This window comes from Peribacillus sp. NPDC096540, from assembly GCF_050278525.1.
In the GTDB taxonomy this organism is placed as follows: Bacteria; Bacillota; Bacilli; order Bacillales; family DSM-1321; genus Peribacillus.
In genome coordinates, this window is the sequence record NZ_JBNNTG010000013.1 from 57,672 (window position 1) to 115,342 (window position 57,671).

General features: G+C 37.1%; 34 protein-coding genes and 3 pseudogenes (2 of these 37 cut by a window edge). 26 read left to right on the forward strand and 11 right to left on the reverse strand.

The window, feature by feature from the left end; translation table 11 throughout:
- On the reverse strand, positions 1-271 hold the 5' portion of the coding sequence (locus ACQKMR_RS13450; protein ID WP_427697744.1) for an Hsp20/alpha crystallin family protein. The gene continues 197 nt to the left of window position 1, outside the view; only the first 271 of its 468 coding nucleotides appear in the window; its start codon is at positions 269-271; its stop codon lies beyond the left edge, outside the window.
- A gap of 158 nt (positions 272-429) precedes the next feature.
- On the opposite strand from ACQKMR_RS13450, the gene ACQKMR_RS13455 reads away from it, so the two are divergent.
- Positions 430-1,203: an SDR family oxidoreductase gene (locus ACQKMR_RS13455; protein WP_427697745.1), complete on the forward strand. Its 774-nt coding sequence runs from the start codon at positions 430-432 to the stop codon at positions 1,201-1,203.
- A gap of 60 nt (positions 1,204-1,263) precedes the next feature.
- Here ACQKMR_RS13455 and ACQKMR_RS13460 read toward each other — a convergent pair whose 3' ends face one another.
- Both ACQKMR_RS13460 and ACQKMR_RS13465 read right to left on the reverse strand, forming a co-directional pair.
- The gene (locus ACQKMR_RS13460) at positions 1,264-2,619 is read right to left on the reverse strand and encodes an MATE family efflux transporter (protein WP_427697746.1); all 1,356 of its coding nucleotides are present in this window, start codon (positions 2,617-2,619) and stop codon (positions 1,264-1,266) included.
- Positions 2,620-2,746: 127 nt separating this feature from the next.
- Positions 2,747-3,856 (reverse strand): mechanosensitive ion channel family protein, encoded by a 1,110-nt coding sequence (locus ACQKMR_RS13465; protein WP_427697747.1) that lies wholly within the window; start codon positions 3,854-3,856, stop codon positions 2,747-2,749.
- Between the two features lie 193 nt (positions 3,857-4,049).
- Here ACQKMR_RS13465 and ACQKMR_RS13470 point away from each other — a divergent pair, with 193 nt between their 5' ends.
- Positions 4,050-5,129 carry an undecaprenyldiphospho-muramoylpentapeptide beta-N-acetylglucosaminyltransferase gene (locus ACQKMR_RS13470; RefSeq protein WP_427697748.1) on the forward strand — a complete coding sequence of 360 codons (1,080 nt, stop codon included), beginning with the start codon at positions 4,050-4,052 and terminating at the stop codon, positions 5,127-5,129.
- A 51-nt stretch (positions 5,130-5,180) separates the two neighbouring features.
- Positions 5,181-5,330 carry a DUF2639 domain-containing protein gene (locus tag ACQKMR_RS13475; protein ID WP_427697749.1) on the forward strand — a complete coding sequence of 50 codons (150 nt, stop codon included), beginning with the start codon at positions 5,181-5,183 and terminating at the stop codon, positions 5,328-5,330.
- A 929-nt stretch (positions 5,331-6,259) separates the two neighbouring features.
- On the opposite strand, the gene ACQKMR_RS13480 is transcribed toward ACQKMR_RS13475, so the two are convergent.
- A complete protein-coding gene (locus ACQKMR_RS13480; RefSeq protein WP_427697750.1) occupies positions 6,260-6,598 on the reverse strand; it encodes a DUF456 domain-containing protein in 339 nt (112 codons plus the stop codon).
- Positions 6,599-7,405: 807 nt separating this feature from the next.
- On the opposite strand from ACQKMR_RS13480, the gene ACQKMR_RS13485 reads away from it, so the two are divergent.
- The 11 genes from ACQKMR_RS13485 (at position 7,406) to ACQKMR_RS13535 (ending at position 20,031) form a co-directional block, all read left to right on the forward strand.
- Entirely contained in the window at positions 7,406-8,596 is a 1,191-nt protein-coding gene (locus ACQKMR_RS13485; protein ID WP_427697751.1) for a M20 family metallopeptidase, read from the forward strand.
- Positions 8,597-8,660: 64 nt separating this feature from the next.
- On the forward strand, positions 8,661-9,854 hold the full coding sequence (locus tag ACQKMR_RS13490; protein WP_427697752.1) for a hypothetical protein: 1,194 nt from the start codon (positions 8,661-8,663) through the stop codon (positions 9,852-9,854).
- A 408-nt stretch (positions 9,855-10,262) separates the two neighbouring features.
- A complete protein-coding gene (locus ACQKMR_RS13495) occupies positions 10,263-10,994 on the forward strand; it encodes an IclR family transcriptional regulator (protein WP_427697753.1) in 732 nt (243 codons plus the stop codon).
- Between the two features lie 14 nt (positions 10,995-11,008).
- Positions 11,009-12,391, forward strand: a complete 1,383-nt coding sequence (locus tag ACQKMR_RS13500) for a dihydroorotase (RefSeq protein ID WP_427697754.1) — start codon at positions 11,009-11,011, stop codon at positions 12,389-12,391.
- A 260-nt stretch (positions 12,392-12,651) separates the two neighbouring features.
- On the forward strand, positions 12,652-13,875 hold the full coding sequence (locus tag ACQKMR_RS13505) for a M20 family metallo-hydrolase (protein WP_427697755.1): 1,224 nt from the start codon (positions 12,652-12,654) through the stop codon (positions 13,873-13,875).
- A gap of 250 nt (positions 13,876-14,125) precedes the next feature.
- Positions 14,126-15,562 carry a YfcC family protein gene (locus ACQKMR_RS13510; RefSeq protein ID WP_427697756.1) on the forward strand — a complete coding sequence of 479 codons (1,437 nt, stop codon included), beginning with the start codon at positions 14,126-14,128 and terminating at the stop codon, positions 15,560-15,562.
- Positions 15,563-15,652: 90 nt separating this feature from the next.
- The gene (locus ACQKMR_RS13515; RefSeq protein WP_427697757.1) at positions 15,653-16,207 is read left to right on the forward strand and encodes a UbiX family flavin prenyltransferase; all 555 of its coding nucleotides are present in this window, start codon (positions 15,653-15,655) and stop codon (positions 16,205-16,207) included.
- Between the two features lie 52 nt (positions 16,208-16,259).
- Complete coding sequence (locus ACQKMR_RS13520) at positions 16,260-17,624, forward strand: UbiD family decarboxylase (RefSeq protein WP_427697758.1); 1,365 nt, start codon at positions 16,260-16,262, stop codon at positions 17,622-17,624.
- Between the two features lie 195 nt (positions 17,625-17,819).
- Positions 17,820-18,170: a hypothetical protein gene (locus ACQKMR_RS13525; protein WP_427697759.1), complete on the forward strand. Its 351-nt coding sequence runs from the start codon at positions 17,820-17,822 to the stop codon at positions 18,168-18,170.
- A gap of 296 nt (positions 18,171-18,466) precedes the next feature.
- Entirely contained in the window at positions 18,467-18,673 is a 207-nt protein-coding gene (locus ACQKMR_RS13530; protein WP_427697760.1) for a hypothetical protein, read from the forward strand.
- A 131-nt stretch (positions 18,674-18,804) separates the two neighbouring features.
- Positions 18,805-20,031, forward strand: a complete 1,227-nt coding sequence (locus ACQKMR_RS13535; RefSeq protein WP_427697761.1) for a M20 family metallo-hydrolase — start codon at positions 18,805-18,807, stop codon at positions 20,029-20,031.
- Positions 20,032-20,331: 300 nt separating this feature from the next.
- Here ACQKMR_RS13535 and ACQKMR_RS13540 read toward each other — a convergent pair whose 3' ends face one another.
- From ACQKMR_RS13540 to ACQKMR_RS13555, 4 genes are all read right to left on the reverse strand, one after another.
- Positions 20,332-21,015, reverse strand: a complete 684-nt coding sequence (locus ACQKMR_RS13540; RefSeq protein WP_427697762.1) for an LrgB family protein — start codon at positions 21,013-21,015, stop codon at positions 20,332-20,334.
- Positions 20,990-21,382, reverse strand: a complete 393-nt coding sequence (locus ACQKMR_RS13545) for a CidA/LrgA family protein (protein WP_053346572.1) — start codon at positions 21,380-21,382, stop codon at positions 20,990-20,992. Before ACQKMR_RS13545 ends, ACQKMR_RS13540 begins: the two co-directional genes overlap by 26 nt.
- A 181-nt stretch (positions 21,383-21,563) precedes the next feature.
- On the reverse strand, positions 21,564-22,118 hold the full coding sequence (locus ACQKMR_RS13550) for a GNAT family N-acetyltransferase (protein WP_427697763.1): 555 nt from the start codon (positions 22,116-22,118) through the stop codon (positions 21,564-21,566).
- A 351-nt stretch (positions 22,119-22,469) separates the two neighbouring features.
- Positions 22,470-23,252 carry an undecaprenyl-diphosphate phosphatase gene (locus ACQKMR_RS13555; protein WP_427697764.1) on the reverse strand — a complete coding sequence of 261 codons (783 nt, stop codon included), beginning with the start codon at positions 23,250-23,252 and terminating at the stop codon, positions 22,470-22,472.
- Between the two features lie 218 nt (positions 23,253-23,470).
- On the opposite strand from ACQKMR_RS13555, the gene ACQKMR_RS13560 reads away from it, so the two are divergent.
- The 5 genes from ACQKMR_RS13560 to dapF all read left to right on the forward strand — a co-directional run bounded on the left by ACQKMR_RS13560 (position 23,471) and on the right by dapF (position 28,220).
- Positions 23,471-23,791: a DUF4870 domain-containing protein gene (locus ACQKMR_RS13560; RefSeq protein ID WP_427697765.1), complete on the forward strand. Its 321-nt coding sequence runs from the start codon at positions 23,471-23,473 to the stop codon at positions 23,789-23,791.
- Positions 23,792-24,060: 269 nt separating this feature from the next.
- A complete protein-coding gene (locus tag ACQKMR_RS13565) occupies positions 24,061-24,855 on the forward strand; it encodes a hypothetical protein (protein ID WP_427697766.1) in 795 nt (264 codons plus the stop codon).
- A 77-nt stretch (positions 24,856-24,932) separates the two neighbouring features.
- On the forward strand, positions 24,933-25,508 hold the full coding sequence (locus ACQKMR_RS13570) for a beta-class carbonic anhydrase (RefSeq protein WP_427697767.1): 576 nt from the start codon (positions 24,933-24,935) through the stop codon (positions 25,506-25,508).
- 162 nt (positions 25,509-25,670) lie between these two features.
- On the forward strand, positions 25,671-26,972 hold the full coding sequence (locus ACQKMR_RS13575) for an NCS2 family permease (protein ID WP_427697768.1): 1,302 nt from the start codon (positions 25,671-25,673) through the stop codon (positions 26,970-26,972).
- Positions 26,973-27,233: 261 nt separating this feature from the next.
- A complete protein-coding gene (gene dapF, locus ACQKMR_RS13580) occupies positions 27,234-28,220 on the forward strand; it encodes a diaminopimelate epimerase (protein WP_427697769.1) in 987 nt (328 codons plus the stop codon).
- 46 nt (positions 28,221-28,266) lie between these two features.
- Here the strand turns inward: dapF and ACQKMR_RS13585 are convergent.
- Together ACQKMR_RS13585 and ligD are read right to left on the reverse strand one after the other, a co-directional pair.
- A pseudogene (locus tag ACQKMR_RS13585) lies at positions 28,267-28,390 on the reverse strand (IS3 family transposase); the annotation flags it as partial.
- A 104-nt stretch (positions 28,391-28,494) separates the two neighbouring features.
- Positions 28,495-30,339 (reverse strand): DNA ligase D, encoded by a 1,845-nt coding sequence (gene ligD, locus ACQKMR_RS13590; RefSeq protein ID WP_427697770.1) that lies wholly within the window; start codon positions 30,337-30,339, stop codon positions 28,495-28,497.
- Between the two features lie 149 nt (positions 30,340-30,488).
- Between ligD and ACQKMR_RS13595 the strand changes: the two genes are divergently transcribed.
- The 5 genes and pseudogenes from ACQKMR_RS13595 to ACQKMR_RS13615 all read left to right on the forward strand — a co-directional run bounded on the left by ACQKMR_RS13595 (position 30,489) and on the right by ACQKMR_RS13615 (position 34,810).
- Positions 30,489-31,331: a Ku protein gene (locus tag ACQKMR_RS13595; RefSeq protein ID WP_427697771.1), complete on the forward strand. Its 843-nt coding sequence runs from the start codon at positions 30,489-30,491 to the stop codon at positions 31,329-31,331.
- 499 nt (positions 31,332-31,830) lie between these two features.
- The gene (locus ACQKMR_RS13600; RefSeq protein WP_427697772.1) at positions 31,831-32,481 is read left to right on the forward strand and encodes an MOSC domain-containing protein; all 651 of its coding nucleotides are present in this window, start codon (positions 31,831-31,833) and stop codon (positions 32,479-32,481) included.
- A gap of 393 nt (positions 32,482-32,874) precedes the next feature.
- Positions 32,875-33,597 (forward strand): 4'-phosphopantetheinyl transferase family protein, encoded by a 723-nt coding sequence (locus tag ACQKMR_RS13605; RefSeq protein ID WP_427616231.1) that lies wholly within the window; start codon positions 32,875-32,877, stop codon positions 33,595-33,597.
- 179 nt (positions 33,598-33,776) lie between these two features.
- A complete protein-coding gene (locus ACQKMR_RS13610) occupies positions 33,777-33,965 on the forward strand; it encodes a hypothetical protein (protein WP_427697773.1) in 189 nt (62 codons plus the stop codon).
- A 144-nt stretch (positions 33,966-34,109) separates the two neighbouring features.
- Positions 34,110-34,810, forward strand: a pseudogene (locus ACQKMR_RS13615) (IS6 family transposase).
- A gap of 395 nt (positions 34,811-35,205) precedes the next feature.
- Here the strand turns inward: ACQKMR_RS13615 and ACQKMR_RS13620 are convergent.
- Positions 35,206-35,976 (reverse strand): annotated as a pseudogene (locus ACQKMR_RS13620) (IS5 family transposase).
- A 506-nt stretch (positions 35,977-36,482) separates the two neighbouring features.
- Here ACQKMR_RS13620 and ACQKMR_RS13625 point away from each other — a divergent pair.
- Both ACQKMR_RS13625 and ACQKMR_RS13630 read left to right on the forward strand, forming a co-directional pair.
- Positions 36,483-53,582: an amino acid adenylation domain-containing protein gene (locus ACQKMR_RS13625; protein WP_427697774.1), complete on the forward strand. Its 17,100-nt coding sequence runs from the start codon at positions 36,483-36,485 to the stop codon at positions 53,580-53,582.
- A gap of 11 nt (positions 53,583-53,593) precedes the next feature.
- The coding region annotated (locus ACQKMR_RS13630; RefSeq protein ID WP_427697775.1) for an amino acid adenylation domain-containing protein crosses the window boundary (this coding region is incomplete at its 3' end): on the forward strand, positions 53,594-57,671 show 4,078 of its 5,204 nt. The annotated region continues 1,126 nt past the right edge of the window.

Here is a 57,671-nt window from a genome sequence, read left to right on the forward strand (position 1 = left end):
TTTTTAGCCATGCTTCATCTTCTATGGGAATTCTTACAAAGACAAATAAATGGGTTTCAAATACCTCGGCATGTAATGGGTGTTCTGTTCTGGTATTTTCTTTTTTTGAGCTAGTATCGTTTTGTTGCATCATTCCTTGCATATTGTCGGGGATAACCTGCGAAAATACCTTTTCAATCAACGACTGTACATCATTTTGCTGCATATTTTTCATGAAGTCCTTTTGGTTTGAATTATTTTTTAAAGAAAAAAGTGAATTCCATGGAAACATGTTGAATTCCTCTCTCCTGCAATCAACTGACAGGGTTATTTCTGTTATTTTATGCATGTTGAAGCCTAGATGTTCATTCTCATATTTGCTAAATTATAGAAAATGAATCAAACTTATGTATAATTAAGTAAAATCCATTAGATAAAGAGGTAGAGCCTGTGGATGATAAAGTAGCTTTTATAACTGGAGGAGCAACGGGAATTGGCAAGAGAATCGCCTATTCACTTGCAAATAATGGAGTGTCTATTATCATTACGTATCGAAAAAGTAAAAAAGCAGCTTTAGCATTGGTGACTGAATTGCAGGAAAGGTACCATGTTAAGGCGCTGGCGATTGAAGGTGATGCTTCAAGTGAGAAAGATTGCAAGCAGGTAGCAGAATTGATCATAGAGGACTTTGGACATGTTGATATGTTCATTCATAATGCTGGGCCATATATGCATGAACGTAGGCCTATGACCGAATATAGCAGTGATGAGTGGAATTACATTATGAACGGTAATCTAAATGGTTTTTTCTATTTTGCCAAGGAAATTATTCCTCATATGCGCAAAAGAAGTTGGGGTAGAATCATTACATTAGGGTTTGACCGTTGTGATACGGCACCAGGTTGGATTTATCGTTCCGCTTTTGCTGCAGCCAAAAGCGGATTGACTTCCTTAACGAGAACTTTAGCTGTTGAAGAAGCAACAAATGGAATCACCGTGAATATGGTCTGTCCCGGCGATATTATTGATGAATGGAAGGAAGAAGAGATAATAGTTGCAAAAGGACAAAAGGATGTAACTGTTCCAATTGGCAGACCAGGGACGGGAGAAGATTTAGCCCGGGTCATCACGTTCTTATGTGATGAACAATCCGATTTTATTACCGGAAGCATCATTCCGGTCACAGGCGGAAAAGATGTTTTGGGTAAAATTTACAAGGCTTAGCGTTTGATTTGATTATTAAAATGGAAAAAGGTGAGTCCGTTCATTCGGCCTCACCCTTTTTTAAACCATTTTTTTATATTTTACTTGCTGTATATACCTTAAACGCGCTGCCAAACCTATAGCTCCAAGAGCCAAACCAGAAATTAAGCCAATCCAATATCCGAAGGCTCCCATATCTGTATATTTTGCAAATAAAAAACCGATAGGGAGCCCTAGAATCCAATAGGATACGAGAGACATAGCAAAGGTAACATTTACATCTTTATATCCCCGTAGTATTCCTTGTATTGGTGCCTGGAGGGCATCTGAAATCTGAAAGAAGATGGCATATATTAAAAAATGTGATGTCAGCATCATTACATTATGGTCTTTTGTATAAGCCGAAGCGACGGGTTCACGGAAGAGAAATAGAATGGCCGACAAAACAAGCGACATCATTAATGCCATGGTTATCCCAATCCAGCTGTATTCTTTGGCATCTTTGTATCGAGCTGCCCCAATTTCAAATCCAATTACAATCGTCAATGCCATTGATATACTTAGCGGTATCATATAAAGTAATGATGCAAAATTCATCGCAATCTGGTGCGAAGCAATTGTCACAGTATCATATTTACTCATCAAAAGGGTAACGGCTGAGAAAATGCTTGTTTCAAAAAAGATAGCCAGCCCGATAGGCACCCCAATTATTAATAGTGCACGCCACTCTTTCCAGGAAATCCGGAAAAACTCACGGAAAACTTTATAGGTCGAAAATGGGTTGATTTTCACCACAACAAGGATGGCAATCAGGGCAATTAACCAATAAGTAATTGCTGTTGCATACCCTGAACCAACGCCGCCAAGTTCGGGGAATCCAAACTTTCCGTATATTAACAGGTAATTAAATATGACGTTAATTGGCAGTGCACCTAAGGTTATTATCATAGAAATTCTAGTTTGGCCAAGTGCATCTATGAAGGCTCTCAAAGCATTATATACGAATAAAGGAATAATCCCGATTGAAAGGGCGATCAAATAGTCATGGGCTACCCGGTGGACAGTATCTTCAAGATTCATTGCATTTAATATGGGGTTCAAAGCAATCGCCCCAATGATTAAAATGACTAAAGCTAAAGCGACAGCTAAATAAACTGCCTGCATTACTGAATAGGAAACGAATTTCGACTGCTTTGAACCGACGAGCTGTGAGACCACTGGCGTTAAGGCAATCAAAATCCCGCTCAACCCCGTATAAACAGGTGTCCAAAGTGAACTGCCGATTGAAACGCCAGCAACGTCCTCTGTACTGTACTGTCCCGACATCATCACATCAAAAAATGTCATGGCATAAAGGCCAATTTGAGTGATCAGAATGGGTATTAATATATAAAATAATAGGCGAATCTTTTGTGATTTTGAATAAGTCTGATTCATCGATGTACCTCAATATCAATTTTTGAAATTTTTCACACAATGGAAGAATTATATCACATAAGCTAGTGATGGTTTAAACTTTTATTTGATACTAAAAAAGACTTACCGTAATACGGCAAGTCTTTTTTCAGTCGCGCATGGATTCAAAATCATTCATGTCCGCAAGTGACTCTTTTTGAAGGATGAATGCTTGTGAAGGGATTGCAATTTGAACGTCTTCTTTTTCAAGTATCTCCATTATTTGAAAGTTAACATCTTCTTTGAGTGAAAGATATCCCCCAAAATCTGTTGCATTTGAGAAGAAATAAAGATAGAGATTGAAACCAGTATGACTAAACTCGTCAAATTTCACAAGAATCGTTTCTGGGTGTATTTCTGGGTGGTCAATGAGCATATCTTCTATTCTCTTAATGACGTTTTCCAACTTATCTTTTGGTGTTGTGAAATTTATACCTAGATGAAAAGCAATCTGCCTTTTGCCCATTTTTGACCAGTTGATGATAGGTTCATTCGAAAGGTTAGCATTTGGGACAGTAACTAAAGCTTGGGCAAAAGTCCGTACTTTGGTACTTCGAAATGTGATATCTTCAATGGTTCCTTCCACGCTTGGGGTTTTGATCCAATCACCAATTGTAAAAGGTTTTTCGGTTACGATTACAATTCCACCAAAGAAATTGCTGACGGTATCCTTAGCGGCAAGTGCAAAGGCTAATCCTCCTAAGCCAAGACCAGCAACAAATCCATCGACATTAAATCCCCATTCTTCCGCAATGATTGAGGCTCCAAAAGCTATAATGATTAATTTTATGATTTTTGTAAAGAACGGCATGACAATTTGATCGACTTCCAGTCCGAATTTACTTACTAATTTCGGAAATAGGATGGTTAAGATCGAACTGATATTGAAAACCGTCCAAAATAATAAGAAGACGAAGAATGATCTGTATATATGCTTCTTGAATTCTGCTGACGGGAAGTCAAGCGGTAAATAGTGCAGTGAAATAATCATACCGATTAAAACGATGAGCCATCTTACCGGTTGTTCTATTGCAAGCATTAAGTTAGCAGCAATTTCGACCTTGCGTTTTTTTGCAACCCGTAGAAAGAATTTGAATATATAGGTGGTAAACACTTTCCGAAGCAAAAGGAAAATTAGAAAAATACCTATTGAAATTCCTAATTTGATCCATGCCTCAATTCCATCAAATTGATGAAGAGATTCAGAAACTTCTTGCAATGTATTACTCCTCCAATGTATCTTGTAGTATTGTAGAATACTAAGATTATAATATATTCATGATGAAAAAGGAAAAATAATCGATGATTACATAATTATTACGGTTCACTGAATACTTTTTCAAGTTATTAATGTTAGGGATATATGGTAATATGGATGCAAAGTGATTTTTTAAGTTTGGAAGGTGGAAATATTGACTAAGAAAATAGTATTTACCGGAGGCGGCTCAGCCGGTCACGTGTCTGTTAATACAGCAATTATCCCGGAATTTTTAGAGCATGATTGGGATATTACTTATATTGGTTCAAAAAAAGGTATAGAAAAAAATATTATCGAAAAGGAATTTCCTGAAATTCGTTATGAAACGATTTCAGTCGGGAAATTCCGACGCTACCTATCAGCGGAAAACCTGAAAGATCCGTTCCGAGTCATTAAAGGTATTTTTGATGCACGAAAAATTTTAAAAAAGACAAAGCCCGATTTCATATTTTCAAAAGGCGGGTTCGTATCTGTACCGGTCGTATTGGCGGGTAGGATGCTGAGAATCCCGATTGCCATACATGAATCGGACTATACACCTGGCCTGGCTAATAAAATTGCAATGCCACTTGCATCGAAAATTTTCACCACGTTCCAGGAGACAGAAAAGGATTTGCCAAAAGAGAAGGCCATGTATCTTGGTGCTGTATTACGGGATGGGATTTTTTCTGGAAACGCTTCGAGTGGAAAGGCATTTTGTGGTTTTACGAACAGCAAGCCAGTGTTACTCGTTATGGGTGGCAGCCTTGGAGCTGTAAAAATCAATAAATTGATTACTGAAAACCTTGAAGCATTATTAAAGGACTACCAGATTATTCATATTTGTGGAAAAGGGAATGTCCAAACGGAATTGAAACAAAGAGGGTATGCTCCTTTTGAATATGTCCATGAAGAATTATTTGACCTTTTAGCGGCGGCTGATGTCGTTGTTTCAAGGGCTGGTTCAAATTCAATCTTTGAATTCCTTGGTCTGCAAAAGCCAATGTTGCTCATTCCGCTAAGTGCCAATGCATCTCGTGGTGATCAAATTTTAAATGCTTCAAGCTTTGAAAAACAAGGTTTTTGTAAAGTCATTCAAGAAGAAGATTTAAATGATCAAACCTTTAATAGCACATTAGCTGATTTAGTGAATAAATCAGATGAGTATCAAGCGAAAATGCGTCAAAAGCGCCCATTCAAAACGGCGGCTGAAATGTATGAATTATTAATTGATGTAATGAAAGCAAAAAAATAAGTATCAATTCCCTCTTCAAAGCATATCTTTTTCGAACAGAGGAGGGGGAGAATGGCTTATAAATATTCCAAAGGATGGTTCGTTCAGCAATTAAAAGATGCAGAAATAAGATACCATCCAATAGAGCGAAGAAAGCTGGAGCTTTATAAAACCCATATTTTGCGACGTTTATACTACGACCTGCAAAAAGAGAAACCATAAAAGAACCGTAACGTCTAGTACGTTGCGGTTCTTTTTTCTAAACGAAGTTAACTTTTTGAGAGGAGATTAGTAACCTAAATAAAATAGTGAAAAGTCAATAATAGTCCGAAACCAGAATTAATAATAAAGAAGCTGACTCTTTTAGGGGATTTCAAACTAGAGGTTCGGCTTCTTTTTTGTATGAAAAATAATCCTTGGATATAGACCCTATATTCAGCAAAAGATAAACCTCAATCATAAATAGTAAATAATTGCTGGTGCCTATAAAATACATAAGTTCGTAGTTTAAAACATGACAAAGATTAATTCCAAATCCTCACTAAATATCGCTTTGAAGTTTTGTGGAGTAGCAGGAATCAGTAATGATAACAATAGTGCTACGTATCTTCAATCATGGTTAAATAAAGGCCTTGAATGATTATAAAAAGATGATAGTGACAGTAAGAAAGCAACAAGTCTTGAGATTAGGAATCTAATTTAAGTAGTAATTTACCATATAAGGTAATTAACTTTTTTATTAAGATAAGTGTCTTTCAGTAATGTAAGAGAGAGTAGAAATAAACCAAATTAGGCTTTTAATCCATATAGCCCAAAACAAGAAAGGAATAAATTTAGTTAATGGATAGTGAATAATATTGACCCATATAATGTTGAAGAAATTAGCCGCAAGACTAGTAAAAGAGAAAATGATGACTTCCCATTCTCTGTATCCGTGGATACTACTGCCTATTCGGTTCTCAAATTATATCAGGATGCAATACCAGCACAATAATAGAGAAGGGGAATAAAAGGTTATTTTTTGATTACATTTTTTTAGTTAACATAACGTTTTTTTATTAACATAACAGGTAAAAATCAATGATTTAAAAATAATTGATCTTGATATGAATCGTTGGCGGTAGGAGCTTTTTCTTATTGTGTGATTCTTCCTAATATTCTTTCAAATGAGTGAAAAACCTCTTAAAACAAAATGGGAGATTAATTGAACCGACAATAGTGGCAATAGCTGCTATTTTCTCTGACGTTTTTGAACCACCGTATTTTTTCATAAAATAACTGTTTGTAATTAAATCTGCCGCGATTAAAACAGCACTTAATATAGCCATACTGATCCAGAACCATATGGATAACTCATTCGGATTAATGAGAAACTGATAAACAACAAATCCTCCCCATATGACCACAACCGAAGGAATAATAGGATAGAAAATCCCTACAAAACTTAATACAAATAAGAGGATTGTTAATCCCCACCATAATAATTCCAATGTCCAAACCTATTTTCTTTTTGATACTTGATTTATGTTTTTTCTTAAATAACGATAACCTTAATTTTCCTTTTTAAAATCACTTGAGCTATAGTGATGTCAGTTTGAATTTTTTCATTCAATAATGAATTGAGAACCTTTTACATACTATCCCTCTTTTCTTGATTATGTATCTTATACGAAATAACAAAAACAAAAGATTCATTTTTTCAAACTTTGATTGTAGCGTGATTTTTCACCATCTATCGAAGGTTTTTACCTCCTGATTGTTAAGGCTGCAGTCTACGGCCAAGGCGTTTTAAGCCCTTAATGGTTTGTCTTTACCCTCTTGTTTGGATCCATCTTCTAGGTACATTTTTACTGCTGTTAATTTAAACCTCTATTGAGTATTTTTATACTGTTACCCTTGTTTGGCCATAAGAAAATCCCCCTTAGATAAACAGTACGGTCCTTTTTAAACACTGTCTACTTAAGAGGGATAATATCAAGGGGGGAGTCTGCCAAAATCAAAGAGAATTCTCCCATAAACTGTTTGGATTAGCTTCTTAATCTTCAGATTCGAAAAAAATGTATGTTTTTGCACCAGAACCTTTTTTTCTGTTCTTTTTATTAGGAAGTCGGCATTAGAATTATTTTTTCAAAGCAGGAATGGTTTAGCGAGTGGGAATTTTCTGAAAAGTTATTGAATTCTATCAAAAACTCATTTATACTCATTATATGATAATTAATAATCACTTATCAAATAATGATAATGAATAAGTGGTTTAGATTATGATAATCAATTGAATGAAAAAGGAGTTGTAGTGGATGTCTCAAACGATAATGATTCATGATTTAATCGAGGCTATTAAAGATGAAGTGATTGGGTGGCGAAGATATTTACATAAGTATCCGGAGCTATCTTTTCAGGAAGAAAAAACAGCACAATTTGTTTATGAAACGCTACAAACTTTTGGTGATTTGGAAATTTCACGTCCGACAAAAACGAGTATAATGGCTCGTTTGATTGGTCAGCAACCTGGGAAGGTTATTGCACTGCGGGCCGATATGGATGCGCTTCCAATTGAAGAAGAGAATAATTTTGAATTTGTGTCACGGTATCCAGGCGTGATGCATGGTTGCGGACATGACGGTCATACAGCGATGCTGCTTGGTGTGGCAAAGATTCTTACACAGTTAAAGGATCAAATTAAAGGGGAAGTGCGCTTTTTATTTCAACATGCGGAGGAACTACCTCCCGGCGGCGCCCAAGAGATGGTGGAAGCTGGTGTTCTTGATGGAGTGGATATGATTATCGGCGCTCATCTTTCGTCGAATCTTCCTTTGGGGAAAATTGGTTTGAGTTACGGTCCAGCGATGGCTGGAGCTGATACGTTTAAAATTACCGTGGTGGGTAAAGGGGGACACGCCTCACAGCCCGAACTAGCCATTGATCCTATCACAATTGGGACTCAGGTTGTATCAAATCTCCAGCACATTGTTTCGAGGTATCAGGATGCTCAGGAAACGCTTGTGATTTCAGTGACTCAATTTCATGGGGGAAGCGCGATTAATGTAATTCCAAGTAAGGTCACTATTGGCGGATCTGTTCGAAGCTTTAATCTGGGAATCAGGGAAAATATTCCAAATTTTATCAAACGTATACTAAAAGGGATTACAGAAGCACATGGAGCTACTTATGAATTTGATTATCAGTTCGGTTATGCTCCGACCATTAATGATGAAGAGATAACAAGATTGATGGACGAAACCGTCTGTGAACTATTTGGTGAAGAAAGTCGAGAGATTATAAAGCCGATTATGGCAAGTGAAGACTTCTCTGCCTATCAAAAAGTAGTTCCAGGATCTTATATTCAAATAGGGGCTGGTAATGAAGAAAAAGGGATTATCTACCCACACCATCACCCACGTTTTGCCATTGATGAAGATGCATTAGAAATTGGTGTGGAATTGTTTGTTCAATCTTCTTTTAGATTATTAGAGACGGGAAATAAATAAAAACGATGCATGAAAACTTAATCTACTTCTAAACAAAATTAGGTAAGCAAAGGGGTGTGAAAAAATGATACATGAACCTGTCGTAGCAGCCATGATTATCTTGGCATTAATCGCTGTAGGAGAAATTATTTCAGTGTTCACAAGAGCAAGGGTTTCGATGTTCCTAGTCGCCATAATTGGTTACCTTTTGTTAATTTGGATGGGAATTATACCAGAGAGTCTTATCGGAGATTCTAAATTTGTTGAAGTTGGTGTCGTATTAGGAACAGCTCCAATCATTATTCATATGGGGACGTTGATCCCTCTCAAAGCTATTCGTAGTCAGTGGAAGGCCGTGAGTATTTCTTTGATGGGAATTATCTTTGGTGCAGGTCTAATTCTTCTTTTGATTCCAATAGTGTATGACTATAAAACCGCCATTGCAGGAATTGGGCCACTAACCGGAGGAATGATTGCTTTTCTTGTGACCTCGGAAGGGCTAAAAGAAGTAGGCTTGGCAAGTCTGGTGACAATATCGGCTTTAATATTTTCACTGCAATCTCTGTTTGGTATGCCTCTTTCTGCGAATTTGTTACGTCGATATGCATTAAAGTTTCGGAATGCGGTAGATGCCGGAACCTATACAGCTTCCACGTTGGAAGTGAGAGTAGAAAATGTTATCGATACAGAAAAAGTAGAGGAACGAAATGCCACTTGGATTCCGGAAAAATATCAAACCAATCTTGTTCTTCTTTTCCAGCTATTTATCGGTGGTGCAATTGCTGTGGTTCTAGATCAATTTACCGGCATACCATATAGTTTGTGGGCTTTGGCTCTTGGGATTGGTGGGAAATTAATCGGTTTTTATCCAGACCGTGTTATGGAGCGTGCTAATGCTTTCACAGTTGGGATGGCTGGACTCGTATTTTTGATTATTGCCGCTATGAATGAGATTACATTTGGTATCTTTATTAGTTATCTTCCTGAAACTTTTTTGATTATATTTGTCGGAATTTTCGGTATTTTCATCGGTGGACTTTTAGCTTCAAAATTGTTTAAATGGGATCCTTTAAAAGGTATTCCTGTTGCACTGACAGCTTTAGGCGGCTTCCCCGGTGATTACCTTGTTTGTGAGGAAATCAGTAGAAGCGTGGGCAGGAATAAAGAGGAAGAAAAAATGATATTAGATGAAATATTGAGCCCAATGTTAATCGGTGGATTTACAACTGTAACAATAGGCTCAGTCGTCATTGCTAGTATATTAATAAAAACATTGTAAACAACCGATCAAAAGGCAGTGGTTATAACAAAGCTATTAATCAAAAAGAATTCATCCCTTAAACTGATTGGATTTGCTTTTTAATCTTAAAATCTGAAAGAAATGAATGGCTCTGTGTTTCGAATGAATGTTTTTGTACCAGACCACTTTTTCTGTTCATTTTATTAGGAAGTCGGCATAAGAATCATTTTTTTTAGCAGAATGGTAGAAAAAATTTTCTGAAAAGTGATTGAATTCATTTGAATAACCATTTATAATCACATAATAATAAGTGATAATCATTTATCATTATATGATAAATAGTAAAGGGTAGTTTGAATTATGCTAATCTATAGGAGGAGATTGGAGAGCTAATGAAATGATTTTATTTCAAAGCAAATTTATAGATGAAAGAAGGATTTTTAAATAATGAGTGCTGAAAAAACATTGGAAATATTAGATCTATTTGATTTTGAAACAAGGTCCTTAACCGTCCCGCAAATTGCTGATAAATTAGAGCAACCGCAAAGCACAGTATATAGACATTTACGTTTGCTTAAAGAAAAAGGCTATATCATGGAGACGAACGGGGGCTATTATAAATTAAGTTATAAGTTCCTTAAGTTTGCAAAAATTGTAAGATTGGACACGAATATATCTGTAATTTCACAGCCGGCAATGAGACAGTTGACTCAAGATACAGGTGAAACTTCCATTTTGTTGATCTCTTCTAATCTTCAAGCGGTTTGTTTAGAAACTGTCCCTTCTGGTCATCCAATTAAAGTGTCTTCTGAACAAGGACAAATTATACCTTTATACGGAGGGGCTTCTTCTAAAGCATTGCTTGCTTATTTGGATCAAGAAATTTTGTATCAATTATTTCATCAAGGTTTGGTTCAAAAACATACAGATCATACGATTATTGATTTAGAGGAATTGGAAAAAAACTTAGAGGAAGTTCGCTCAAAAGGGTATGCGTTTTCAGATAGCGAAATTGATGAAGGAGTTGTCAGTTACGGGGTTCCAGTTTATGACAGTGGTGATCAAGTCATTGCGTCTTTAAGTATTGCAGGACCTCGTGAAAGAATGTTAAAAAAAGACGAAAAACAGCTTATTACTGATTTAATGAAAGCAGTAGAAGATATACAAAAACATTTATAGCGGAGGGGAGAAACATGAAGACGTTTGATGTAGTAGTGCGTGGGAAATTGGTATTGGAAGAAGAAGTTATCAATGGAGAAATAGGTGTCAAGGACGGAAAAGTAGAGATTATCAGCAAAAATACAACCCATCTTCAAGGGGGAAAAATGCTTGATTTCGGAAACGCTTACGTCTTCCCAGGTACAATTGATGTGCACGTTCATTGTTTCAGCAATCCAAATGAAGGTTTTATTTCAACGAGTACTTCAGCAGCTGCCGGTGGCATAACGACCTTTTTGGATATGCCGTATGATTTACCGAATCCTGTGAATAATGTGGAACAATTCGAAAAGAAAGTAAAGAAACTTGAAGAAGAAGCGATAGTAGATATTTGTTTATGGGGAACGATTTCTAAAAAAGGAGGCACAGATCAAATAATCCCATTAGCAGAAGCAGGTGCGGTCGCTTTTAAAATGTCAACATTTGAAACAGACGCATACCGTTTTCCAAGAATCCCGGATCCTGAAATTATGAAAGCGATGGATCTGATTAAAGAAACAGGATTAAGAGCTGCCTTTCACTCGGAAAATGATGAAATTATTGTCGATTTAATCGAGGAGTATCAAAGAGAGAACAAAGTATATCCGAGTGCTCACATGGAGACGCGTCCACCAGTAACGGAAACAAGTGCCGTTCTAAAGCTATTGGAATTTGCGTACTGGACAGGAGTAAAGCTTCATATAGTCCATGTAAGCCATCCTCGTACAATCGAATTAATTCAGCTGTTTAAAAAGCAAGGTGTACAAGTGACGAGTGAGACTTGTTATCCATATTTATTGCTGGATGTACATGATTTAGAGAAATTTGGGCCAAGAGCGAAGAATAATCCACCATTACGAAAGCCTGATGAAGTAAAAGGTCTATGGGATCAACTTAAAGCACAGAACATTGAGTTAATATCATCTGATCATGCACCATGGGGACCAGAACATAAAGATCGCGGCAAAGACAACATCTTTTTATCTGCATCAGGATTGCCGGGTGTTGAAATTATGACACCCTTAATGTTTGATAGTACAGTTGCAAAAGGAATATTAACTCCTATCGAATTTGCTAAATTAATGTCCACCCATCCTGCTGAAGTTTTCCAAATCCCTAGGAAAGGAAAGGTCGCAGTAGGCTACGATGCTGACTTTGCTGTAATTGATCCAGAAGCCATATGGGTTATTGATGAGACCAAGTTCCGCTCCTATTCGAAAATGTCCCCATTCCATGGAAAAGAAATCAAAGGGAAGATCATCCAAACCATCGTTCGCGGCAAAACTGTCTTTGACGGAAATGCTGTTAGTGTAAAACCAGGGTTTGGTCAATTTGTTCCGGGTTCAGCTGCTAAAGAGAATGTAGTTGGGAGGAAATAATCTTGTCAAGCCACAAATTTGAGAAGATGTTATATCACCTTCCGAATATATTTCTAATTCTACAAATGAGAGGAATATTCCCTTTCAGGGGAGTTTAAATAGCCTTTCCCTAAATAAGAGCTTGTTAACAAATATAAAAATATGAAAAACATGAAATGAGTGAGAAAGCAGTGTATCGAATCATTGAATCGACACTGAATTTGGAAACGCTTACTATGTTCAATGAATGGGCTATTATTCATTGATGGGGAGGAAAGAAGATGACAAAACTTCAAATTAATATTGACCGTTTAAAGCATAATTTACTGGAAGTCGGTCAGATTGCAAATAGCGGGGAAAAAGGGTATACACGTCTTGCTTATTCCAAAGAGGAAAAGGCAGCAATCGAATGGCTAAAACAAAAAATGATCAATCTGTCGTTATCCGTAAAGCAGGACCGATTAGGAAATACATTCGGCAGATTAGGAGATGTAGATCAACCGGCGATCTGTTTTGGTTCACATCTTGATACCGTTCCAGAAGGCGGACTTTATGATGGAGCGCTGGGCGTCATTGTGGGCTTGGAATGTATTCAAACGCTTATCGAATCCGGGTATAACCCTGAAATTCCATTAGAGCTAGCAACATTTGTCGGCGAGGAAGCAAATCCACTCGGCGGAACCTTTGGGAGCCGCGCCGTAGCTGGTCTTGTAAAACACTCGAACAAGTTTGAGAAAAAGCTGCAATCATTGAATTTCACTTGGGATGATGTTGTTTCGGTAATAAAAAAACCAACTGATTACCATTGTTATCTTGAGCTTCATATTGAACAGGGTGCTTTACTTGAAACTATTGATAAAAAAGTGGGGATCGTAACCTCTATTGCAGGAATATTAAGATTATCGGTTCGTGTCAATGGAAAAGCAAGCCACTCTGGAACCACACCGATGAAGATGCGAAAAGATGCGTTGCTAGATGCAGCAAAGCTCATTCAGACCGTTAACAATATTGCAATAGACGCAGGTGGCAATATTGTAGCAACAGTGGGCGAAATCACTGCTTCTCCTAACCTGGCAAATGTTGTGCCAGGTCAAGTCGAACTAATGATTGAAATTCGTGGCAGCAATTGGGAAGAGATGAAAACAGTAGAAGAAAAAATTAGAAAATGGATGCTCGAAAATATCGACGCAGAAGTAGCCATTGCAGTAGAAAAGCAACCAAATGCATTAACAGAATCGATCCAAAAATGTATTGAAGAGGTATGTAAATCCCGAAATACTGCTTATAAATACATGTTTAGCGGTGCGAATCACGATGCTAATTCATTAACTTCTATTACGGATGTAGGTATGATATTTGTTCCGAGCAAAGCGGGATTAAGTCACCACCCTGATGAATTTACATCATGGTCAGATATTGAAATTGGAGCAAATGTTATGTTGGAAACATTACTGAAGCTGTCTAAGAAGTATGAGAAAGTCAATATGGCTGTTGAAAAATCATAAATTCACTGACGATTTCTAAAACGTTTCTTTTTTTATAAGAAACTCATATGGCGGCGCTTCTCGCTGCCACCTTCTAATACGAAAACCCTAAACTCAAAATAGAGTCTAACTCATTTACTCTAGTGTTTAGGATTCAAATGTTATCCCTGATGTCGAAAAGGCACTTGGCAGTAACATATCAGATTATGCGCTAGAAAAAGAATAAAGAATAAAGAATAAAACAAAACTGTATATTGGAGGTTTGTAGAAAATGAGTGATGTTAATTTAAAGACAACCCCCGATAAAAAAAATAGGAAAAAGATATTTAATATTAATAGTTTTCCTAACGGATTTGTTATCCTATTTACAATAATAGTGAGTGTAGGGCTCTTAACTTATCTTGTTCCAGCAGGTGAATACCAAAGTATCGAAGTCGATGGTCAAGAAAGAATCGACCCAAATAGTTTTCAATATATTGAGCAAACACCTGTAGCTCTTTTTGATATATTCAAGGCCATTCCTAATGGAATAAACCAAGCTACAATGCTAATTATTATGATTATATTAATAGGTGCGGCTATTCGGATTTTTGATGGTACAGGGGCTATCAAAGGAGCAATATTCAGATTATCAAATGTAATAGGAAAAGAAAAAAGTGAATATGTATTGGCATCTCTCATGATTTTCTTCGGTTGTTTGGGAGCCTTTCCTGGTATGTTGGAGGGAGTTATACCCTTTGCACCACTTTGTATTGGTATTGCGTTATCACTCGGTTATGACGTGATTGTAGGTATTTCGATTGCCTTTATTTCGGTTGTAGTAGGATGGACAGCAGGTCCTTCCAATCCATGGACAGTTGGAATTGGTCACACATTAGCTGGCCTACCTATGTTTTCAGGCTTTGCTTATCGCTTTATTGTTTTTATCGTTCTTATGGCAGTATCTATATTCTATGTTTTACAATATGCAAAAAAAGTTAAAAAAGACCCTACTAAAAGTATCGTATATGAAACTCATATAAAAAGTAATAGTTATGCAGAACTTGGAGTAGATGGAGATATTCCATTTACAACGAGACACAAGGGAATTCTATTAACCTTTATTTTAACAATAGCATTCATTTTATACGGAACTTTCAATTGGGAATGGGGATTAGTAGAAATGTCCACCACATATTTACTAGGTGGAATTATTGGAGGGATTATTGCAGGTTATACAATGAACAAGATTGCTGACGAATTATTAGAAGGGGGTAAAACAATTTTTGTAGCAGCAATGGCAATAGGTTTGGCAAGAGCCATTTTAGTACTTTTGGAACAAGGTCATATCGTTGATACAGTTATTCACTTAATGGCTGCAATCTTAGATGGATTACCGACTATGGTTACTGCTGTAGCAATGTTCATCGTACAAACATTTATTAATTTCTTTATACCTTCAGGTAGTGGACAAGCTATGGCAACACTTCCAATTCTCATACCTATAGCTGATATGGTAGGGGTAAGTAGGCAATTAGCTATTTTAACCTTTCAATTTGGAGATGGACTTTCCAACCTGATTTATCCTACTGTAGGAGCATTGATTGCTTTTATCGCATTCGCAAAGGTATCATTTAATCAATGGATAAGATTTATCATGCCTTATATGTGTTTAATTTGGGCCACGTCCGTTGGTTTAGTTATAATTGCAGTATTTATTGGATTTTAACCCGAGTTATCCCTTTTTGTTTGTCTAAAATAGATGTTAAATAAAACCATAGGATATAGATTCGGAGAAAAACAGAGATGAGGGATAAAAATGAAAATTATAGTGGGGATTTCTGGAGCAACTGGTGCGATATACGGTATAAGATTGCTTGAGGCTTTAAAAAACGTAGATGTAGAAACACATCTAATAATCAGTGAATGGGCAGAAACAACTATCAAACTTGAAACCGACCACGATCTTGAGTATGTTAAAAATCTCGCCACCTATACATATTCTAATTCAAATCAAGCAGCACTACTTTCAAGTGGCTCATTTATCACAGATGGAATGATTGTTGCACCATGTAGTATGAAATCCATTGCATCAATACGTCATGGGCTAGCAGATAACTTATTAACGAGAGCAGCAGACGTTGTATTAAAGGAAAAAAGAAAATTAATTTTAATTCCCCGTGAATCGCCATTAAATCAAATACATTTAGAAAACATGTTGGCTCTTGCCAAAATGGGTGTTTCTATAAGCCCACCAATGCCTGCATTTTATAATAAACCATCTACAGTGGATGATATAGTGAATCATACCATCACACGTATACTAGATCAGCTGGGAATTGAAAATAACTTATCTAAGCGCTGGTTACAATGAAATATCTATTAAGGAAATTGTACTAGGAATGAAATAAAGGAGGAACATTATATTGAATACTATAGGACAAGACATGCGCGATGCACTTCAATCATTAACAGAAATAGGAAGAGTTACAAAAGTAAATGGACAAGTAGATGTGAATTTTGAATTAGCAGCAGTTCTAGCACAATGTCCAGGTCGATCGGCTGTTATTTTTGAAAATGTTAAAGACCATACTGTAAAAGCAGTCGGCAATTTAGTTGATCGAGAAAACTTTGCGAGAGCGTGCGGGATTGAGAATACATTAGAGGCATCATTAAACTATATTAAGAATGGTATTGAAAACCCACTTGCACCAGTGTTAGTAGAGAATGCCCCTTGTCGTGAGGTTATTAAAACAGAAAATATAGATATTCTAAGAGATCTACCTATCACAACGTTCTTCGAGAAAGAGGCTGGGCATTATATAACAGCAGGGGTTGTCGTTGCAAAGGATCCAGAAACAGGTAAAAGAAATGTGTCGATGAATCGTTTACTCGTTTTGGGGCCTGATAAATTGATGATAGGTATGTCACCTAGTCACCATCTATATCGTTTATTAGAAAAAGCACGTAATCTAGGGAAAACACTTGAAGTGTCAATATCTATTGGAAATCATCCTGCTGTTTTGGTTGCTGCAAACGCATATGTTAATTTAGGTTATGATGAATTTGAAATTGCTGGTGGCATGTTTAACGAACCACTACAGCTATCCCCAGGTGTAATCGTTGATGTTGAGGCCCCAAAAGGGTCAGAAATTGTAATAGAAGCTGAATTTATTCCAGATGAACTACATCAAGAAGGGCTAGTATCGGAGTTTCATGGAATGTATGTTGATTATGGAAAAAGCCCTGTTCTACGCGTTAAAGCAATAACTCATCGTCACAATCCTTATTATCAGGTTATTTTACCTGGAAGGTATCATGAGCACTTTCTCATTGGTGCGATGGCAATAGAAACAACAGCATTTCTTAAAATAAGAGAAGCTGTACCTAGTGTTAAAGAGGCAATTATTACAGAAGGTGGAATGGGGCGCTGCCATTTAGTAGTTTCACTTTCCAATCCAAAGCCAGGTGAGGGGCAAAAAGCAGCATTTGCAGCATTTGCACATTGTAATTTGGTTAAACAGGTCATTGTTGTGAATGATGATATCAACGTCAATGATCCGGTTGACGTCGAATGGGCTATTGCTGCAAGAATGAAGGCACATAGGGATATTTTCACGATTCAAGGAGTTCGAGCTGACCGTGCAGAAGCAGTAGTCGAAGATGGGACAGTTACAAAAATAGGCATTATTGCGTTGCTTGAAGAAACAGCACTTCCAAAGGCGGAAATTCCTAACGATGTAATGGACAAGGTTAAATCACAATGGGATACCTATCAAGTAAAGCTTTAAGTGCAAACTGTAAGATATTCAAAGAAGACATAGAAAATAAGTATATTTATATATAAATAGAGAGGGAAAAAATATATTCGCAAATAGGTGGTTTGAGCAGAGGTATCCCTGAAGTCAATGTAGGATAAAGGGTAAGTATCAAACTCATATAATATTCTGCTCTGCCTCCTGAAAAAACAAGGATGTGTTTATAAGATGATTCATTTAGAAAAACATCATGGAAGAATTCATATCATATTGGATGCTTATAACATGGGAGACGATCTTGTTGTCATGATCTCAGGAGGAGATCGGCCCCATTTAGGAACGATTACCGCTGGGGACAGGCTTGAACCAATACAGACCGTTCAACTTCAGAATCACAAGGAGTTTTACATCACTGAAGAGATAGCTATTCTACTTAGAAAGGAATTTCCAGGAAATTTCGCTATTTGCTGCGGAACACATTTAGATCAGATAACCAAGGAAGAAGTTAAATTACTTACGGATCTAAGTGTGGAACTGGGGATAGAATTAATAAATGAAATAAGGAAAGGATATATTTAAGGTGCTTGTCAACACCTGAACAATCTTGTTTCTTGGAAATGTTACACAGGAGAGTTCCTGTACGTAAAAATTTATGGAATCCACACTGGATTCCTATTTTTGTGATAAAAAATCAATTTTAATATTAAAGAGAATGTCTCTTGGTTCAGGGAGAAAACAATGAAAGGTAAGCACATACGTTATAGGAGTAATTAATCTTTAGCTTCCAGGTATTCCTTTTCTCTTTTATGTAGAATGGTAGGTATCTCTATAAGTGAGTACTATACTTGGTATTATTAATAGCTCAAGAGAGTTACATGTTTCATTTGATTGTTTCTCAAAATCAGAACCCATTTATCGAGGAAGAGGTACGAAAAGTGATTGAGAATGCTTGTACTTTAACAGTCCAAAACGCCTATTTACCAAGTGGTACAGGGAATGATGCAAATCATCTTGCAAGAATTCCGATTGAGATGATTTTGTTCCAATATAAGGATGGAAGAAGTCATTGCCCTGAGGAATAGACAGCATATGAGGATGTAGCTCTAGGTGTTGAAGATTTAGGGAGAACTTTAGTAGTTTTTGATCATCAATATGTTTAAGCACCGTTAATGTTGTTGTTACTGTGTATTTCTAAATTTAGGGGGATTATTAATTGAAAATAGATAGAGAACGATTATGGTGTAATTTGATGAAATTGGGAAATGTAGGTAGAACAGAACAGGGTGGAGTTACCCGTCTTTCTTTTACAAAACAAGAAAAAGAAGCAAAAGAATTTTTAATTAAACTAATGAATCAAACAAATTTAGAGATTCATGAAGATGCAATGGGTAACCTCTATGGTAGAAAAGAAGGGATATATAAAAATGAACCAGTAGTATTAATCGGATCTCACATAGATACAGTTATTAATGGTGGTATTTTTGATGGAGCTGCAGGAGTACTTGCGGGTATTGAAATAGTACAAACATTGAATGATCAAGGTATAACGACAAAATATCCTATAGAAATTGTTGCATTTACTGATGAGGAAGGGACAAGGTTTTCATCAGGAATGCTAGGTAGTAGGGCTGTTGTTGGTGACTTGACTTTACAAGAATTAAAACAGAATAGTGACCATTCTGGAAAAACGATAGCAATGGTCATGAAAGAAAATGGATATAACGAAAAGCTCATAAAAAATGCTAAAAGGTCTGCTTCTGAGATAAAAGCATATTTAGAGCTTCATATTGAACAAGGAAAGGTTCTTGAAAATGAAGATATCCCTGTTGGAATCGTTTCAGGAATAGCAGGTCTTACCTGGTTAAAAGTATCGTTAAAAGGGGAGTTAGGACATGCAGGAACAACCCCAATGCCCCTTAGAAAAGATCCTCTAGCAGCTATGGCAAAAATTATTACTTATTGTGAAGAGGTAGCATTACAACAACACCATACAGTCATAACGGCAGGAAATATACTGGTTAATCATGGTGGAATTAATGTCATAGCTAATGACGTTAAAGTGATATTTGATATCAGAGATTTATCTGGTGAAAATTTACAACTAATTGAAAAGTTAATAAGAATGTATATCGATAAATTATGTGTTGAGCGAAACATACAATATGATATAGAAATACTTGAACATCACGAGCCTTCCCTCTGCTCATCATATATCAACCATAATTTAGAAATTGCATGTAATAAGTTAAATATTAAACCAAAATATTTAATGAGCGGTGCTGCACATGACGCCATGGTAATGTCTAAAATTACAGATATAGGGATGATTTTGGTTAGAACAAAAGAAGGAGTAAGTCATCATCCTAGCGAATGGGCAAGCAAAGAGGATATTGCCATAGGGACGGAGCTTTTATACAATACTATATTACAATTAGAATAGTATGGATTTTCAATAGAATTTTATATTCATGGCGATGGTAAATAAAACACGAAAGGTTGCTTTCGGTTATGAAACATCTGGTTCTGGTGCAAATATGATTTGTTAGAGACATAGAACCTCTTTTACTGGTAGCCCAGGAGTTGGGATTGTTATCCGCAATAAAGCAGGATTGAAACGCTTCGAAAATGGAAAGTTGCTTATGAAACAGAAGGATTGATATGGGTACTGAGTTTGATGATATGATAAGCCTTGCAGATTCAAAAGAACCGCAACGTCTTTTGACATTGCGGTTCTTTTACTTTATAAAAATTTATCTATTAGAGGAAAGAAGCAGGAAATAAGGATACCGGCGATAGCCATGGCTGCCCCTGCGACAGCACCAGTAAATTCACTTTCCTGTGCAGCTTGCGCAGTACCAAGACCATGAGCAATAGTACCATAAGCAATGCCGCGGGCGAATGGCATAGTAATGTTTAGTTTATCCATCATTCTAGGGGCAATCATTGTACCAAGGACTCCGGTCAAAATAACGAAGGCGGCTGAAACATTAGGACTACCTCCATAAAGTTCGGTGATTTCTACAGCAATTGGCACTGTAATCGACTTAACCGCCAATCCTTGAATAATGAACTGTGGTAGCGAAAAGGCATTAGCGATGACTAAGGCAAGAATTAATGTTACTGTAAGTCCTAAAATCATGCCGCTAATAGCAGGAATTCCGTATTTAACAATTATTGCCCTATTTTTATAAAGTGGTACGGCCAAGGCAACGGTAGCTGGGCCCAGGAAATAGGTAATGATGTCTTTACCTGTTGAATAATCATCGAAATCTAAACCACTTATCAGCAGTACAAGAATAATTGTTACCGTACTAAAAAATACGGGAGTCGTAAAGGGTGATGGATGTTTAGCATATATTTTCCTACCAATAGAATAGGCAAGGAGCGTTATTAATATGCTATAAATGGTAATGAGCGTTGTCATGCTGTTTAACCTCTCCTCTATGAGATAACTTCTGAACCGTCCACGCTGAAACGATAAATCCGAAAATTAAACTGACGCCCAAAGTGAGTGCTAACGGCAGACCAAATTTTATAAAAAGCCACCCCATGGTCATTAAGCTAATAGAAATAGGGATAAAGAAAAAGGCAAGGTGCTTCACCAGAAATCCTGAAGTAAGTTCAATCCACTCGACTTTTAGAATTCTAGTTTGTAATAATATGAATAAAAGAATCATGCCGATTACATTACCTGGAATAGGCAATTGAAGGTGATCAGATAAATAATAGCCAAGCTTGCAAAGGATAAGCAACATTAAAAGTTGCATGATAAAAGTAAATGATTTCTTCATGATTAGTTCCTTTCAAAAACGGTTTGAATATATTTGTGAATGGGTCAAGTGTATCCATTATAAAAAAATAATCCTAAAAATAATAGGGGAATGCAACATTCTTTTATAACTTCCTGGAAAAATTGAAAAAGGAGCGTTCCAATTTAGGAAGCTCCGAGGATATAAACTTACGTTATTTATTTTATGCCTCAAGTAACTGCTGTCCGTCATCATCGTTCTGTCTAAGGATGTGAAAGGTGTATAAATCTTTAGGGATTTCATATAAATCAAAGATATCTTCGCCATGATTAATTTGATCGTAAAGGGACTTTCTCGTTTCGTTAGCATTGACGGCATATGGAAGCTTTTCAGCGGCTTTCAAAGAGCGGATATTTTTTTTGCGGATACGCATGAAGACTGTTTCCATACCGAGCTCGAAAAAAAGCTCTTTAAAGAAAGCATCTTTTGCGATGGCATTATATCCTTTACCATGATAGGGCTTGCCAAGCCACGTGCCAAGGAAACCGGCACCATTTTCGATATCGTATAAAGAAATACAACCGATGGGGTTTTCCCATTCATCTAAAATTGTTCGTGAAATGAGTTCACCTGTTTCTTCGGCCTCGATCGTTTGCTTAGTAACGAATACATATTCTTCATATGAATCTACTTTATGGCGCACGAAAGGGAAGACATCTGGATGCGTCATTTGTTCATAAAGAGAAAAACAATCTGTAAAATCTCTCTTTTTTAACATTTCCGTCCCTCCGTTTGAGGGCAGTTCTTATGCGTAGTCGCTGCCCACCCTCGAAATTTTTTAAGTCGTTCGTCAAAAAATTTCGGGGTGGGAATCGAACCCACTAGAACCGGAAACCGGTGGCGCACCATTTGCCTTCCCTATTTTTATTGTCTGAAAGTATACAAATCTAAAGAACCTTACGAAGGTATAATACTAAAAAAAAAACGGTTTGGGAATAGGTTTTTTGCCTTTTTTTTTCGTCAAATTTCAACTTTTTTATGAAGGTTAAAATTGGAAGGCAAACGCGTGCTTTTTTCATTAGAAAACTGATTTTATAACTAATTATTTTTGAGAAAATGCTTTTGTTTCTTAAAATTTTCTTGTGAATTGCATGAATAAAATGATTGTACCTAGTGCCCATACATAAATAGAAAATATTTTTAAAGAACGCTTCTTTAAGAAATCGATCATCCATACAACGGCGATATAGCCAAAGATTGCTGCGGCCAGGGTACCGACAAAAAGGGCTGTGAATGGAAGCCGTTCAACCTCCCCTGTAAAAATGGGTTTCATCTGAAATACGATGCCCCCTGTAATTGCAGGAATAGATAACAAAAAAGAAAAATAAGCGGCAGTAGCCCTGTCAAGTCGGCAGAAAAGTCCAGCGGCTATAGTCAATCCAGAACGTGAAAGGGCAGGCATAATGGCTGCGGCCTGAAAGGTCCCGATAATAAGGGCATCCTTAATGGAAATTTCATTCAGCGATTTGCTCCCTTTTTTTACACCGTCTGCTAACCATAAAATCAGTCCGGTGACTAAAAATTCCCAGCCGATTGTCACCCCAGTTTTTGAAAGGCCGTCAAACCAATCCCCGAGTAAAAGACCGGCAACCACAGCAGGGAACGTTCCTGCTATCAGGAGCAGCGTCATTTTGGAGAAAGGGTTTTTCAGTAAGAAAATGATGTCATCCTTGTAGACTACTATTAAGGCCAGTAATGTTCCGATATGAAGCATGGTGTCCAGAAAAATTCCTGCCTTGTCAAGATGGAATATATGCCGCCCTAAATATAAATGTCCGGTACTTGAAATAGGTAAAAACTCAGTCAAGCCCTGAATGATTCCAAGAATAAAGGCTTGAAATTGATTTAGCAAAAAACATCACTCCAGTCAAGATGTTTTAGGACAATCCTTTATTTTATCTGTATGCACAAGAAGGATGAAAATGTTCAGATTTGGGAAAATAAAATACCAACAAGATTTGTGAGGAAAAGATAGTCCTCATCAACTTTTTTCGAATATAATGAAAGGAAAATGAAACTATTTGTTATTTGATTCGTAATTATTCATATGAGAGAGGAGGAGAAGACACTATGCCTACAAAAGATGAAAGAGTGTTTGCTGCCCTTATATATGTCATCAGCTTTTTTACAGCTTTTGTCGGTCCTTTGGTCATTTGGCTACTTAAGAAGGACTCGTCGCAATTTGTAGATTATCACGGAAGGGAATATCTGAACTTTTTTATTTCCTACACCGTATATTCGATTGTTGCAGGGATTCTGTCACTGATACTGATTGGATTCATACTATTGCCGGTTATCGGAATAGCTTTAATCGTATTTACCATCATAGCTGCAGTCAGGGCTTATGAAGGAACGGACTATCGCTTTCCACTAATTTTTAGAATTTTATAGTACTTTAAAAAGGGATTCGTTATATACGATTCCCTTTTATCATCTGGAAAGGGAATATTTACTGTGTTAGGAAAAATAATTACGATGTTGTGTTTAGTTAATTGCCCTATTATTTAAAAAAAGGGAATAGGTCACATTAAAGCGAATAAAGTATTATGATATATCCTTCAATAACCTTTAAGAGAAATGAATGACAGGCTGCTTGGCATCTTATCAATAATTGTCAATGCAGACGGCGATTTTTCTATATAAGGAGTAAGGAGCAGAATATGAATATTCGCGAATATTATCAAAAAACGAGCAATTCAAATTTCCATGCATCTTGGATCGCTCTTGTATTGGCCATTATTTTTTTTATTTGTCATGCTTTTACTATAATTCCTGGTAACATTTTATTGATAACGGCTCCATTTATTTTTTTTAGTATTGCCCAATTTGCAAGTCATCGGATTTATGAAAATAGAGTAAAGGAATTGCCTATTGAACTAAACGAAACGAATACAGGATTATTACAAACTGAACATGTATTACTGACTTTTATGCCTGCTCCAACTTTAAGGCTACTCCTATTTGCGCCTAATGGGTCTCTTTTGGGCGAAATCCGAGATTTAAATATGAAGTGGTTCATGTGGATGGTTCCGAATTTCTTATCGATGCTATTGCCTAAGCGATATGAATTGGTCGACCATGAGGGGCATTTACTTGCTAAGTACTATATTAAAAGAGGTCTTTTTAATAAGGTTACGATTTTGGATCATCAAGGTGGGGTTATTGGGTTTTATCAAGAAAATAGGTCACTCGTGAAAATTAATGGAATGATTTATAAGTTTGACGGAACAGAATGGATGCCTGTTCAAACATCGGGAAGTTTAACTTCTTTCGAGATTAAGACAAAAGAAGGTGAAAAGGTTGTTTCGTACCAAGAAGGGTGGATGCCCTTAGAGTGGGGGAAAAGATTTAAGACAAATACACCTATTCTTACCTTTTCATCTAACGTTGAAGAAAGTCCAAAGATCATCATATTTGGGTTTTGTGCAGCTACTCTAAACCATCGCTCTAATTGACTAAAATATCTTTTTAACCAATCTTCGAAATATTTGATATAATAAAAGTGAAATACATAGAAAAAAGGGTGGTAATTATGAGTTTACTTAATGAAATTCTTGAATTTAATGAACAGTTTGTAGAAGAAGGTGAATATGTTAAGTACACAACTGATAAGTACCCTGAGAAACGTATGGTCATTATTAGTTGTATGGATACTCGGCTTGTCGAGTTATTGCCAAAATCTCTGAATGTCAAAAATGGCGATGTGAAAATATTGAAAACTGCTGGCGCAATCGTCTCCCATCCATTTGGAAGCGTCATGCGGAGTATTCTTGTAGCTATCTATGAGCTAAAAGCAGATGAAGTTTTTGTTATACCTCATCATGACTGTGGAATGGCATCAGTTGATGCTGATTCTGTAGTTGAAAAGATGATTGATCGTGATATTCCGAAAAGTACCATTGATACACTTGGAGCTGCGGGAATAGATATCCGTAGTTGGCTTCGCGGATTTGATGATGTATATGAAAGTGTTAAAAAAAGCGTGGAAGTAATCAAAGGCCATCCTTTAATTCCAAAGAATATTCCTGTACATGGACTGATTATTTCGCCGGATACAGGTAAATTAGAATTGGTTGTTGACGGTTATGCGGTAGAAAAAAACCAATAAAAACAATTAGGGTCATTGAAAACTGTCGGAATTATTTCCGACAGTTTTTTCAAGTTAGAGAAATCCTATTTATTTTTATCAGTTTTTTTGTTAAAATCGCCAAGTGTAGTTTGTCACAGATACAAACGGGTGGGTGAGGGATAAATTTAATAAGGATACAACATGAAGAAAAAAAACTTGGAAGCGTTATTTCATTTTTCCAGATATGGAACGAATGGAAAACGTGAAATCCTTGCCGGAGTTGTCGGCTATTTTACGATAGTCTATATTCTCGTCGTGAATTCTCTGATTTTATCAGAGGCGGGCATACCGATTAATGGTGCGGTAATTGCCACAATTCTTCTATCAGCTTTAAGCTGTATCATGATAGGGCTTTGGGCAAATGTTCCAATCCTTATTGTTCCAGGCATGGGTGTCAATGCCCTTTTTGCATATACAATGGTTCAAGGAATGGGTCTGTCTTGGCAATCGGCACTTGGTGCTGTTTTTATCTCGGGATTTATTTTTGTAGTCATCGCTTTTACAAAATACTCGAAATTAATTAGTGATTCGATCCCAAGTTCGATAAAAGATGCCATCTCTGTGGGTCTAGGTTTATTTTTGATGCTAATCGGTCTCGAAAAGGGCGGGATTATTACAGGCGGTTCGTCGTCAATTGTTGCCCTTGGAGATTTAGGTGATCCAGCTGTACTTGCAACGGTGCTGACATTTTTACTGGCCATCACGTTATTTATCAAGAATATTCCGGGTAATTTTATGATTACCATCATTGCAGGTAGTCTTATTGCTTATTGGTTCGGTACAGTTCAACTCTCGGAAATCCAATTTTCAGGTTTGGACACAGCCTCCTACAGTGATCTCTTCTTTTCATTATCGTTCATTGAGGCAGACAGAATTGAATTCTGGATAAGCGTCTTTGCTATGACAATGGTTCTTGTCTTTGAGAATATTGGTCTGGTACACGGACATGTACAAAGTATTAACCGTCCTGAGGCTTATAAAAAGTCACTGCAAGCTACAAGTGTTTCCGTTCTTCTTTCAGGAATATTTGGTTCAAGTCCGACGGTTGCAACTGTTGAAACAGCAGCTGGAATCGCATCAGGAGGCAGAACTGGTTTGACATCAGTAGTGACAGGTCTGTTATTCATTATTTCCCTATTATTTATACCGGTAATTAAAGTGATCCCAGACAGCGCCATTGCTCCAATATTAATTATTATTGGCATTCTGATGTTAGAAAATATTAAAAAGTTAGATTTTAGCGATTTTACCGAAAGTATACCTGCAATCTTGATTATCACAATCATTCCATTTACTTACAGTATTGCAGATGGAATGGCTTTTGGTTTTATCCTTTACCCGTTCTTGAAACTGGTAACTGGAAAAGCAAAAGAGGTCTCAACTCCTATGTATGTGAGTGCAGGTTTGTTTATCGTATATTTTATTATCGGAATGATTGGTTGACATTTTGAAAGAGCGGCTGGAATAAGAAATTTCTTATTCCAACCGCTCTTTATTGCATATAGAAACTAAAATGGAGTTGACTATAACAGTAGTATCAAGGCTTTTGCTTCCACTTTGTACTATAATAGGTGAGATGAAAAAACTCCTGAAGGAAATATTGATTAATTATAAATTTCGCAATGACACATCTGTTCTGAAAATGCTATGATAAAAGATATTAAAATAATGATATAAAAAGCAGCAAATTGAGGAAGTGACAGGATGATTATTGAAGGTTTAAAAAGCCATGGATCAGGCAATGATTTTTTAATCATTGATGAATTAACAACAACCTTGACGTTTACTGAAGAAGAGCGCAAAAATTTAGCCCAGACTCTTTGTAATAGGGAAAAGCTCGGAGCGGATGGTATTTTATTTGTAATGAAAAGTGAACATGCAGATGCAAGAATGCGTGTCTTTAATGCGGATGGGTCGGAAGCATCGATGTGTGGTAATGGACTTCGTTGTGTGGCTCGTTATACGAACGACGTTCTAGAGCTTGATAAAATGATTGTGGAGACGATGAAGGCAAATCTACTCGTGGAGAAAACGGAAGATATTTATGAGGGCATCCCGACTTTCAAGGTGGAAATTTCCCCGGTAAGTTTTAATGTAAAAGATCTTCCTCTTGTATTAGCAAAAGAACAATTGCTAAACGAACCAATGCCGGAACTTCATGATACCCTATTATTTTCGGCATTGGCGGTTCCTAATCCACATTTAATCACGCTCGTCGATAGTGACGTTTTGCAAAGTGATTTGCAGGCAGACCTTTCGACAAAGGTCAATAAACCGAATGAGCTTTTCCCTGATGGTGTCAATGTCAGCTTTGTGAAAGAGCTGGAACCAGGGAGCATTTATGTGCGGACATTTGAACGGGGAGTAGGCTTCACTAATGCATGTGGAACGGCGATGTCGGCTTCAAGCCTAGTAACATGCTCTGTTGGATTAAATGCGTTGGAAAGTGAAATATCTGTCTATAATAACGGCGGAAAAGTTAAATGCGTCGTCCATCAAGATGAAGAAAGCCAAAAGTATTCAATAGATTTAATCGGGAATGCAACCTATGAATTCAAGGTGTTGATTGAAATAAACTTAGATCAGCCTGAAAAATTCAAAATGCTTGAAAAACAGGTTTTTGAATCGGAAACAAGCTTATATTCCAAGCTGCAGGATGAAGTTCAAAGTTATTTGAAAACGACATTATAAATTTAAAGACCAACAATGAATTGAACCCAAAAAGTTAGACCTTTATTTAATAAGTAAACTTGAGGGCTTGAACCCGGTAATCTACTGGGCTCATGCCTTTTAATTTCACTTTGATTCGTCGGTGATCGTAATGCTGGACAATCTTCCAGTTCTTTTTTGAAATGCTCCAATAAGCAAGGACAGCTTTTAGTTTCAACGCTAATGAATATTTTGTCATGGAAAATAGCACCTCCAATCGATAGATTGTGTCTAACAATTGGGGTGCAGTTCACAATTAGTTGGTCTTTTTTTGTTTTAGGAATGACAATACTTCCAAAAAGGCTGGGCCATTATCGACAAGTCTGTAATCCATAAATGCACACCCTTCCCTTTTTAATCTGTTTGGTACGGTTTCAATCGTATAGTCCTTTAACTGGAGACTTTCGTCCACTTCCTTCCAAAACAAAGGTGTAGCAACACCCGCGAAAGAATTTCCGCGAGGGGAATAAGGCACAATTATGGTTTTTCCTTCACTATGCTGCACAAAGTCTAAGTATAGTCGATTATGCCGATTTATTTTCATTCTTTCCGTTGTAAAATCATTTGGGTTGGAACTTGTTAGGTAGTCGCCGAGAAAGTCGGTGAATATGCGTGTCTCCTGATAAGTAAATCTGTCTTCAGGCAGAGGAATGTGAATTTGCAGTCCTTTGTTACCTGAAGTTTTTACAAAAGCCCTTATCCTTAATGATTCCATCACTTTTTTAATTTCCTGTGCGGCCTTTATCGCCAATGAGAAAAATTCGATGGAAGGAGGGTCTAAGTCCAGGACGATTTCGTCAGGTCTTGTTTTACCCGCTTTCTGAAATGGGGCATGGAATTCCAATGCAAGTTGATTACCAAACCAAAGAAGCGTTTCAATATCGTTACACAGCATATACTCGATATCCTCATCCATGAACGTTTTAATAAAGGCCGGCGCATAATCAGGTTTGTTTTTCTGGAAAAATCTTTCTTTATCCATAGTGCCATGAGGATAGCGGATCGTCGTAAGCAGTTTATCCTTTAAGAATGGTAAGAAGAAGGATGAAACCTCCCTTAAATAATGGAGGTATTCAACTTTTACCACCTTTTTTCCACCGGTTATCCAAAGCGGTTTATCCTTTGAGGTTATCTGTACAGTATCTGGAAAAGTGTACTGGCCAATCACGAATTTCTCCCAGGTGCATTCTTCGGGAGCCATTTGTAAAAGCCATTGCGAAAACTGAGGTTCCCGCAATTCATTTTCCTCATATACGTGTAGGAATTGAACTTCGATGCAAATGGATGGATGGATATAAAAAAATTGTGCATCTTCATCTGATGCATTTTGCTTGATCAGTTCATGCAATATCCTTTTGTCTTGTCCACTCATTCCATTTTTAACACTACCGATTTTCGTTACTGCACCTTCTTTGAAAACTGCGAGGGAAACGTAACCATTTTCTTTGTGCAATGCTGTAATGAAACAAGAAACGGTCTTCCAATTTTTCACCTTGATCCAAGATGCAGTACGTTTTCCTTCTTGCCAAGTACCCCAAACTTCCTTGGCGACAACCCCTTCGCCATCCAATAGGGTGACCATATTCAAGGCATTATCCAGTACGTCAAAACTCTCAATTAATTGTATCAAAGCCTTATCGTTGGGGTCAGGTGGCATAGGAAAACCAAGTACTTCACCCATATTCAGCATGAATCCCTTTCGTTCTTCCATAGGTTTAGCAGCTATGTCTTTTCCGCTGATGCGAAGCAGGTCAAAGGCTATAAACCGACATGGCGAAAAATGAGCTTTTTCGGAAATTAAGGATTGTTTCCCAAGGCGACCCCGCCACTGTATTTGGAAAAAATCTGCCTTTGCTTGATTGGTAAGCCAAACTAATTCTCCATCTAACTGCAGTGGGAGATAATCTTCCAGCTCCAGATTTCTAATGTAAGCAATGATTTCTGGGAAAAGTGGTGATAATTCCTTCTCGTTTCGACTCGAGATGCTTATCGTATCGGAGTCTATCGTTAAAATTGCCCTAAAGCCGTCATATTTGACCTCATAACGCCAATCTTTGGAGGTAGGGGCTTCAGGGTAATAGGTTGGCAGCATCGGTTTCATTTAGTATTACCTCCGCAAATGATTGATTAACATTATTTTGCCAAAAAAACGAAGTGTTAGAGTTGGCAATTGTTTTTTCGGTTTTTTTTTTACAAAGGGGAATAATAAAATTGTTCTTCTCTTTAAAAATTAGTTATGAGGTGACGACTATGCATACGATGTGGAAGGGGAGCATATCATTCGGTTTGGTGAACATTCCAATCAAACTTCATGCTGCAACGGAAGATAAGGATATATCTTTAAGGACGTTGCATAAGGAGTGTCATTCACCGATTAAATACGAAAAGGTTTGTCCTGTCTGCCAGAAAGAAGTGGGAAAGGATGATATTGTCCGCGCTTTTGAATATACAAAGGGAAAGTTTGTAGTATTGGAAGACAGTGAATTAGAACAGCTAAAAAAACAAAATGAAGAAAAAGCAGTGGAAATCGTGGATTTCGTTAAAATAGAAGAAATAGATCCCATATATTTTAACCGGAGTTATTACATGTCGCCTAATGATGGAGGGATAAAGGCTTATTCACTTCTGAGACAGGCCCTCAAGGAATCGGATAAGGTAGGGTTAGCGAAAATCATCATTCGCTCAAAAGAACAAATGGCGGTTATTCGAGTCGTTGATAATACCTTGGTGATGGAAACGATCCATTATCCGGATGAAGTTCGCTCAGCAGCGGATGTTCCGAATATCCCTGCTAATGATACCATTGTAAAAAAGGAAATAGATACTGCCGTGTTATTAATAGATCAATTAACGACTACTTTCGATCCGGCAAAATACACCGATGACTATCGAACCGCATTACTTGAATTGATTGAATCGAAGAAAACGGGGCAAACGACGATTACAGCCAAAACAAAAGAGCCAGTTTCCAACAATGTAACCGATTTAATGGAGGCCTTACAGGCTTCCATTGACCGAACGAAACATGATGAACCGGAAAAGAAAAAGACGACCCGAAAGAAAGCGGCACCGAAAAAAAAGAAACAAGCATAAAACAGGAAGCTGAGCGGATGACGCATTATGTCGCTTGGCTTCTTGCTCGTTTTAGCCTAGGGAAAGACTTTACAAAGAAATGATTCGTTAAAATTACATATGTAATGCATGTAAATAGGTAATTGGATCAAGAATTATGCTGATTGATGGGATTAAAAGAAAATGATGGATGGGAATGAAGGCAAAAAAATTCGCTCCCTAAAGAGCGACAATGAGGAATTCAATCGTGAAAATCAACATATAGGCGAACGGTTGTAGTTTTCGACTATATATTGTGTTCGTATTCTACCATATTTAATTCTGAAATAGCAACAAAATTACTAAACTAACCTATGATTTTTTCTGGAAATCATGATATTTCGCCCGCTTAACGGATCATGGGGGTTTTTGCATGTTTAGATCCGCTATTTCTTATAAAAAACTACAGAATAAAATGGATTTTTAGTATATTTTATACATATGGGATGATATAAATTAAAATATGAATGGAAGATGCAAAATGGAAAATGGAAAAATCAAATCTCTTCATGCCGGGAAGCCGAAACAGGAAAATTTTTCGAATATCGATATCTTTTCAGGCATGGATAAACAAGCACAGGATAATGTGGCAGTGACTAAATCAGGCATAATGGGTGATGGGGTAGGTAATGTAAAGTTCCATGGAGGTCCTGATCGGGCTTTGTGCTTTTACCCCTTTGAGCATTATTCATTATGGAATGAAAAATTCTCTAAAAAGCTGGATATCCCTGCATTCGGTGAAAATTTAACCATAACAGGGATGACGGAAGAAACAACATATATCGGCGATATTTATCAAATAGGCGAAGTGATTGTTCAAATTAACCAGGGGAGGGTACCTTGTTCGACCATTTCCCACTTCAATCAAGAACCTAAGTTTTTGGAACTTGTGCTAAAAACGAGTTTCACTGGTTATTTTGCAAAAGTACTTCAAGAAGGAACGATAAATAAACAAAATGAAATCGTGCTAATAGAACGTTTGCAAGAAAAAATATCAGTTCATTATGCAGCAGAGGTGGTCCTTCATAAACGAGATGGGCTGCAAGGCGCAAATGCTTTACTTAAACTGGATTCGTTAGCTGAAGACTGGAAACAAAGAATATGGAAGAGAGTTCAAGCAGCAAAAATTTGAATGGATTTGGCGTAGGTTTTTCTTTTATTGCATATGGATTAATAAAAAAATTGCTATGGTTATCGATATTATTTTACATATACAACTCTCAGTAACCAGATACAATCGTTACTATGCTAGATGATGAAGAGGATTATATTCTTTATGGACATAGCATGGAAAGTTTAATTGCCTATGAATTAATTTATAAACTTATTGATAGAGGGTATAAAAAAACACTACACATCATTTTGTCAGGAGGTAAGGCTCCACACAGACGAATCAAGAAAAAGGATTGTCATAAACTCCCTTTAGAAAAAACAAACGGATAAAATATTTGAAAATAAGGAGTTAAGAGATTATTTTATCCCCATTTTAAGGTTGGATATTAAAATTGTGGAGGAATTATGGACTGTGGATATCTATGCTGTAAATATAACAAGTGAGTTAGAAGTAAATTTATACGAAAAATTTTTTTCGTTTGTAGCTGAAGACAAAGCTAGGAGGATTCTCCGATTAATAAATAGAAAAGATAAAATTCGAACCCTGATTGGTGATATTCTTATAAGAAGTGCGGCTTGTGATCACTTACAAATTTCCAATGAGGACATACAATTTGAGTACAATCATTATGGGAAACCTAGATTAAAAGATTGGCATCAATTTCATTTTAATGTTTCACATTCGGGGGATTGGGTTGTTGCAGCAGTAGATGAACGGCCAATCGGAATTGATATTGAGCGGGTTAATTCGATAGATTGCCTAGGAATTGCTGAACGATTTTTTAGTAAAACTGAATATCAATGGTTACGAACTCAAGATCTTGGTAGAAGACTGGATTGCTTTTATAAACTGTGGACCTTAAAAGAAAGTTATCTAAAAATAATTGGAGCTGGGTTGTCGATTCCTTTAGACTCTTTTTCTTTTATCATTAAAAAGAATGACGATATACACATTGATGTAGGAATCGACAAACGTGAAGATAAGTACTTAAGACTATTTTCAATTGATAATAATCATATAATGTCTATTTGTTCTGAAAATGATCCTGCTACTAGTAGAATCGTATTTAGAAATTATGGTGAATTGTATAATAAAATCATCCGTGTAGCTAAAGTGGAAGGACCAGCTTATTAAAACAATATCATGGAATTTTAATCGAATTCCAGCAACCAGACTTATTAAAAATAGGACAAAAATCATAATAATAGAAAAGCTACTGACGTTCCGTGAGATTTCCGGCGTTTTGTAATTTTGGTAGTGAAGAGATAAAGCTGGATCCTTGAATGAAGCTATGAAAGCAGCTGATCGATTTCTTGCTATCTAAAGACGGACAGCAGGTTTTGGCTGACTGGTACCATATTCCGATCAATTCTGATGTTGAGTCCAAAACTCTACTTACATTAAAAAGTGTTAAGTCACATGCGGTTGATTTAGACATTGATTGGGTGAATGAAAACTACGATCGTGTAAGGAAAGAATGGAATAGGAAAATCAATAATTAAAGGTGGCTCTTGTGGGCTCAGTTAAAGTTGATCAACTTACGAAAGATTTTGCGGTTCTGGTGCAAAAATTTCAAGGCAAGTGCAAATAATCTCTAAATCTTGGACATACTGATCCTATGACTCTAAAAAAGGTGCGTGATCAGTATGGAAAAGCAAAATTTATTCAAGTGGAAACATTATCAGCCTGACATTATTTTGTTAACAGTGAGATGGTAACTGCGGTACAATTTGAGCTTTCGTAATTTAGTGGAGATGATGGAAGAACGTGGTCTATCGATAGCCCACACAACGATTATGCGCTGGGTTTATCAATATGGAGCGGAATTAGATGAAAGAGTAAGACGTCACCTTAAGCCAACAAATGACTCGTGGAGAGTGGATGGGACATATATTAAAGTAAAAGGGAAATGGATGTACCTATATCTTGCTGTTGATTCAAAAGGAGATACCATTGATTTTCACCTCAGTAAAACAAGGAATCACAAGGCTGCAAAGCGTTTCTTCAAGAAAGCGTTGCGGCCTTTTCGTGTTTTTAAACCTCGTGGCATGACCGTAGATAAGAATCCGGCCTATACTATAGCAATTGAACAGTTGAAAAAAGAGAAAAGTATACCTGATGGTATGCAACTTAAACAACAGAAGTATTTGAATAACATAGTGGAGCAAGATCATGGCTTTATAAAGAAGCGTATTCGTTCTATGTTAGGGTTGAAATCTTTTCGTGAGCCACTTTTATACTGAGTGGCATAGAACGTAGGAGTAAAAAGATGCAGGTTCATCAAGGGGGGAGTCTGCTCCAAAATGAAGTGGAATTCATACATAGACTGTTCGGGATAACCGCCTAAGGGGTTATCTAAAAGTAGACCAACAACTTTTTTCTATTTGTCTTGGTATTGCACCCGAACCTTTGGAAGTAGCTCAAAGTGTTTATCTTTAGAGAATATCCCTCAGTTAATTATTTTGGTTTCCACTTGGGGGAAACTGGCAACGGGAGGGAGGGCTAACGAAGAAAATATTTTTTACTTTCTCGCACATGAGGGGGGTACTTGAGTGTTGACTTTTACCGATAAATTAAACACTTTTAATTTGTATCATTTACTAACAGATTTCTTTTTTTTGGGCGTTTGACCTATCTAAAGATATTTTAAAAATGATTAAATGTATCTAAAAATATTGAACTTATTGTCAATTTATACTATAATTAGTAGATAAATTGAATAAAAAAAGGGAGATTATTCTACTAGGGCGTGTCTGAAAATGCATTATACTGAGTCAATTTAAAAATGGCAGCCACGTACATCACATACGACAAAAATGGCTTCGCTAGCTTGTCGTAACGAGTAGCCACGCGGCGAAAATGTTTGATTTTATTGAAAAAGCATTCAAATAAGTGGCGTTCTTTGTACAAATACCAATCCACTTTCCATGAATGTCGACTATTCGCTTTAGGTGGAATGGTATAGGATGCCTGTTTGGCCGTAATCCAATTCCGAATAGTTTCGGAACCATATGCTTTATCACCAAGAATATGGCTTCCCGTAATATCAATTTTCTGAAGTAAATCTATTGCTGGAACGGAATCATAGACTTGGCCACCCGTCAGAAGAAAAGCGAGGGGATTTCCTAATCCATCGACTAAAGTATGGAGTTTGGCAGCACGACTGAGGCGATGTGTTGATTTACTTCGTGTCCTCCTGCGTTTTTTAGCACCAGCACTGTGTTGATGGGCTTTAACCGATGTAGAATCAATGCTCAAGTTTTCCAAATCAGGTTCTACGTTAAGTCATTGGAAAATGGCGACAAGCAATTCCGTATCTCTCCATTTGCAGAAACGACTGTAGACCGTTTTCCATGAACCGTAACGTTCTTCTGGTAGATCACGGCAAGCAGCACCACTTCGAGCGATCCAAAGAATCGCATTGAACATGGTGCGATTACTTAATTTTGATGGACGTCCTGTTTTATAGGGAGGAAACATATCCTTAATTTGTTCCCATTGTTCATCGCTTATAGATCTAGTCCCAGATCAGCTACTAGTGCCGCATTCTCAGAAATTGGTAGGGTGTTCTTCACATAACCCTGCAGTATTGTTGTTAATTTTTCTAACATTTTTTCTTCCTTTGATCATTATGTAAAGTTTCTTATAATTTTCTTCGTTGTCGTTTTCTCAAATTCCCCTTCTCACTAGATGTTTTTTCTCTAGTTTCAAGGATTGAAGAGGAGTTTGATGTGGAAGTTTCAGAAAGAGCGATTTAGTGAATTGTTAGTGGTGCAAGATATTATGGACTACCTGGATAAAAATTGCTATTAACAATTGTTAATAACAGGCGAAAAGGGGAGAGAGAATTTACACAAAATATTTTACGCCTTAATAAGATACTATCTTGTGAAACTTGTGGAACTTTATACATAATTCTCAACAAAAATTTTAATATTAAAGATGCAAGGTCAATACGTTTCATCAATTGTAATAAAAATAATATCATAGCATAAAACTTACTATTATGGAGGTAAAAAATGGAATTTTCTGCAAAATCATTATTAGAGGATGAAGTTAGTATAACACTAGATCAATTACTTGGACATTATTCTAATGAAAAATCAAGGGGAGTTTACTTTACTCAATCCGATGGCTCTGAATTGTTTGAGTCTTATGAAGATCTTTATTTTAATGCCAAATGCATCTTAGGGGCACTACAAAAGCAGGGATTTCAGAAGGGCTCTTATATTATCTTTCAGACAAACAATAATCTATTCTTTATAAGGCTGTTTTGGGGTTGTATTTTAGGAGGAATGATACCCGTTCCTTTGTCTGTGCCGCTACTTGCATCGCCTGATACGGAAGCTTTCAAAAAGTTGGTAAAAGTAAGCGAGCAGTTGTCAAATGCGTGGATAATTTCTGATAAAAGAAATTTAAATATATTTAGAGAAAATTATGAAGCAATTAATTTGAAATATTTAGAGTATGAAACATTAGCATCGAATCTGGAAGAGGGCCAATGCATTACAGTAGATTGTCAGGATATAGCATATATACAATATTCGTCTGGCAGCACAGGTAACCCCAAAGGAGTAAAATTGACACATGAAAATCTAATATATAATTTGGCACAGATAGTAGATCGTATGAAACTAGACAAAAATGATGTCATGGCTAGTTGGTTACCGTTGACACATGATATGGGCTTGATAGGTTATCATTTAACTCCGATATTTGCGGGTATATCTCATTCCCTTCTAAATTCTGGTACATTTTTAAAGAAATCTTGGCTATATCTTCAAAAATGTGCGCAATTAAAAGCAACGGTGCTTGTAAGTCCAAATTTTGGATTAGACTGGATGATGAAGACTGTAAAGGATTCACATTTAGAAAATATTGATTTATCTAGTGTGCGAAACATAATGTGTGGTGCAGAACCAATATCAATGGACACCATTAGACGATTTTATGAAAAATTTTCGTCTTCTGGCTTGCGTGAAAATACGATCCATCAAGTCTATGGTATGGCAGAAGCTTGTTTGGCTGTTACTATTCCTGAAGAAGGACATAATAGAAGTGTATGTATTAACCGTCATAAAGCTCGTATTGGACAAGAAGTGGAAGATTTAGAAACGAAGGAGCCAAATGCAGCAGAGTTTGCCATAGTAGGAGAACCATTATATGAATTAGAAATATTGATTGTAGATGATGAAGACCACATCTTAAGGGAAAATTACATAGGCAATATAGTGATCAAAGGGAAAAATGTATTTGAGGGATATATGAATCATGATAGTTCCCCTTTTAGTGAGCAGGGCTTCTTCCATACAGGAGATTTAGGATTTTTACGCAATGGAGAACTAATTGTAATGGGCAGAAAGAAGGATATTCTGTTTGTAAATGGTCAGAATTATTATGCTAGTGATATAGAAAATATGTTAACATTGGCGATCCCACAATTGTCTCAAGTCGTTGTGTGTGGTGTTCGCAATCAGTCATCTATCAGGGATGAAATTATAGTATTTGTACATAATCGAAAAGATGCCAAGGCATTTTTGCCACTTGCCCATCAAGTGCAGAATATGGTATTAGAACGGATTGGAATAGCTGCAGATTATGTAATTCCAATAAAAACGATACCGAAAACAACAAGTGGAAAGGTGCAACGATTTCTTTTAATAGAGCGATTTGAGAATCATGAGTTTGATGAAGTTATCGCAATAGCTCCATATTCTTATCAGAGTATCAAGGAATCTGCAAAGAAGTCAGCATGGAACAAAACTGAGATTGAAAATCGAATCGTTGAAATTGCAAAAGAAGTATTCTCTATCCCTTCTTTGAAAGTAGACGATACTATTTCTCGGATGGGAGTTAGTTCGTTAACGTTGATTCGTTTCCAGGATGAAATAAATCAACGATTTCAAGTTGAAATTCCTATTGTAAGCCTTTTTAAAATGTCTACGCTAGAACAAATAATTATGATCGTTGATGAACAACTAAAGGTAGAGGATGTCAATACATCTGAATTAACAGGGAATAAAGACATGTGGTATGAGCCGTTTCCGGTAACAGAAATACAAGGAGCCTATTTAGTTGGAAGACAAAATATTATGGAAATGGGCAATATCTCCACACATGCCTATTATGAGTTTGAAACAGCATTAGATATTAAACGCTTAAACGATGCATTGAATCATGTTTTAGAGCGTCAGCTTATGCTACGTACTATTTTTGATGATACAGGAATGCAAAAAGTTCGACGTTCTGCTTCTTCTTATGATATTTGTATTGAAGATTTACAAGACTTGTCTTTAGAGGATCAACAAAAACGTATATTGGAAAAAAGAAATCGTAGGTCACATTTTGTATTCCAACAAGATCATTGGCCATTATTTGAGTTGTCTGCATTTATTCTTGATGAGAAAAAGAATTACCTCTTCCTGGATATTGACTTGTTAATTGCTGATGGAGGCAGTTTATTAATTTTTATACAAGAGATAATGGATTATTATGAGAAACCGAATATGGAGATTAAACCTTTAACATTCCAATTTTCAGATTATGTAAGGGCATTGGAGAGCTTTCGTGAATCTTCCGCCTATCAAAGAGCTCAAGACTATTGGCAAGCTAAAATAGAAGATTTTCCATATGCACCTCAGCTACCATTAGTTTGTGAGCCAGAATCCATAGAGAGACCAATATTTCAGCGAATGGAGAAGAGTCTGACAACTGATAAATGGAATATTGTGAAAGGCTTGGCAACTCAGCATGGTGTAACACCATCCGTATTTTTATGTACAATTTATGCAGAAGTTTTGTGCAAATGGAGCAATCAATCCAGAATGGCACTTAATTTAACATTATTTAATCGACAGTCCTTTCATCCAGACGTAATGAAGTTGATTGGAGATTTTACATCAGTTTTGCTGTTAGATATTGATTTGTCTGTTCATAGTGCTTTTTGGGATAGAGCATCTATGGTTCAAGATATATTATTTGAAGCAGTAGACCATCGTTTTTATAGTGGTGTTGATGTTATACGAAATATTGCAAGTAAAAGAGAAATGACTAGTAAAGCGATTATGCCAATTGTATTTACTAGTATGTTATTCGATAAATCGGAATTTAAAGATACTTTGACAAAATTAGGAAAAAATAAATACGGAATAAGCCAGACCCCTCAAGTGTTTTTAGATTTCCAAGTTACGGAAAGAGACGGACAATTAATTATGACTTGGGATTATGTAAAAGATTTGTTTGATGAAGATATGATAAGTGCCATGTTTGAAACGTATCAACTTCGATTACAGCAAGTTATAGACAATAATCTTTCAGCTATGCCGCTACCTTTGACACATTCTAAACTACTGCTTGATTACAATCATACACAAGGAGATTATGAAGGAGATTTACTGCAAAGATTAATAGACCAGCAATGCCAGAAAACTCCCGATGCGATTGCAGTCAAATTAGGACAGGATACATTGACCTATGGTGAGTTGGCGAGAAAATCCAATCAGGTCGCTCGCTATTTAGCAGAACAAAACTATGCGCACAATTCTTATATTGGAGTTTGGGCAGAGAGACGAATCGAGACCATTGTAAATACGGTGGCTATTTTAAAAGCCGGGCATGCTTATATTCCTGTTAATCCGGAACATCCTGAGGAAAGAATAGAATATATCGTGGAACATAGTGATATCAAGCTCATGATTCATCCGGATTTATATGAAAAAGAGAACCTTTCCACTTATAACGATGGTGCCTTAGAATCGTTAGAAGGCTGTGAGCAGGATAAAGCCTATGCTATCTATACGTCAGGAAGTACTGGACATCCTAAGGGTGTTGTGATCACCCATGAAGCAGTAGTGAATACATTATTAGATATTAATGAGAAATTCAAAGTAGGTAGCGAAGATAAAATCATTGCCCTATCATCGATGAGCTTTGATTTATCCGTCTATGATATTTTTGGAGCACTCATTAGTGGAGCCCAGTTAGTATTAATTCCAGATCTCTTAGATGTGGCCAGCATTCATCAGATCATGATCGAAGAAGAAATCACGATATGGAATTCGGTTCCGGCAATTATGGATATGTATCTGGAAGGCACAAAACAAGATACAGTGCAGAGATCTGCAGCAGAGCGCTTACGTATTGTGTTGCTAAGTGGAGACTGGATTTCTCTTGGTTTACCAGAGAAAATCAAAACAAGAATGCCAAAAGCACAAGTCATCGGGTTAGGTGGAGCAACGGAAGGCTCTATATGGTCCATATATTTCCCAATCACAGAAGTGAAGCCAGAGTGGAAAAGCATTCCTTATGGCTATCCGTTGAAAAATCAACAAATTTACGTACTGGATGAATGTGGAGAAGAATGCCCGGTAGGCGTTCCAGGAGAACTGCATATTGGTGGAAAAGGAGTCGCCGTAGGTTATCTCAATGAAGAAGAGAAGACGAAGGCCGCCTTTATCAACCATAGATTAGGGTATCTGTACAAAACAGGTGATTATGGTGTAATGCGTTTGGAAGGATATGCAGACTTCCTTGGAAGAAAAGATAGTCAAGTTAAGATACGTGGACATCGTGTCGAACTAGGAGAAATAGAACACTGTATCAATCATTTGCCAAATATTCACCAGGCAGTAGTCGCTGATTATAGTGATTCACATGGAGAGAAGCAGCTGTGTGGGTATATTGTTGCAGATGAGACAGTAGAATTGGCAGAAATAAAAAGAGAGTTAGCAAAATATCTGCCTGATTATATGGTCCCGGCACAATTCATACAGGTAGATGAGATCCCACTATCTGCAAATGGTAAAGTAGATCGTAAATTATTGCCGAACCCGGAAAAGTATATTGAAGAAAGTAAGATGATAAGGGGTTATGAGGCACCAAAGACCCAGACGGAGAAATTGGTAGTAGAGGCATTTGAATATGTACTTGGTATGGAAAGAGTAAGTGTAAACGACAATTTCTTTGATTTGGGTGGAGATTCCATTAAGGCTATCCATATTCTAAACAAGATAAGAGAAGCTGGATACGATAGCTCCATGCGAAATCTTTTGATGGAGAGAACACCAAAGCTGATAGCCATGAATTTATCCACAAAAAAAGAAATTATACCTGCGGAGCAAGGAGAAATAAGTGGTGAAATTTCACTGACACCAATTCAAAACTACTTCTTCGCACAAAATATGATGGATCCTGAACATTTTAATGTATGCCAAGTGTTTAAGGTTCGTGAAAAACTAAATGCCCAGGCACTACAAAAAGTTTTATCTGCGTTAGTGCAGCATCATGATATGTTGAGAGCTACGTACAAAGATAAGAAACAGGTAATAGGGAAAGTAGAAGATAAGAAATGGTACGGCTTTACAACAATAACATGTGAATCTGAAGAGATTCAGGAAAAAATTAAGACAACGAAAGTAAAGATGGATTTGGCGGAAGGACCATTATTGCAGGCTGTTTTATTTAGTACGTCGGAGCAGGATTATATGATGCTACTAGCTCATCATATGATAATGGATGTGATTTCCTGGCGAATTTTAAGTGAGGATTTGGAGAAGGGCTACTCTCAAGCTTTGAATCAGAAAGAGATAACATTACCAGCTAAAACAGTTTCCTTTAAAGTATGGAGCGAAGGATTAGCTCATTACAGCCAGAGTGAAAAGTTAAAGAGAAGGATAGCTTACTGGTCAGAAATAGAAAATAAATTGGTTGATGGTAAGTTAAAAGAAGGTAGCACTGATGATAGATTCGAGCCGAAGACAGCCGTGGCATGTCTCAATGCCACTATCACAGAAAAGTTATTAAAAGAAAGTGCACATGCTTATAATACAGAGATTAATGACTTACTTGTAACAGCACTAGGACGTGCGGTAAACAAAGTAACAGGTCAGAGAACGCTTGCTATACAGATGGAAGGACATGGTCGTGAAGAAACAGTAGGCTTTTTTGACCTAGGTAGGACAATAGGATGGTTCACTAGTATATATCCCGTAGTTTTAGAAGAGTTAGGCACTAATATTGCTCAGGATATTCGAAATACGAAAGAGATACTACGACGTGTGCCAGCACATGGAATTGATTATGGCCTCATAAAGAATGCAGACATGGTTAATTCAGAAGAAATGGATGTGGAAGTGGCACCAGATATATCATTTAATTATCTTGGAGAACTAGGAACAAAGAAAGAATCTGGCGATCCATATTTTGAGTTTTCACAACTAGGTTATGGACAGGATACGGATCCTCGTAATCAATTTGGACCATCCATTAACGTCATAGGTCATGTGCAAAAAGGTAGTTTATCTATGACAGTAACCTGCAACAGCAGTCGTTATTTGGCTGAGAGAATTGAGCAAATAGGAAAAGCATATGAAGAAGAACTTATAGCAGTCGCAGAACATTGCTCCCATGCACAGAAGAGTGAGTCAACGGCAAGTGATTTTGGTGAGAGCGTATGGCAAGATAGTGAATTTTGTTATGTACAGGAAGCTGTCAAAATCCGCGGCGAAGAAATTCAACGTATCTATCCATTGGCTCCTGTGCAAGAGGGAATGCTCTATGAGAAGCTTTTGGATGAATCCTCTACGAAGTATGTTGTTCAGCAGACGTTGCGATTGGCAGAAGTAGATGTAGAGAAGATGCATAAAGCTTTTGAATATCTAGCAACACAGCATGATATTTTACGTACAAAGATCTGTTATCGGGGAGTAAGTGTGCCAAGACAGGTTTTATTGAAAGAAAGAATGCCGGAATTTAATTATATGGAAGTAGATAATGAATCCGATTATCTTGATTTAAAGGAACAAGATGTAAAACGTGGATTTGATTTAGAAGAAGATACACTAGTTCGTATGAATCTGATAAAAATAAAAAATAGTGGATATCGATTGATCATGACGAACCATCATATTATTCTAGATGGTTGGTGTTTACCCATTTTGCGTAAAGATTTGTTTAATGCGTATATGGCAACAGACGAAGAACAATTAAAAATACCTAATAAGACTGCTTCTAATAAAATGGGTAGCTATGAAAAATTTGTAGATTATATAAATGAAAAAGATAAAGAGCCGAGCCTTAAATATTGGGAAGACCTTCTTCAAGGATATGAGACAAGGGCTGAAATTCTACCTATGGGTCGTCCAGAAGAAACAGAAGAAGAGAGTCAGACCCAAGAGTTTAAGTTAAGCTTGGAGGTAACCGAACAAGCAGAAGCGATATGTGCCCAGTATGATGTCACATTGAACACGCTAGTAGAAGCTTGTTGGGGAGTTTTATTGGAAAAATACAACTCAACAAATGATGTCGTTTTTGGAAAAGTTGTATCTGGTAGAAATGCAGAGATTGAAGGTATTGAAGAAATCGTTGGTTTATTTATCAATACAATACCAGTACGTATATCGACAACAAACGAAGACACATTTGCCGATTTGTTGAAATCATTACAGAGCCAGGCAATTGCTGCAAATGAACACGATTTTCTTCCCTTAGCAGAAATACAGAATCGTACTTTATTAGGAAGGAATCTAATTGGAACCTTATTCTTCTTTGAAGGCTATCAAGGAACAAGTATAAATATTGATGGCAAATTAAATGTGGAATCTGAATATTACCGCGAACAAATCGGGTATGACTTGGGAATGACAGCATTTAAGAGTGATCGTATCCATTTTAGAATTCTATTCAGTACAAAGCTATATAATAAGGAAGAAATAAATATTATTGGGTCTCATTTGCAAAGACTTATGGAACAAGCAATTGCAGCACCACAGACGAAATTAAACGAATTAGACATGACAAATGAAGCAGAAGAAAAGATTGAATTAGTACAGTTTAACGCAACAGATAGTGACTATCCAAGGGACAAGACAATTGTACAATTATTTGAAGAACAAGTAGCAAGAACACCTGATAATACAGCAGTTGTATTCGGGGATGAGAAATTGAGTTACGCTGAACTAAATGCTCGTGCCAATAAACTTGCAATAAAGTTACGACGAGATTACCATATCCAGCCTGATGATTTTGTTGCCATTATAGCAGAAAGAAGTTTAGAGATGGTCGTCGGGTTATATGCTATCCTAAAGTCGGGTGCAGCATATGTGCCAATTGACCCATTTTATCCAGAAGAACGCATCAAGTATATATTGGAAGATAGCCAGCCCAAAGCGGTTTTAATTGGTCATGGAAAGTATAATATTTCTCCTGAAAAGGTTGTTAACTTATATAGTGAAAGCAATTATGAAGAAGGTGCAGAGAATCTAGAACATGTGAATACTCCTCATGATCTTATTTATCTGGTTTATACATCTGGTACAACAGGAAAACCAAAAGGGGTTATGGTAGAGCATCAGCATATAGTCAATCAGCAGATGTGGACACAAAGAGAATATCCATTACACGAGGGAGAATCTCTTTTAATGAAGACCACTTGTGCATTTGATGTTTTTGCCTGGGAAGTATTTTGGTGGATGTTAGAGGGTGGTAAACTTGTTATTTTGCAACAAGGAGAAGAAAGTCAAAGTGATAAAATAATCAAGACAATTCAGGATTATAAAGTCAATGCAATCCAGTTCGTTCCTTCAATGTTCAATATGTTCTTAGAAGAATTAGATATGAGCAAAGAGAAAATAAATACTCTGCGTTATATCATTAATATTGGTGAGAAACTGAATGCAGAAAGTGTGAGACATTACAATCAATTAAGGGAAAAAGGACAAGTAAGAGCAGAACTGCTGAATCTCTATGGTCCAGCAGAAACTACAGTTAATTCTAGTGGATATCATTGTCCAGCAGACTTAAATGTAGATAAAGTATTGATTGGTAAGCCTATTAGTAATACACAAATTTATATATTATCTAATGAAATAATAGCTGGAATAGGCGTACCAGGGGAATTATGTATTGCAGGAGAAAGTGTGTCGCGTGGATACTTAAATCGTGAAGAATTGACAGCACAGAAATTTATTAAAAATCCCTTTGGTTCAGGAAGGATGTATAAAACAGGTGATTTGGCACGGTGGATGCCGGATGGAACTATCGAGTACCTTGGTCGTATAGATGATCAGGTTAAAATAAGAGGTTCCAGAATCGAACCAGGAGAAATTGAAAGTACTTTGATGGAACTCGAAGGAGTTAGTGGAGCAGCCGTTGTAGTACGACAAGACAAGCAAGGAGAAAAATATCTGTGTGCTTATGTAGTCGTTCATACAGAAGTAGAAAAATTAGACGAAGATACAATCAAGAGTGAGTTACGCAAGAAGTTACCAGACTATATGGTTCCTTTATATATTATTCGTATTGACCAAATTCCGTTAAGTCATAATGGAAAGCTGGACAAAGCGGCACTACCAGAACCAGAATACAAGCCTAAGGAATATGTAGCACCAACAAATAGAGAAGAGAAGTTAGTAGTTGAAGCATTTGAGAAAATCCTTGGAATAACAGAAATTAGTGTCAATGATAGCTTTTTTGACTTGGGTGGTCATTCACTCAAAGCTACATTATTGTGTAACGAATTAGAAAAGACAATTGGAGTAAAACTGCAGCTTAGTGAAATATTTGCTTTATCTACACCAAAACGCATTGTAGAAAGCATTAAAAGTTTGCAATATGATAGTTTTTCGGAAATACCGAAAATAGCTAAAGCAGAGTTCTATCCTATGAGTTCTGTTCAAAAGCGACTTTATCTTCTCAATGAGTTAGTAGGTCCTAGTATTTCCTATAACATTTCGAATGTCATAAAATATGAAAACACTCTGGATAAAGAGCAGCTACAGGGAGCATTAGATAAACTCTTAGAGAGAGAAGAAGTATTGAGAACGAGCTTCCATCTTATTAATGGAGAGCCAGTTCAAGTAATTCAACCAGATACGAGAGTAGTATTAGAATACAAAGAAGCAGATACACTAGATATTCAAGCTGAATATGATAGTTTTGTTTGCCCATTTGATTTATCGAAAGCACCTTTGATGCGGGTTAAGTTATTACAGACGCCACAAGCTTCATACTTGATGCTGGATATTCATCATATTGTTTCTGATGGAGAAAGTCTGCCTATTATGATGAACTGGATAAGTGAGTTATATGAAGGACATACTCTACCAATGCCAAGGGTTCATTATAAAGATTTCTCTGCTTGGCAAATGACTCAGGATATTACGAAACAGGCGGAATATTGGAAGAACGAGTTCTTAGGTGAAATACCAATACTAAATTTGAATACAGATTTCCAACGTCCTAAGAAAAAGAGCTTCAATGGTGCCGATCTAAAAACTAAGATTGAAGAACCAGTTTGTATAGAAATAAAAGAATTAGCAAAGAAGCATGGTGCTACTGAATACATGATTATGTTATCAACCTTTATGCTTCTATTGAGCAAATACAGTCAGCAGGAAGAAATTGTAGTGGGAACTCCTGTATCAGGTAGAACCCACGTTGATACACAAGAAATGCTGGGGATGTTTGTAAACTCCTTGGCAATCAAAGGAAATGTGAAACAAGAGCAGAGTTTTGAACAAGTATTGCTTGGAGTAAAAGAAAAATGTCTTCGTGCGTACGATAATCAGGACTTTCAATATGAAGACTTGGTTGAGGCAGTAGATGTAAAGAGAGATTTATCAAGAAATCCGTTATTTGACGTAATGTTTATGATGCCAGAGAGTGAAATTATGTCTGGTTCAAAGAGCATTATGAGTGGAACATGGGTACCAATGGAAGGAAAAGTAGCTAAGTTTGATCTGAATTTAATGGTAATACACACATCAGAGGGTTATGTGGTCAATTTAGAGTATTCTACAGATTTATTTAAACAGGAAACGATAAAGCAAATGGTGGATGATTATGTTTCATTGCTTTCAGTAGTTGTAAAGCATCCAGAAGATCGTTTGCAAAAGCTACTTAAGAAAGAGGATGTTAAGAAAGAGGAGAAAGATTCGACCCAAGCAGAGCTTGATAATCGTGCCAATCATTTGGCACAGCAAGTTTCAGATTTGATGCAAGCATTGCATCAAAGAGATCAAGCTTATTGGAAGAAGAAAGTAGACAATTTCCCACATGCACCACAGTTACCGCTTATTTCTAATGGGAATGCTGTAAACAACGCAACAGTGAAACGTTTAGAAACGAGAATTTCTGCGGAAGACTGGGCAATTGTGAGAAACAAAGCTTTGGATAACAGAATTGCGCCATCTGCGTTATTGTGCACAATATATGCGGAAGTTCTATGTAAATGGAGCAATCAATCAAATATGGCACTTAGCTTAAATCTGTTTAGTAATCAGCCTTTTCATCAAGATGGAATGTCTCTGATGGGGGATTTTGTATCAAAATTGTTGTTAGATATCGATTTATCATCTCACAGACAATTTTGGGAAAGAACTACTGAGATTCAGAATCGGTTATTTGAAGCGTTAGACTACAGATTTTACAGTGGGGTTGATTTCCTGCGTGATCTGGCTGAAAACCGTGGTCAAGAAGATCAAGCTATAATGCCAATTATATTTACAAGTATGCTTCGTGACGAAGTGGATTTTTTCAATCCCAATATAGGTAGTAGGGGAGAATTGAAATACGGAATAAATCAGACCCCTGAAGTATTTTTGGACTTCCAAGTTGCGGAAAGCGACGGACAATTAATTATGACTTGGGATTATGTGAAAGATTTGTTTGATGAAGATATGATCCGTGCCATGTTTGAAACGTATCAACTTCGATTACAGCAAGTTATAGACAATAATCTTTCAGCTATGCCGCTACCTTTGACACATTCTAAACTACTGCTTGATTACAATCATACACAAGGAGATTATGAAGGAGATTTACTGCAAAGATTAATAGACCGGCAATGCCAGAAAACTCCAGATGCGATTGCAGTCAAATTAGGACAGGATACATTGACCTATGGTGAGTTGGCGAGAAAATCCAATCAGGTCGCTCGCTATTTAGCAGAACAAAACTATGCACACAATTCTTATATTGGAGTTTGGGCAGAGAGACGAATCGAGACCATTGTAAATACGGTGGCTATTTTAAAAGCCGGCCATGCTTATATTCCTATTAATCCAGAACATCCTGAGGAAAGAATAGAATATATCGTGGAACATAGTGATATCAAGCTCATGATACATCCGGATTTATATGAAAAAGAGAACCTTTCCACCTATAACGATGGCGCCTTAGAATCGTTAGAAGGCTGCCAGCAGGATAAAGCCTATGCTATCTATACGTCAGGAAGTACTGGACATCCTAAGGGTGTTGTGATCACCCATGAAGCAGTAGTGAATACATTATTAGATATTAATGAGAAATTCCAAGTAGGCAGCGAAGATAAAATCATTGCCCTATCATCGATGAGCTTTGATTTATCCGTCTATGATATTTTTGGAGCACTCATTAGCGGAGCCCAGTTAGTATTAATTCCAGATCTTTTAGATGTGGCCAGCATTCATCAGATCATGATCGAAGAAGAAATCACGATATGGAATTCGGTTCCGGCAATTATGGATATGTATCTGGAAAGCACAAAACAAGATACAGTGCAGAGATCTGCAGCAGAGCGCTTACGTATTGTGATGCTAAGTGGAGACTGGATTTCTCTTGGTTTGCCAGAGAAAATCAAAACAAGAATGCCAAAAGCACAAGTCATCGGTTTAGGTGGAGCAACGGAAGGCTCTATATGGTCCATATATTTCCCAATCACAGAAGTGAAGCCAGAGTGGAAAAGCATTCCTTATGGCTATCCGTTGAAAAATCAACAAATTTACGTACTGGATGAATGTGGAGAAGAATGCCCGGTAGGCGTTCCAGGAGAACTGCATATTGGTGGAAAAGGAGTCGCCGTAGGTTATCTCAATGAAGAAGAGAAGACGAAGGCCACCTTTATCAACCATAGATTAGGGTATCTGTACAAAACAGGTGATTATGGTGTAATGCGTCTGGAAGGATATGCAGACTTCCTTGGAAGAAAAGATAGTCAAGTTAAGATACGTGGACATCGTGTCGAACTAGGAGAAATAGAACACTGTATCAATCATTTGCCAAATATTCACCAGTCCGTAGTCGCTGATTATAGTGATTCACATGGAGAGAAGCAGCTGTGTGGGTATATTGTTGCAGATGAGACAGTAGAATTGGCAGAAATAAAAAGAGAGTTAGCAAAATATCTGCCTGATTATATGGTCCCGGCACAATTCATACAGGTAGATGAGATCCCACTATCTGCAAATGGTAAAGTAGATCGTAAATTATTGCCGGACCCGGAAAAGTATATTGAGGAAAGTAAGATGATAAGGGATTATGAGGCACCAAAGACCCAGACGGAGAAATTGGTAGTAGAGGCATTTGAATATGTACTTGGTATGGAAAGAGTAAGTGTAAACGACAATTTCTTTGATTTGGGTGGATACTCGCTTAATGTAATCCGGCTGTGTAATGAATTAGAGAAGAGTACAGGGGTAAGGTTACCACTTAGAGAAATTTTTGATTTAGTTACACCAAAGAATATTGCAGAAACCATTAAAAACTCAAAGGTAAATACGTTTGAAGAAATACCAGAAATAGTAGAAGCAGAAAGCTATTCTATAAGCTCAGCTCAAAAGAGACTTTATCTTTTGGACCAACTAACAGGTCCTGGTACAACTTATAATATTCCTTTAGTAATCAAGCTTAAAGTTAAACCAGACAATGAGCGACTTCAGAGAGCATTGGATCAATTATTAGAGTATGAGGAAATTTTGAGGACAAGTTTCCATATAGTGGATGGTGAGCCGATTCAAAAAATTTCTTCAGATGCAAGAATTGTGCTGGAGCACAGTGAAGTAAATACAGCAGATTCACAGTATATCCAAGATGAATATAATACTTTCGTCCAACCATTTGACCTGTCAAAATCACCACTAATGCGAGCAAAAATACTGGATACTCCAAATGATTCATACTTGTTTTTGGATATTCACCATATTTTATGTGATGCAGGCAGCATGCCAATTATGCTTTACAAAATACAAGAGTTATATGAAGGAAGAAAATTGTTAACACCACGAGTACAGTATAAAGACTTTTGTGTTTGGCAAAATGCTAGAGATATAACAGAACAGGCAGCGTACTGGAAGAAAGAATTCTCTGGTGATATACCAGTCCTGGATTTAATCATGGATTATCCACGCCCTCATAAACAAAGCTTTAGAGGTGCTAATTTCCGAACACAGGTAGAAGAAAAAGCGAGTATTAAAGTAAAAGAGTTAGCGAAGAAGTATGGTGCAACTGAGTTTATGGTTTTGTTATCCACCTTTTTCTCAATGTTAGGAAAATACAGTCGACAGGAAGAAATTATAGTAGGAACTCCAATATCGGGACGAAACCATACGGATACCCAAAATATGTTGGGCATGTTTGTAAACACTCTGGCAATCAAAGGGAATGTCTGCTCTGATGATACATTTGAGGATGTATTATTAAGTACAAAAGAGAAATGTTTACAGGCATACGATAACAAGGATTATCAGTTCGAAGATTTAGTTGAAGCAGCGGGAGTAAAAGGAGATTTCTCAAGAAACCCAGTATTCGATGTGATGTTTGTATTGCAGGACGATGAGAGAGAGAGTTATTCGGATAGTATTCAATTTGGAACGAGGGAATCCGTTGAAGGAAGTATTTCTAAATTTGATCTTACCTTAACCATGATAAGTGATTCAGAAGGCTATAAGATTGATTTTGAATATTCTACAGACTTATTCAAACCAGAAACGATCGAGTACATGGCAAAACACTTCTTAACACTAATTGAAGGAGTTTTAATGTCTCCGGAAAAGAAGCTGCAGGATATTGCCATGATAGATATGTACGAAGAAGCAAAAATATTGGATGAGTTCAATATGACGGATGCAGAATACCCTCATAATAAGACGATTGTGCAGTTATTTGAAGAGCAGGCTGCCAGAATACCTAATAGTATAGCAATCTCATTTAAAGGACAACAGATGACCTATGCACAAATAAATGAACAAGCGAATGCTCTGGCAAGAAAACTTCGAAAGGACTATAACATTCAACCAAATGATTTTGTGGTTATCTCAACAGAAAAATGTTTGGAGATGGTGGTGGGCATATACGCTATTTTAAAGGCTGGAGCAGCTTATGTACCCGTTGATCCATCTTATCCAGAGGAAAGAATTAATTATATCATTAATGACTGTAAACCAAAGGTAGTATTATGCGGTACAAAAGAACCTGAAGTTGACATTCCTATCATGTATCTTCATGATGAGGCAAATTATAAAATGGAATGCAGTAACCTTGTCCATGTAAATCAATCAAGTGATTTGATGTATGTTATTTATACCTCGGGTACGACTGGCAGGCCAAAAGGTGTTATGGTTCAGCATGTAAATGTAGTGCGATTACTTAAGAATGACAAGTTTAAGCTTGATTTATATGAAAATGATATTTGGGTTCAATTCCATTCTTATTGTTTTGATGTTTCGGTTTGGGAAATTTTCGGAAGCCTATTGAATGGAGCAAAGCTTGTAATTCCTTCTGAAGATACGGTAAAAGATGGATATGCATTTGGAGAGCTGCTGCAAAAAGAAGCGGTAACAATCTTATGCCAGGTACCTTCACCATTTTATACGTTGATCGATGCAACGACAGGACAAACAATAAATAGTTTACGATATGTTATTTTTGCAGGAGAGGCACTTTATCCAACACATTTGAAGAAATGGCATGAGAACAATAGGCATTGTCGTCTGGTTAATATGTACGGGCCTACAGAAACCACGGTATACGCTACTTATCGCGATATTGATGCTGAAGCCATCGAGAGCGGAATTAGCGACATAGGAAAGCCACTTCCAACATTAAAGATTTATATGTTAAATGGAAATGAACTTTGTGGAATTGGAGTTCCAGGTGAGTTATGTATAACAGGTGAGGGTGTATCTCAAGGATATTTAAATCGACAAAACCTGACAGACGAGAAGTTTGTACACAACCCATTTGGAGCCGGAAAGATGTATCGGACAGGTGATTTGGCACGTTGGTTACCTAACGGAAACATTGAATATATTGGACGTATGGATGACCAAGCAAAAATTAGAGGATATCGTATTGAACCAAGAGAAGTAGAAAGCCGTTTATTGGAGCTTGAAGGGATAAGTGAAGCTGTAGTAGTAGTGCGAGAAGACAAAAAGAAAGAGAAATTCTTGTGTGCCTATATAATAGCTGAGACAGAAATAGAAGAAAAGAACGTAAAGATTAAGTTAAATAAAGTGTTACCAGATTACATGGTGCCTGCACATATTATTTCAATTGATACGATTCCACTGACAAGTAATGGTAAACTTGACAAAGCTTCATTACCACAGCCGCAGTATAAGTCAAAGGAATATATTGCACCACGAAATGAATATGAAACTCTGATCGTGCAGGCATTTGAGCACATCCTAGATATTGAAAATATTAGTGTAACTGATAGTTTCTTTGATCTAGGGGGATCGTCACTGAAAGCAGTGTTGCTGTGTAATGAATTGGAGAAAACTATAGGAGTAAGACTGTCAATTAGAGATATTTTTACTTTTGGTACGCCTGAGCAGATAGCGGAAAATATGGGGTCGATAGAGAACGAGATGTTTGTGGCAATAGAACAAGCTTCAGCAGCTGAATACTACCCTACAAGTTCAGCTCAGAAACGACTCTATCTTCTAGACGAGATGACCGGACCTAACATTAACTACAACGTATCGGATGTCTATGCTTATGAAGAACCGCTAGATAAAGAAAGATTACAGAAAGCTTTGGATAAGCTGTTAAAGCAAGAAGAGATACTGCGAACTAGTTTCCATGTTGTGGACGGTGAACCCATTCAAACGATTTCTCCAGACGCAAGGGTTTTATTAGACTACAGCGAAGTGGACGCAATAGATATACAAACAGAATACGATAAATTTATACAACCGTTTGTCTTATCCGAAGCGCCGTTGATGCGTGTGAAATTAATTAAGACAACAACGGCATCCTACCTATTTGTTGATATTCATCATATTATATGTGATGGAGAAAGCCTACCAGTTATACTGCATCAAGTGAACGAATTTTATGAAAATGATGGAACTGATCATGAATAAGAGGAGAGTTTATGAATAAAAATTCTAACCGAATTCAGTATAAAGATTTCAGCGTATGGCAGAATTTTTATGATATCACAAAACAGGAAGAATATTGGAAGAGGGAATTCGCTGGTGAAATTGCTAGGGTAGATTTGAAGACGGATTTCCTCCGTCCTCAAATCCAGTCTTTCAGGGGAGCCAATGTTGTAGCAAAGGTAAAAGAGCCATTAAGCTCAGGGGTTAAAAATTTAGCCCTAAAGTATAGTGCTACTGAATTTATGGTTACCCTATCTGTGTTCATTTTATTATTAGGCAAATATAGTCGCCAAAAAGATATTATTGTAGGAACAACCGTGTCAGGCCGAGTTCATGCAGATACTAAAGGTATGCTGGGGATGTTTGTCAATACTCTGGTAATAAAGGGAGAAGTTTGTCCTGATGATACATTTGAGCATTTGATTTTAGCTGTGAGGGAGAAGTGTCTGCAAGCTTATGATAACCAAGAATACCAATTTGAAGATTTAGTTGAAGCCGTAGAGAAGAAGAGAGATCTCTCAAGAAATCCGATATTTGATTTTATGTTCGGATTAAAAGAAAAGAAAAAACCGACGGAAATGCAAGGCCTATTTGGCGGAAAAAGTGCATTCATTAAAAGAAATGTTTCAAAGTTTGACTTATCCGTTCTGGTTGAATGTATGTCAGAAGGGTATGAAATTGATTTTGAGTATTGCACAGATTTATTCAAACAAGAAACTATTGAATATATGGCAAAGCATTATGTAACGCTGCTTGAGGAAGCAGTAACACATCCAGAAAAAAAGCTTAAGGATTTGCAAATACTTGATATCAGGGAACAAGAGAAGATATTGGTTGATTTCAATGCAACGAATGTAGAATACTCTCGAGAACAAACAGTTGTCAGCTTATTTGAGAATCAGGTAGAGAAAACAGCAGAAAATATTGCACTTAAATTTGATGATAAAAAGATGACATATGCCGAGCTGAATGAGAGAGCAAATCAGTTGGCGCGAACCCTTCGGGATTTAGGAGTGGTTCCAAACGATTTGGTGGCTTTGGTTACAGAACGTAGCATGGAAATGATTGTAGGAATATTAGCAATCATTAAGGCAGGGGGAGCTTATGTACCAATCAATCCGGAATATCCAGATAATAGAATTGGCTATATGCTGGAGGACAGTAGTCCAAAGATTGTATTGACGTATAAGAATAAGTTGCCAGGGAAGGTAGAGATTCCGGTATTAGATTTAGAAGATGAGAATAATTATGCTAATGAAACGGACAATCTTTTGCATGTTAACAGGTCTAATGATTTGGTGTATTGTATCTACACTTCTGGTACAACTGGAAATCCTAAAGGAGTTTTAATTGAACATCGAAATGTGGTCAATATGTGGGTCACATATAAGGATACATTTGCACTGAACGACAAGGATACGGTGCTGCAATTTGCAAATGTATCTTTTGACCAAGCGGTTGGTGATATCTTCCCTGCACTATGCAATGGTGCGGCATTATGCATTGTACCAAAAAATTTAACATATGATATGGAGCAACTACAAAACTATATAGATCGAAATAATGTAACAACAGCATCATTGACACCTAAGGTAATAGAAGGGTTGTGTGCTGACGCATTACCGACACTTCGTTTGCTGGAATCAGGTGGTGAGGCAGGTAATCTAGAAAGCTTAAAAGAATGGGCGAAAAAAGTAGAAGTGCTAAACACATATGGCCCTACAGAATCTACTGTAAATGCAACTAGTTTTAGAGTGAATACAGACTCTACTTCAATTACCATTGGACGTCCGATTGCAAATACAAAGGTATATCTTCTAAATGAAATGGAGCTATGCGGTGTTGGAATACCTGGCGAGTTGTGTATTGCAGGAGATGGTTTAGCAAGAGGTTATTTGAATCAGCCAGAATTGACAGATAAGAAGTTTATTAAAAATCCTTTCGGTGAGGGAAAATTGTACCGTACAGGAGATTTGGCACGTTGGCAGCCAGATGGAAATATAGAGTATTTAGGTCGAATAGATGAACAAGTGAAAGTCCGTGGTTACAGGATAGAGTTAGGTGAAATTGAAAGTGTGTTAAGAAAACAGAGTAAAATCGCAGATGCTGTCGTTGTTGTAAAAGAAGTTGGAAACGATGAAATTCTCTGTGCATATCTCATTGCAGAGAAGGGTCAGGAACTAATGATACCCGAAATTAAAGAAGCGATAAGAGAAGAAGTAACGGAGTATATGATTCCTGCCTTTATGATACAGATCGATGAATTTCCACTAACCATAAATGGGAAGCTGGATAAAACTAGGTTGCCAGAACCAGATATGTTAGAAAGCTTGAAATACGTACCACCAAGTAATAAGACGGAGCAAGCAATCGTAGATGTATTTGAGGAAATTCTAGGAGTATCTCCAGTCGGAATAGAAGACAGTTTCTTTGTATTGGGTGGACATTCGTTAAAAGCGACGGCAGCAATTAATGCCATAGAGAAGAAAACAGGGATTCGTTTGCCAGTAAAAGAGATATTTAGTTCACCAACTCCTGCCGTGTTGGCGAAAAAGATGGAGGCTGCGGGAGAAGGCGAATATAGTCCAATACCACAAGCAGAACAGAGAGAAACTTATCCAGTATCCTCTACACAGAAACGATTGTTTATTCTGGATCAGATGGAAGGCAGTAGTACAGCATATAACATGGCGTCAGCGCTAGAAGTAACGGGTAACCTTGATTTAGAAAAAATACAACAAGCAATAGATAGCCTGATCAAGCGTCATGAGTCGCTGCGAACAAGTTTTGTAATGACAGAAGGAGAAACATTTCAAGTCATTGCAGATAAGGTATTCTACCAAGTGGAATATGAAGAGACCGACAGCTACAGCGAAGCAGATATGGAACAATTTGTACGCCCGTTTGACATCGGAAAAGCACCACTTATGCGTTTTAAAGTAGTGAAAGAAAGGAATCGTAACAAATATATTTTACTATTTGATATGCACCATATTATTTCCGATCATAAGACTCTAAATATATTAATCGAAGATTTCTCACGATTGTATAACGGTGAAGGATTAAAACCACTTGAAATCCAATACAAAGATTATAGTGAATGGGTGCGTGGTAGAAACCTGGAGAGTCAGAGAGACTATTGGAAAGAAGTATTTAAAGAAGAGGCACCCGTTTTGGATGTGGTGACGGACTATCCACGTCCCAAGATCCAAAGTTACAAAGGAGCACAAGTGTCTGTTCAGCTTAGTAAAGAACAAAAAGTTGGAATTGAAAATATAAATAAACAAAATGGAACTACAGATTACATGACCTTACTGGCTGTATTTATGATAGAACTGCATAAATACAGCAGGCAACAAGATATAGTGGTAGGAACACCCATCTCAGGCAGGGTGCATCAGGATACCGAGACGATAGCAGGCATGTTTGTAAATACGCTAGCAATGAGAGGATATCCAAGGGATGAGAAAACGTTCCTGGAATTTTTAAGCGAGATAAAAGAGCTGGCATTGAATGCGTATGAGAATCAAGAATACCCATTTGAAGAATTGGTAGAGGAAGTAGAAGTACGCCGTGATCTGTCACGCAATCCGCTGTTTGACGTTATGTTTACCATGCAGAATAACGAAGAAATCCATCTTGCGATGGGCGAAGCCCAAGTAGACATGTTGGGAATTCATTTCATTGATGCAAAATTCGATTTGGATTTACAAGCTACAGCGTATGAAGAGGGGTACGCTTTAGATCTGGTATATTGTAGTGATTTATTTACCCAGACTTCAGCACAGGTCATACTGGAGCATTTTAAGGTATTGCTAGATAGGGTGATTGCTAACCCTGAAATGAAATTGTCTGAACTACACATGGTCAGTGAGGTAGAACAACAAAGAATAATAACTGTTTTCAATAATACACATACGGAGTATGCACAGAATCATACGGTAGTAGAACGCTTCGAGAAACATACGGAACAGACACCCGAGAAGACGGTAATCGAATACGAAACGGGAGTACTTCGTTATGGAGAAGTAAACCGAAAGGCAAATGCATTGGCATGGGAACTGATTTCGT

What these genes read in the sequence shown, in the direction of transcription:
- ACQKMR_RS13460 (WP_427697746.1), bottom strand. Translation starts at nt 2,619, where the DNA reads ATGAATCAGACTTATTCAAAATCACAAAAGATTCGCCTATTATTTTAT.
- ACQKMR_RS13475 (WP_427697749.1), top strand. Translation starts at nt 5,181, where the DNA reads ATGGCTTATAAATATTCCAAAGGATGGTTCGTTCAGCAATTAAAAGAT.
- ACQKMR_RS13485 (WP_427697751.1), top strand. Translation starts at nt 7,406, where the DNA reads ATGTCTCAAACGATAATGATTCATGATTTAATCGAGGCTATTAAAGAT.
- ACQKMR_RS13490 (WP_427697752.1), top strand. Translation starts at nt 8,661, where the DNA reads ATGATACATGAACCTGTCGTAGCAGCCATGATTATCTTGGCATTAATC.
- ACQKMR_RS13495 (WP_427697753.1), top strand. Translation starts at nt 10,263, where the DNA reads ATGAGTGCTGAAAAAACATTGGAAATATTAGATCTATTTGATTTTGAA.
- ACQKMR_RS13500 (WP_427697754.1), top strand. Translation starts at nt 11,009, where the DNA reads ATGAAGACGTTTGATGTAGTAGTGCGTGGGAAATTGGTATTGGAAGAA.
- ACQKMR_RS13505 (WP_427697755.1), top strand. Translation starts at nt 12,652, where the DNA reads ATGACAAAACTTCAAATTAATATTGACCGTTTAAAGCATAATTTACTG.
- ACQKMR_RS13510 (WP_427697756.1), top strand. Translation starts at nt 14,126, where the DNA reads ATGAGTGATGTTAATTTAAAGACAACCCCCGATAAAAAAAATAGGAAA.
- ACQKMR_RS13515 (WP_427697757.1), top strand. Translation starts at nt 15,653, where the DNA reads ATGAAAATTATAGTGGGGATTTCTGGAGCAACTGGTGCGATATACGGT.
- ACQKMR_RS13525 (WP_427697759.1), top strand. Translation starts at nt 17,820, where the DNA reads ATGATTCATTTAGAAAAACATCATGGAAGAATTCATATCATATTGGAT.
- ACQKMR_RS13530 (WP_427697760.1), top strand. Translation starts at nt 18,467, where the DNA reads ATGTTTCATTTGATTGTTTCTCAAAATCAGAACCCATTTATCGAGGAA.
- ACQKMR_RS13540 (WP_427697762.1), bottom strand. Translation starts at nt 21,015, where the DNA reads ATGACAACGCTCATTACCATTTATAGCATATTAATAACGCTCCTTGCC.
- ACQKMR_RS13545 (WP_053346572.1), bottom strand. Translation starts at nt 21,382, where the DNA reads ATGAAGAAATCATTTACTTTTATCATGCAACTTTTAATGTTGCTTATC.
- ACQKMR_RS13550 (WP_427697763.1), bottom strand. Translation starts at nt 22,118, where the DNA reads ATGTTAAAAAAGAGAGATTTTACAGATTGTTTTTCTCTTTATGAACAA.
- ACQKMR_RS13560 (WP_427697765.1), top strand. Translation starts at nt 23,471, where the DNA reads ATGCCTACAAAAGATGAAAGAGTGTTTGCTGCCCTTATATATGTCATC.
- ACQKMR_RS13565 (WP_427697766.1), top strand. Translation starts at nt 24,061, where the DNA reads ATGAATATTCGCGAATATTATCAAAAAACGAGCAATTCAAATTTCCAT.
- ACQKMR_RS13570 (WP_427697767.1), top strand. Translation starts at nt 24,933, where the DNA reads ATGAGTTTACTTAATGAAATTCTTGAATTTAATGAACAGTTTGTAGAA.
- ACQKMR_RS13575 (WP_427697768.1), top strand. Translation starts at nt 25,671, where the DNA reads ATGAAGAAAAAAAACTTGGAAGCGTTATTTCATTTTTCCAGATATGGA.
- dapF (WP_427697769.1), top strand. Translation starts at nt 27,234, where the DNA reads ATGATTATTGAAGGTTTAAAAAGCCATGGATCAGGCAATGATTTTTTA.
- ligD (WP_427697770.1), bottom strand. Translation starts at nt 30,339, where the DNA reads ATGAAACCGATGCTGCCAACCTATTACCCTGAAGCCCCTACCTCCAAA.
- ACQKMR_RS13595 (WP_427697771.1), top strand. Translation starts at nt 30,489, where the DNA reads ATGCATACGATGTGGAAGGGGAGCATATCATTCGGTTTGGTGAACATT.
- ACQKMR_RS13600 (WP_427697772.1), top strand. Translation starts at nt 31,831, where the DNA reads ATGGAAAATGGAAAAATCAAATCTCTTCATGCCGGGAAGCCGAAACAG.
- ACQKMR_RS13625 (WP_427697774.1), top strand. Translation starts at nt 36,483, where the DNA reads ATGGAATTTTCTGCAAAATCATTATTAGAGGATGAAGTTAGTATAACA.